This window comes from Caproiciproducens sp. CPB-2, from assembly GCF_036287215.1.
GTDB lineage: Bacteria > Bacillota > Clostridia > Oscillospirales > Acutalibacteraceae > Caproiciproducens.
The window spans coordinates 1,666,860-1,722,915 of the sequence record NZ_CP142860.1 but is presented as its reverse complement, the minus strand read 5'-3'; the positions used below and the strand labels follow the sequence as shown (position 1 = coordinate 1,722,915).

61 protein-coding genes and 4 tRNA genes (1 of these 65 running past the window's edge) are annotated in these 56,056 nt (G+C 46.9%); 18 read left to right on the top strand and 47 right to left on the bottom strand.

From position 1 onward, the window contains the following. Positions 1-290: 290 nt before the first annotated feature. The 3 genes from VXK30_RS08560 to VXK30_RS08550 form a co-directional block, all read right to left on the bottom strand. The gene (locus VXK30_RS08560) at positions 291-1,319 is read right to left on the bottom strand and encodes a threonine aldolase family protein (RefSeq protein ID WP_275715700.1); all 1,029 of its coding nucleotides are present in this window, start codon (positions 1,317-1,319) and stop codon (positions 291-293) included. A 16-nt stretch (positions 1,320-1,335) separates the two neighbouring features. After that, positions 1,336-2,499 (bottom strand): alanyl-tRNA editing protein, encoded by a 1,164-nt coding sequence (locus VXK30_RS08555; protein WP_275715698.1) that lies wholly within the window; start codon positions 2,497-2,499, stop codon positions 1,336-1,338. Positions 2,500-2,688: 189 nt separating this feature from the next. Continuing rightward, positions 2,689-3,567, bottom strand: coding sequence for a DMT family transporter (locus tag VXK30_RS08550; protein WP_275715696.1), 879 nt, complete (start codon positions 3,565-3,567; stop codon positions 2,689-2,691). A gap of 283 nt (positions 3,568-3,850) precedes the next feature. Here VXK30_RS08550 and VXK30_RS08545 point away from each other — a divergent pair, with 283 nt between their 5' ends. Beyond that, positions 3,851-5,941: a sodium-translocating pyrophosphatase gene (locus VXK30_RS08545; RefSeq protein WP_275715694.1), complete on the top strand. Its 2,091-nt coding sequence runs from the start codon at positions 3,851-3,853 to the stop codon at positions 5,939-5,941. A gap of 75 nt (positions 5,942-6,016) precedes the next feature. Here the strand turns inward: VXK30_RS08545 and VXK30_RS08540 are convergent, their stop codons facing one another. Continuing rightward, the gene (locus tag VXK30_RS08540) at positions 6,017-6,889 is read right to left on the bottom strand and encodes a DegV family protein (protein ID WP_275715692.1); all 873 of its coding nucleotides are present in this window, start codon (positions 6,887-6,889) and stop codon (positions 6,017-6,019) included. Between the two features lie 115 nt (positions 6,890-7,004). Next, entirely contained in the window at positions 7,005-7,367 is a 363-nt protein-coding gene (locus VXK30_RS08535; RefSeq protein ID WP_275715690.1) for a winged helix-turn-helix transcriptional regulator, read from the bottom strand. Between the two features lie 289 nt (positions 7,368-7,656). Here VXK30_RS08535 and VXK30_RS08530 point away from each other — a divergent pair, with 289 nt between their 5' ends. Next, positions 7,657-8,205, top strand: coding sequence for a flavodoxin family protein (locus VXK30_RS08530; protein ID WP_275715688.1), 549 nt, complete (start codon positions 7,657-7,659; stop codon positions 8,203-8,205). A 216-nt stretch (positions 8,206-8,421) separates the two neighbouring features. On the opposite strand, the gene VXK30_RS08525 is transcribed toward VXK30_RS08530, so the two are convergent. The 4 genes from VXK30_RS08525 to VXK30_RS08510 all read right to left on the bottom strand — a co-directional run bounded on the left by VXK30_RS08525 (position 8,422) and on the right by VXK30_RS08510 (position 10,428). Continuing rightward, the gene (locus tag VXK30_RS08525) at positions 8,422-8,643 is read right to left on the bottom strand and encodes a hypothetical protein (protein WP_275715686.1); all 222 of its coding nucleotides are present in this window, start codon (positions 8,641-8,643) and stop codon (positions 8,422-8,424) included. Between the two features lie 63 nt (positions 8,644-8,706). After that, positions 8,707-8,793, bottom strand: a tRNA-Leu gene (locus VXK30_RS08520). Positions 8,794-8,907: 114 nt separating this feature from the next. Beyond that, the gene (locus tag VXK30_RS08515) at positions 8,908-9,381 is read right to left on the bottom strand and encodes a putative ABC transporter permease (RefSeq protein WP_275715684.1); all 474 of its coding nucleotides are present in this window, start codon (positions 9,379-9,381) and stop codon (positions 8,908-8,910) included. Positions 9,382-9,696: 315 nt separating this feature from the next. Continuing rightward, positions 9,697-10,428 carry a transglycosylase SLT domain-containing protein gene (locus VXK30_RS08510; RefSeq protein WP_275715682.1) on the bottom strand — a complete coding sequence of 244 codons (732 nt, stop codon included), beginning with the start codon at positions 10,426-10,428 and terminating at the stop codon, positions 9,697-9,699. 283 nt (positions 10,429-10,711) lie between these two features. On the opposite strand from VXK30_RS08510, the gene VXK30_RS08505 reads away from it, so the two are divergent. Beyond that, a complete protein-coding gene (locus tag VXK30_RS08505; RefSeq protein ID WP_275715680.1) occupies positions 10,712-11,239 on the top strand; it encodes a DUF6512 family protein in 528 nt (175 codons plus the stop codon). A gap of 41 nt (positions 11,240-11,280) precedes the next feature. Here the strand turns inward: VXK30_RS08505 and VXK30_RS08500 are convergent, their stop codons facing one another. Next, entirely contained in the window at positions 11,281-12,123 is an 843-nt protein-coding gene (locus VXK30_RS08500; protein ID WP_275715678.1) for a deoxyribonuclease IV, read from the bottom strand. Between the two features lie 178 nt (positions 12,124-12,301). On the opposite strand from VXK30_RS08500, the gene VXK30_RS08495 reads away from it, so the two are divergent. Next, positions 12,302-13,576 (top strand): M14 family metallopeptidase, encoded by a 1,275-nt coding sequence (locus tag VXK30_RS08495; protein ID WP_275715676.1) that lies wholly within the window; start codon positions 12,302-12,304, stop codon positions 13,574-13,576. 100 nt (positions 13,577-13,676) lie between these two features. On the opposite strand, the gene VXK30_RS08490 is transcribed toward VXK30_RS08495, so the two are convergent. From VXK30_RS08490 to pdaA, 4 genes are all read right to left on the bottom strand, one after another. Next, positions 13,677-13,868 carry an alpha/beta-type small acid-soluble spore protein gene (locus VXK30_RS08490; protein ID WP_038324061.1) on the bottom strand — a complete coding sequence of 64 codons (192 nt, stop codon included), beginning with the start codon at positions 13,866-13,868 and terminating at the stop codon, positions 13,677-13,679. A gap of 112 nt (positions 13,869-13,980) precedes the next feature. After that, positions 13,981-14,523, bottom strand: coding sequence for a hypothetical protein (locus VXK30_RS08485; protein WP_275715674.1), 543 nt, complete (start codon positions 14,521-14,523; stop codon positions 13,981-13,983). 78 nt (positions 14,524-14,601) lie between these two features. Next, on the bottom strand, positions 14,602-14,820 hold the full coding sequence (locus tag VXK30_RS08480; protein WP_275715672.1) for a hypothetical protein: 219 nt from the start codon (positions 14,818-14,820) through the stop codon (positions 14,602-14,604). Positions 14,821-14,952: 132 nt separating this feature from the next. Next, a complete protein-coding gene (gene pdaA, locus VXK30_RS08475; protein WP_442867999.1) occupies positions 14,953-15,762 on the bottom strand; it encodes a delta-lactam-biosynthetic de-N-acetylase in 810 nt (269 codons plus the stop codon). 634 nt (positions 15,763-16,396) lie between these two features. Between pdaA and VXK30_RS08470 the strand changes: the two genes are divergently transcribed. Continuing rightward, entirely contained in the window at positions 16,397-16,636 is a 240-nt protein-coding gene (locus VXK30_RS08470; RefSeq protein WP_038324057.1) for a hypothetical protein, read from the top strand. A gap of 197 nt (positions 16,637-16,833) precedes the next feature. Here the strand turns inward: VXK30_RS08470 and VXK30_RS08465 are convergent, their stop codons facing one another. Both VXK30_RS08465 and VXK30_RS08460 read right to left on the bottom strand, forming a co-directional pair. After that, positions 16,834-17,601, bottom strand: a complete 768-nt coding sequence (locus VXK30_RS08465; RefSeq protein ID WP_275715669.1) for a polysaccharide deacetylase family protein — start codon at positions 17,599-17,601, stop codon at positions 16,834-16,836. A 105-nt stretch (positions 17,602-17,706) separates the two neighbouring features. After that, positions 17,707-19,386, bottom strand: a complete 1,680-nt coding sequence (locus VXK30_RS08460; RefSeq protein WP_275715667.1) for a GGDEF domain-containing protein — start codon at positions 19,384-19,386, stop codon at positions 17,707-17,709. A gap of 197 nt (positions 19,387-19,583) precedes the next feature. Here VXK30_RS08460 and VXK30_RS08455 point away from each other — a divergent pair, with 197 nt between their 5' ends. Next, positions 19,584-20,162, top strand: a complete 579-nt coding sequence (locus VXK30_RS08455; protein ID WP_275715665.1) for a thymidine kinase — start codon at positions 19,584-19,586, stop codon at positions 20,160-20,162. A 56-nt stretch (positions 20,163-20,218) separates the two neighbouring features. On the opposite strand, the gene VXK30_RS08450 is transcribed toward VXK30_RS08455, so the two are convergent. The 10 genes from VXK30_RS08450 to rpsU all read right to left on the bottom strand — a co-directional run bounded on the left by VXK30_RS08450 (position 20,219) and on the right by rpsU (position 27,877). Beyond that, a complete protein-coding gene (locus tag VXK30_RS08450) occupies positions 20,219-22,129 on the bottom strand; it encodes a nucleoside-diphosphate sugar epimerase/dehydratase (RefSeq protein WP_275715663.1) in 1,911 nt (636 codons plus the stop codon). A 115-nt stretch (positions 22,130-22,244) separates the two neighbouring features. Then, entirely contained in the window at positions 22,245-22,865 is a 621-nt protein-coding gene (locus tag VXK30_RS08445; protein WP_275715661.1) for an ABC transporter ATP-binding protein, read from the bottom strand. A 14-nt stretch (positions 22,866-22,879) separates the two neighbouring features. Further along, on the bottom strand, positions 22,880-23,662 hold the full coding sequence (locus VXK30_RS08440; RefSeq protein ID WP_275715659.1) for an ABC transporter permease: 783 nt from the start codon (positions 23,660-23,662) through the stop codon (positions 22,880-22,882). Next, complete coding sequence (locus VXK30_RS08435; protein ID WP_275715657.1) at positions 23,640-24,689, bottom strand: ABC transporter substrate-binding protein; 1,050 nt, start codon at positions 24,687-24,689, stop codon at positions 23,640-23,642. The genes VXK30_RS08440 and VXK30_RS08435 overlap by 23 nt, the downstream gene beginning before the upstream one ends. 27 nt (positions 24,690-24,716) lie before the next feature. Next, positions 24,717-25,421: a Crp/Fnr family transcriptional regulator gene (locus tag VXK30_RS08430; RefSeq protein ID WP_275715655.1), complete on the bottom strand. Its 705-nt coding sequence runs from the start codon at positions 25,419-25,421 to the stop codon at positions 24,717-24,719. A gap of 131 nt (positions 25,422-25,552) precedes the next feature. Continuing rightward, a complete protein-coding gene (locus VXK30_RS08425; protein ID WP_275715653.1) occupies positions 25,553-25,966 on the bottom strand; it encodes a CD1247 N-terminal domain-containing protein in 414 nt (137 codons plus the stop codon). Positions 25,967-26,012: 46 nt separating this feature from the next. After that, positions 26,013-26,570, bottom strand: a complete 558-nt coding sequence (gene efp, locus VXK30_RS08420) for an elongation factor P (protein WP_275715651.1) — start codon at positions 26,568-26,570, stop codon at positions 26,013-26,015. A gap of 79 nt (positions 26,571-26,649) precedes the next feature. Further along, positions 26,650-27,087, bottom strand: coding sequence for a type II 3-dehydroquinate dehydratase (aroQ, locus tag VXK30_RS08415; protein ID WP_275715649.1), 438 nt, complete (start codon positions 27,085-27,087; stop codon positions 26,650-26,652). A gap of 12 nt (positions 27,088-27,099) precedes the next feature. Beyond that, a complete protein-coding gene (locus VXK30_RS08410; protein WP_275715647.1) occupies positions 27,100-27,615 on the bottom strand; it encodes a YqeG family HAD IIIA-type phosphatase in 516 nt (171 codons plus the stop codon). An 85-nt stretch (positions 27,616-27,700) separates the two neighbouring features. Continuing rightward, the gene (gene rpsU / locus VXK30_RS08405; protein WP_009060718.1) at positions 27,701-27,877 is read right to left on the bottom strand and encodes a 30S ribosomal protein S21; all 177 of its coding nucleotides are present in this window, start codon (positions 27,875-27,877) and stop codon (positions 27,701-27,703) included. A 200-nt stretch (positions 27,878-28,077) separates the two neighbouring features. Between rpsU and VXK30_RS08400 the strand changes: the two genes are divergently transcribed. Further along, positions 28,078-28,153: transfer RNA gene (locus VXK30_RS08400), tRNA-Trp, on the top strand. 118 nt (positions 28,154-28,271) lie between these two features. Here the strand turns inward: VXK30_RS08400 and cutA are convergent. Both cutA and VXK30_RS08390 read right to left on the bottom strand, forming a co-directional pair. Then, complete coding sequence (gene cutA, locus VXK30_RS08395) at positions 28,272-28,619, bottom strand: Nif3-like dinuclear metal center hexameric protein (RefSeq protein WP_275715643.1); 348 nt, start codon at positions 28,617-28,619, stop codon at positions 28,272-28,274. A gap of 11 nt (positions 28,620-28,630) precedes the next feature. After that, positions 28,631-29,113, bottom strand: a complete 483-nt coding sequence (locus VXK30_RS08390) for an LURP-one-related/scramblase family protein (RefSeq protein ID WP_275715641.1) — start codon at positions 29,111-29,113, stop codon at positions 28,631-28,633. A gap of 215 nt (positions 29,114-29,328) precedes the next feature. Between VXK30_RS08390 and VXK30_RS08385 the strand changes: the two genes are divergently transcribed. From VXK30_RS08385 to VXK30_RS08365, 5 genes are all read left to right on the top strand, one after another. Next, complete coding sequence (locus VXK30_RS08385; protein ID WP_275715639.1) at positions 29,329-30,054, top strand: ABC transporter ATP-binding protein; 726 nt, start codon at positions 29,329-29,331, stop codon at positions 30,052-30,054. Positions 30,055-30,398: 344 nt separating this feature from the next. After that, complete coding sequence (locus VXK30_RS08380) at positions 30,399-31,841, top strand: cell adhesion protein (RefSeq protein WP_275715637.1); 1,443 nt, start codon at positions 30,399-30,401, stop codon at positions 31,839-31,841. After that, positions 31,838-33,178, top strand: coding sequence for an ABC transporter permease (locus tag VXK30_RS08375; protein ID WP_275715635.1), 1,341 nt, complete (start codon positions 31,838-31,840; stop codon positions 33,176-33,178). Before VXK30_RS08380 ends, VXK30_RS08375 begins: the two co-directional genes overlap by 4 nt. A gap of 123 nt (positions 33,179-33,301) precedes the next feature. Beyond that, positions 33,302-33,378 (top strand) — tRNA-Asp (locus tag VXK30_RS08370). A gap of 3 nt (positions 33,379-33,381) precedes the next feature. Then, positions 33,382-33,457 (top strand) — tRNA-Thr (locus VXK30_RS08365). Positions 33,458-33,558: 101 nt separating this feature from the next. On the opposite strand, the gene VXK30_RS08360 is transcribed toward VXK30_RS08365, so the two are convergent. The 14 genes from VXK30_RS08360 to VXK30_RS08295 form a co-directional block, all read right to left on the bottom strand. Further along, positions 33,559-35,211: a recombinase family protein gene (locus VXK30_RS08360; RefSeq protein ID WP_275715633.1), complete on the bottom strand. Its 1,653-nt coding sequence runs from the start codon at positions 35,209-35,211 to the stop codon at positions 33,559-33,561. A gap of 82 nt (positions 35,212-35,293) precedes the next feature. Further along, positions 35,294-35,587, bottom strand: a complete 294-nt coding sequence (locus VXK30_RS08355) for a hypothetical protein (protein ID WP_275715631.1) — start codon at positions 35,585-35,587, stop codon at positions 35,294-35,296. 23 nt (positions 35,588-35,610) lie between these two features. Then, positions 35,611-36,630, bottom strand: a complete 1,020-nt coding sequence (locus tag VXK30_RS08350) for a relaxase/mobilization nuclease domain-containing protein (RefSeq protein WP_275715629.1) — start codon at positions 36,628-36,630, stop codon at positions 35,611-35,613. Beyond that, positions 36,630-36,941, bottom strand: a complete 312-nt coding sequence (locus VXK30_RS08345; protein WP_275715626.1) for a plasmid mobilization protein — start codon at positions 36,939-36,941, stop codon at positions 36,630-36,632. The genes VXK30_RS08350 and VXK30_RS08345 overlap by 1 nt, the downstream gene beginning before the upstream one ends. Further along, a complete protein-coding gene (locus VXK30_RS08340) occupies positions 36,922-38,112 on the bottom strand; it encodes an AAA family ATPase (protein WP_275715624.1) in 1,191 nt (396 codons plus the stop codon). Before VXK30_RS08340 ends, VXK30_RS08345 begins: the two co-directional genes overlap by 20 nt. Positions 38,113-38,303: 191 nt before the next feature. After that, positions 38,304-39,140: a hypothetical protein gene (locus tag VXK30_RS08335; RefSeq protein ID WP_275715622.1), complete on the bottom strand. Its 837-nt coding sequence runs from the start codon at positions 39,138-39,140 to the stop codon at positions 38,304-38,306. Between the two features lie 245 nt (positions 39,141-39,385). After that, positions 39,386-40,033, bottom strand: a complete 648-nt coding sequence (locus VXK30_RS08330; RefSeq protein ID WP_275715620.1) for a DUF6550 family protein — start codon at positions 40,031-40,033, stop codon at positions 39,386-39,388. After that, a complete protein-coding gene (locus tag VXK30_RS08325) occupies positions 40,030-40,344 on the bottom strand; it encodes a hypothetical protein (RefSeq protein WP_275715618.1) in 315 nt (104 codons plus the stop codon). The genes VXK30_RS08330 and VXK30_RS08325 overlap by 4 nt, the downstream gene beginning before the upstream one ends. A 218-nt stretch (positions 40,345-40,562) precedes the next feature. Further along, positions 40,563-40,796: a hypothetical protein gene (locus VXK30_RS08320; protein ID WP_329494512.1), complete on the bottom strand. Its 234-nt coding sequence runs from the start codon at positions 40,794-40,796 to the stop codon at positions 40,563-40,565. Then, positions 40,786-40,959: a hypothetical protein gene (locus VXK30_RS08315; protein ID WP_164918959.1), complete on the bottom strand. Its 174-nt coding sequence runs from the start codon at positions 40,957-40,959 to the stop codon at positions 40,786-40,788. Before VXK30_RS08315 ends, VXK30_RS08320 begins: the two co-directional genes overlap by 11 nt. After that, complete coding sequence (locus tag VXK30_RS08310; RefSeq protein ID WP_275715615.1) at positions 40,960-42,258, bottom strand: Ger(x)C family spore germination protein; 1,299 nt, start codon at positions 42,256-42,258, stop codon at positions 40,960-40,962. Next, positions 42,251-43,348, bottom strand: coding sequence for a GerAB/ArcD/ProY family transporter (locus tag VXK30_RS08305; RefSeq protein ID WP_275715613.1), 1,098 nt, complete (start codon positions 43,346-43,348; stop codon positions 42,251-42,253). Before VXK30_RS08305 ends, VXK30_RS08310 begins: the two co-directional genes overlap by 8 nt. Further along, the gene (locus VXK30_RS08300) at positions 43,345-45,138 is read right to left on the bottom strand and encodes a spore germination protein (RefSeq protein ID WP_275715612.1); all 1,794 of its coding nucleotides are present in this window, start codon (positions 45,136-45,138) and stop codon (positions 43,345-43,347) included. Before VXK30_RS08300 ends, VXK30_RS08305 begins: the two co-directional genes overlap by 4 nt. 331 nt (positions 45,139-45,469) lie before the next feature. Further along, the gene (locus VXK30_RS08295; RefSeq protein ID WP_275715610.1) at positions 45,470-45,637 is read right to left on the bottom strand and encodes a hypothetical protein; all 168 of its coding nucleotides are present in this window, start codon (positions 45,635-45,637) and stop codon (positions 45,470-45,472) included. Between the two features lie 342 nt (positions 45,638-45,979). Between VXK30_RS08295 and VXK30_RS08290 the strand changes: the two genes are divergently transcribed. Together VXK30_RS08290 and VXK30_RS08285 are read left to right on the top strand one after the other, a co-directional pair. Continuing rightward, positions 45,980-46,321 carry a FlxA-like family protein gene (locus VXK30_RS08290; RefSeq protein ID WP_275715608.1) on the top strand — a complete coding sequence of 114 codons (342 nt, stop codon included), beginning with the start codon at positions 45,980-45,982 and terminating at the stop codon, positions 46,319-46,321. A 145-nt stretch (positions 46,322-46,466) separates the two neighbouring features. After that, positions 46,467-46,844 (top strand): VOC family protein, encoded by a 378-nt coding sequence (locus VXK30_RS08285; RefSeq protein WP_275715607.1) that lies wholly within the window; start codon positions 46,467-46,469, stop codon positions 46,842-46,844. A gap of 113 nt (positions 46,845-46,957) precedes the next feature. Here the strand turns inward: VXK30_RS08285 and VXK30_RS08280 are convergent, their stop codons facing one another. Continuing rightward, positions 46,958-47,548 carry a zinc dependent phospholipase C family protein gene (locus VXK30_RS08280; RefSeq protein WP_275715963.1) on the bottom strand — a complete coding sequence of 197 codons (591 nt, stop codon included), beginning with the start codon at positions 47,546-47,548 and terminating at the stop codon, positions 46,958-46,960. 360 nt (positions 47,549-47,908) lie between these two features. Between VXK30_RS08280 and VXK30_RS08275 the strand changes: the two genes are divergently transcribed. The 4 genes from VXK30_RS08275 to VXK30_RS08260 all read left to right on the top strand — a co-directional run bounded on the left by VXK30_RS08275 (position 47,909) and on the right by VXK30_RS08260 (position 50,015). After that, positions 47,909-48,301, top strand: coding sequence for a hypothetical protein (locus tag VXK30_RS08275; RefSeq protein ID WP_275715606.1), 393 nt, complete (start codon positions 47,909-47,911; stop codon positions 48,299-48,301). Positions 48,302-48,303: 2 nt separating this feature from the next. Further along, positions 48,304-48,579, top strand: coding sequence for a hypothetical protein (locus VXK30_RS08270; RefSeq protein WP_275715604.1), 276 nt, complete (start codon positions 48,304-48,306; stop codon positions 48,577-48,579). 75 nt (positions 48,580-48,654) lie between these two features. Then, positions 48,655-49,332: a metallophosphoesterase family protein gene (locus VXK30_RS08265; RefSeq protein WP_275715602.1), complete on the top strand. Its 678-nt coding sequence runs from the start codon at positions 48,655-48,657 to the stop codon at positions 49,330-49,332. 26 nt (positions 49,333-49,358) lie between these two features. Further along, the gene (locus VXK30_RS08260; RefSeq protein ID WP_275715600.1) at positions 49,359-50,015 is read left to right on the top strand and encodes a metallophosphoesterase; all 657 of its coding nucleotides are present in this window, start codon (positions 49,359-49,361) and stop codon (positions 50,013-50,015) included. A 95-nt stretch (positions 50,016-50,110) separates the two neighbouring features. Here VXK30_RS08260 and guaA read toward each other — a convergent pair whose 3' ends face one another. The 4 genes from guaA to purB all read right to left on the bottom strand — a co-directional run. Next, positions 50,111-51,646 carry a glutamine-hydrolyzing GMP synthase gene (gene guaA, locus VXK30_RS08255; protein WP_275715961.1) on the bottom strand — a complete coding sequence of 512 codons (1,536 nt, stop codon included), beginning with the start codon at positions 51,644-51,646 and terminating at the stop codon, positions 50,111-50,113. A gap of 66 nt (positions 51,647-51,712) precedes the next feature. Then, the gene (gene glmS, locus VXK30_RS08250; protein ID WP_275715597.1) at positions 51,713-53,539 is read right to left on the bottom strand and encodes a glutamine--fructose-6-phosphate transaminase (isomerizing); all 1,827 of its coding nucleotides are present in this window, start codon (positions 53,537-53,539) and stop codon (positions 51,713-51,715) included. An 89-nt stretch (positions 53,540-53,628) separates the two neighbouring features. Then, positions 53,629-54,906, bottom strand: coding sequence for an adenylosuccinate synthase (locus VXK30_RS08245; protein WP_275715596.1), 1,278 nt, complete (start codon positions 54,904-54,906; stop codon positions 53,629-53,631). 157 nt (positions 54,907-55,063) lie between these two features. Beyond that, positions 55,064-56,056 carry the 3' portion of an adenylosuccinate lyase gene (gene purB, locus VXK30_RS08240; protein WP_275715594.1) on the bottom strand. The gene runs 438 nt beyond the window's last position, so only the last 993 of its 1,431 coding nucleotides appear in the window; its start codon lies beyond the right edge, outside the window; its stop codon occupies positions 55,064-55,066.

Genomic DNA, 56,056 nt, shown 5'->3' with positions numbered 1-56,056 from the left:
TTGCAATATTTTACTGAACGCGGGTATGTGTTAAATATATCACAATATCCTTCGATTTGCAATACAATTAAAATGAATATCTCAAAAAGTGTTACAAAATTATCAAAAATTGTCACATAAATAAAAGCGGCGCATGTAAAAAACCAGTAAAATTCTATAAGAAAGCAAAAAAAACCGGCTCTGTGAGCCGGAATTCTTTTAAAATTATGAAGGATGATGTCAAGATCGCTGCATATTTACAAAAATCCACATCCAATCTTTGCTCCTTATCAGCATAAAAAAGCTTTGATTCACCGAGCAAAACCAAGAAAATCTTTCGTAAAAGCCTCCACTTCCGACTTTGGCGTAGCCCAGGAAGTAACCAGACGAATCGCTGAAACGGATGCATCGATCTTTGCCCAAAATTCAAAGCCGTACTTTTCCCTGAGCTTTTCGATCAAAGAATCCGGAAGAATCGGGAAAATCTGATTGGTCGGAGACGGAGACAAAAATGGAAATCCCGCTCGGGCAATCTCTTCCCGAAGGAAGGCCGCCATTTCGTTTGCGTGCTTTGCCAGATCAAAGTATAAATTATCCCGGAACAGTTCTTCAAACTGGACGCCCAGGACCATCCCTTTGGCGGCAATGGCTCCCCTCTGCTTCTGCATATAGCGGAAATCTTCTTTCAGATCCGGGTTGCAGATCACAAGCGCTTCTCCCAGTAAAACGCCGTTTTTGGTGCCCCCGATATAAAACGCGTCCGTAAGGTCGGCCAGATCCCGCAGGGTCAGGTCATTTTCGCTGCAGGTGAGCGCCGAGGCCAGCCGTGCGCCGTCCAGATACAAATAAAGCTGATTGGCCCTGCAGAATTCGCTTAACGCGGAAAGGGAAGCCTTGGTGTAAATCGTTCCGATTTCGGTTGAATCGGATATATAGATTAGCTTCGGGCGGACCATATGCTCATCCGTATGTCCGTCCAGTACCTCCTGAACCATTTCAGGAGTGAGCGTTCCATCCTCTGTATGTACCGTCAATACTTTATGTCCCGTAGCCTCTATGGCCCCGGTTTCATGCACATTGATATGCCCTGTTTCGGCGGCCACGGCGGCCTGATAAGGACGTAAAAACGCTGAAATCGCCGTCAGATTCGTCTGGGTCCCGCCTTCCAGAAAATGCACCGCAACATCGCCGCGTCCAATGCGCTGCCGGATCAGTTCAGCCGCGTGCAGGCTGTGGCGGTCATTTCCGTATACGGCGTTCTGCTCCCGGCTTGCTTTCGCGAGCGCCTCCAAAATTCTCGGGTGGGCTCCTTCACTGTAGTCATTATGAAAACTGTACATTTTTACTCCTCCGCCATCAATGATGGTTTTCTATAAAACATTTGATTTCCTGCTGTAATCCCCGAACGGTGCCCTGTACAAGCTCTTTGGAGCCTCCGCCCCTTCCGTTGAAAGCCTGATTCAGTTCCTTTCCAAACGCACGGACATCTTTCTTTTCGCTGCCCACTGCATACTGATATCCGGCAGCGTCATCCCCCGAAAGGACGGCGGCAACGCCGGAACAGCGGCCGCACAGCAGCAGGCAAAAGGTACGAAGATCCGCGGGTGCAAGATCCGGCTCAAACAAACAGATATTTTCCGTCCCTTCCGACACCTGATCGCATCTGGAAGCAAAAATCTGATTTTTCAGGGAAGTCAACTGCTGCTTCAAAGCGTTGGTTTCTTCCAGCAGATGCTCCACCGCTTCTTTTATTTTATCCGGCTTCGCGGACAGAAGCACCGAAACGGCACCGACGCTGTCTGTTTTTTCATTGTAATCATCCACCGCTTTTTTACCGCATAAGAGGCCGATACGCGTGCCTCCTTTATAACGCTGGGCGGATATCAGCTTAATGATCCCGATCTCCCCGGTCTTTGAGACATGTGTACCGCAGCAGGCACAGACGTCGTATCCGGGGATTGTAACGATGCGCACTTCCCCGGTCAGTTCTTTTTTGCTCCGGTAGGAAAGCGCCGAAAGCGCCTGCGCGTCGGGATAAGATGTTTCAATGGAAATGTTCCGGTAAATCGCTTCGTTCGCCAGGGCTTCAACCAGCGAAAGATCATCCTGGCTGAGCTCTCCGTTAAAATCGACGGTTACCACTTTGGACCCCATGTGAAAACCGACGTTGTCGAGACCGAAAAGGCGGTTTACAATTCCCGAAACGATGTGTTCCCCCGAATGCTGCTGCATCAGCGTAAAACGGTGCGGCCAGTTGATTCCGCCTGTTACTGCAGAGCCCATGGGAAGCGGCCTGTCCGTCGTATGAACGATCCAGCCATCCTGCTCGTGCACATCCAGAACATTGACCGTGTCCAGTACCCCGATATCCGCGGGCTGTCCCCCGCCCTCCGGATAAAACAGCGTTCTGTCCAGCACAACGCCGTAATGCTCTCCCTGCTTTTCACAGCGGAGAACCTTTGCACGGAAGGTTCTGAAATACATATTTTTATAATATAATTTTTCCGTTCCCTGATTCATTCCATTTCCAGCTTTCCTAAAAACTTCACAGTCATCCATCCCCGCCGGTTTCCGCGCAGCCGGCGGACCGGCAGGACATAAAACCGGCGTATCATGACCCTTTGCGGTTATTATAGCACAGAATCGAAAAAGGGCCAACAGCTTATGCTGAGGCCCTGACAAAATGAATTTCAAAGTTCAAAACAAATCCTAATCGTCCAGAGAATTCTGAGAATTGACTGAAACAAAACGGTCTCTCCAGACACACCATCCGGTTACGGCGGCAATCACAATGGCTCCGCCCAGAAGGGCGAATTTTCCGGGCTGCTCTCCGTTAAAAATAAAGACCCAAAAGGGATTCAGCAGCGGTTCAATCGCGCCGACCAGCGAGCATGCAAGCGGCGGACAGTCCTTTACCGCAAGCCCATACAGGATATAAGGGATGCCAAGCTGTATGACTCCCAGCGCCAGAACGCTGATTACCGCAGTCGATGAGACAGGAGCCGGAAAGATAAAAATCATCGGAACTCCGATCACCGCAGTAAGCAGATGGCCGAAAAGGATACCGCTCATACGCGAATCATCATCCGTACGCCCGGTAATCACATACATTCCCGCCATAAACAGTCCGGCGAGAATTGCAAGGCAATTGCCAATCAGCTTACCCGCGCCAAGCTTATCAAAGAAAAACAGAGAAATCCCGAACAGCGTTATCACTACGGTAATAAGATCCGCCCTGTGGAAATGCTGATGGAAAACCAGCGCGGAAATAATCAAAATGAAGACGGGCGAGGTAAATTGCAGCACAATGGCGTTGGCGGCCGTGGTCATCTTATTGGCGGAAACGAAGGCAAAAAACGTTGCCGCAATACAGACGCCGCTCTGAAGGGAGGACAAATTCAGCTTAACCCGGCGCCCGGTCATACGCATAAATATCAATACCACGGCTGCCGCGATCAGGCTGCGAAATCCCGCGATCACCATTGCGTTCCACGGAACCAATTTGATAAAAATACCGGCAATGCTCCACAGACAGGCACAGACGGCCATAAGCCCGACGGAACGCCTTTGGGAAGAAGATGAAGCCATTTTACATATCCTCTTAATATCTGAATATTTGCTCATTCAGCACGTCGGGCAAGCCCCGCGCCTAACACATACCACAATATAATACTTGAACTGTAATAAAATTGCAATAAAAAACGACAAAAATTACGATACCCAATTTGTCACTTTAAAAGGCTTTATTATGAAAAATATCAGAATGCACAATATTAAGACGAAAAAATCGTCTATTTTAATCTGTATTTACGTGATTCATCGTGATATAATGCGAAATAAATGAACATTTTATTAACAAGGAGTTGGTACAATGCAATTCACCGTCACATTTTTCCTATTGATTTCCATCGTGGTCTCAGCTCTCTCCTTTCTCTTCGCAGGCTGGCTGTATCAATGGGTCAAGAAACGCCCGTCTTCCAACAAACGTATTGCGGAAGTCGGCACCCTGATTAGAAATGGAGCAAATACATTTCTAACCAAAGAGTATACGGTTCTTGCGAAATTCGCCGGCATTGCGGCAATCCTTATCCTTATATTTTTGCCAGCACCAATTTGGAAGGGGAATCCTCTTGACAATCTAATAATGGCTCTGGCGTATGTGTTCGGCACTGTTTTTTCCGCAATCGCAGGCGTCATCGGTATCAGAATCGCCACGATTGCAAATGTGAAAACAGCGGAAGCGGCGCAAAACGGCATTAAGCCGTCCTTCATGTCAGGGTTCCGCGGCGGCGCGGTCATGGGCATGGCCGTTGTGGGAAGCACCCTGCTCGGCGTCACGCTGGTGATGCTGATTACAAACAACACGACCGCCCTGCTTGGCTTCAGCTTCGGCGCAAGCTCTCTTGCCCTGTTTGCGAAAGCCGGAGGCGGTATTTTTACAAAAACGGCCGATATCAGCGCCGACCTGGTCGGCAAGGTTGAGCTCGGCATTCCGGAAGACGATCCCAGAAACCCCGCAGTTATTGCGGACAACGTAGGCGACAATGTGGGCGACGTCGCCGGTATGGGCGCCGACCTGTTTGATTCCAACGTTGCTTCCATGGCGGCTGCGCTTGTCCTTGCGGCCTCTCTGGATAAAGCGGCCGGCGGAACCATAAACACAAGCACGGTATTCTGCTACGCGGCCCTCGGTCTGCTGGCGTCGATCATCGGCGTTGCGACCGCCAGAATGGGCAAACACGGCAACCCGACAAAGGCGCTGAACAGCAGCACCTATGTAACGACAGCGCTGTTTGGTGTTTTGACGGCGCTTGCCACTTGGATATTCAACTTCCAATGGCGCATTTGGGGTGCGAGCGCAGTCGGCCTTCTGGTCGGCGTCGTCATCGGGATCGCAAGCGACTATTTTACAGACGACACAAAGAAACCCGTACATAATGTAGCCAAAGCATCCGAAACCGGCCCGGCGTTTACCATCCTGTCCGGTATTTCTTACGGATTCCTCAGCACTCTGCCCGCCATGATCGGCATTGCAATTTCCGCTCTGGCTGCTTACAAGCTCTGTGACCCGATCGGCCCCGGATATGCCATGTACGGCATTGCGATGGCGGCCGTCGGTATGCTTTCCATAGTCGGCATGATTATCTCCAACGACGCTTACGGGCCCATTGTCGATAACGCGCGCGGACTTGCGGAAATGGGTAACCTTGGCGATGACGTTCTGGAAATTACGGATTCGCTTGACAGCGCAGGAAATACCGTTAAAGCGGTCACAAAGGGATTTGCAATCGGTGCCGCAGGCTTAACCGTTATTTCCCTGCTCGGCGCATTTATCAGCCAGGTAAATGATTCCGCGGCGGTACTTGGAATAGAGGGAATAACCGGCTTCGACATCATGAACCCCATCGTTTTCTTTGGACTGCTCATCGGCGCCGCCGTGCCTGCGGTATTCTCCGCAATGCTGATGCTCGGCGTGGACCGCAACGCCCAGAGAATGGTTTCCGAAATCCACCGTCAGTTCCGGGAAATCCTCGGCCTGAAGGAAGGCAAAGAAGGCGTTGTTCCTGAATACGACAAATGTATCGAAATTGCCACCTTCGGCGCTTTGAAGGAATTGATTCCGGCCGGACTTGTCACGATCATCATCACCGTGCTGGTCGGGTTTATCGGCGGCGTCCAGGCCATCGGCGGATACCTCGGCGGCAATATTATCAGCGGTCTGCTTCTGGCGCTGTTCATGAGCAACGCCGGCGGACTTTGGGATAATTCCAAAAAATTCATAGAGTCCGGCAACAACGGCGGCAAGGGTTCTGACGCACATAAGGCGGCGGTAGTCGGCGATACGGTTGGCGATCCTTTCAAGGACACCGCGGGCCCCTCGATCAACACGCAGATTACCGTGGTTTCCCTCGTTGCTTCCCTGATGTCCACTCTGTTCCTGACTTTATCCATCTTCCATTAATCAATTATTGATCGCATGCCTATAAAGGGGCTCCCGGCTGAAAACAGCCGGGAGCCCCTTTTGCAGTAAGAAAACTTATTTTTCCGTTCCGATAAAGAACAGAGCGGCAATACCGCAACCGGTGTGGGTTCCAATCACGGGACCCATATCGCTGATGATGATCTCCTTTACGGAGAATTTTTCCTGAACAAGGGATTTCAGAAATTCAGCCGCTTCCATATCATCTCCATGGCCGATAAAAACGGTCTGGTCCTCCGGATGGACACAGGTTTTGATCATATGGTCAACCAACGCTTCCAAAGACTTCTTACGCCCTCTCACATTGGCAACAGGAAGCAATTTCCCTTCCTTGTCCACATGAAGCACGGGCTTGATTCCCAGCGCCGTTCCTACTACGGCGGATACCGCAGAAACCCTTCCTCCGCGTTTCAGATGGTTCAGGTCGTCGACCGTAAACCAGTGACACATATGATCACGGTTTATTTCTGCCCATTGCGCCAGTTCCTCCAAGCCAAGGCCCTCCCGCTTTTTCCGGGCAGCGTAATAAACAAGCATTCCCTCTCCCACCGAGGCGGCTTTGGAATCGATGCAGATAATTTTTCTGCCCGGGTACCGCTCCATCAGATCGTCCGCCGAAATCCGGGACGCCTGATAGGTACCGCTTAAATTAGACGAAAACGCGATATACAAAATGTCCTTCCCCTGTTCGAGAATCGGGCAGAAGTATTTTTCATAGGTAATGCTGTTGATTTGGGAAGTGACGGACATCTCCCCGTTTTTCGTTCTCTCATAAAAGGTGTGAAAGCTCATTTCCCGTGCGTCGGGGAAATGCCGATACACTTTTCCGCTCATCGTAAATTCCATCGGGATAACAACGATTTCAAGCTGCTCCGTCAAAGCAGCCGGAAGGTCGCAGGTGGCATCTGATACAATAACATACTGATTCATACTTGCACTCCTTCTAATTTGCTTTTTCACCACTTCCGGGTTTTATGTGCCAACGTTCCTGCAGAATCTCGGAAAAACAGTCTTAACCATCTCTCTTAACATTGTGCTGACAATTCTATCTGCATTTTTTCGAATATGGCAATCGATTTCTTTCGCCCCACTCACACATCATATCTAAGACGGGAATCAAAGACTTTCCTCGTTTTGAAAGAGTGTATTCCACCTTTGGCGGTATTTGTGGGTACTCTGTGCGGATAATCAACTGGTCGGCTTCCATGTCTTTCAATGTACTGCTGAGCGTTTTATAGGTGATCGTACCAATACAGCGCTTCAATTCATTAAACCTCATAATCTGCTTATACTCTGAAAGCCAATACATGATAATCATTTTATATTTGCCGCCTATGATCGACAAAGTATAGCCAAAACCAGTATTTTCAATAACTGCCCCTGTTGGGCTGCAATCTTCAATCGCCATCTCACACTCTCCTTCAGTATAGTATATATCTCAAATGTGCATACTTGACTTATAATATATATACACTATCCTTATCTTAGTGTCAATCAGAAAAGAAGGCCAAATGACAGAAAAAAACTTCCAGCCGAATTTATTACGTTTGAGAAAGGTCATACAATCGGCCTTTCAGCTACGACATTCCAAACAGCGCAATTCCAGTCAGTCCTCTCAAAGTGCTGAGATTCATCACAGATGAGGATTGTAAATACTGGTGAATAAAGCAAAAAATATACGAAGGGATGAATTGAAAATGGGCAAAAAAATCCTGGTACTTACGGGCAGCCCCAGAAAAGGAGGCAACAGCGATTTAATGGCGGATGCGTTTATGAAAGGAGCGCAGACCGTCGGAAATACTGTAACAAAATATGAAGCAGGCCTAAACAAAATCAATGGCTGTAAAGCCTGTAACAGATGTTACTCCAAAGCGGAAGCCTGCGTATTTGAAGACGATTTCAATACATTGGCTCCATTCTTGGAAGAAAGTAATATCCTCGTTCTCGCAACACCCATGTATTGGTTTACCTTTCCGGCACAGCTTAAAGCAGCTTTAGATAAAATGTATGCGCTGCTGATCGGCGGCAGACAGAGCAATATCAAAGAAAGTATTTTACTTGCCTGTGCCGAAACTGAAGAAATGGCTGATTTTGACGGTTTGGTCAGAACCTATGAGCTGATCGCAGCCTATCTGAAATGGACTGACCTTGCTCGTATATTGATTCCGTCCGTCGTGGAAAAAGGAGATATTCTGCAGACGGATGCACTAAAAAGGGTGGAAAGACTTGGATTATCAATAAAGTAAACCAGATTAGTATGTCTCTTTCCGATTGTTCCGGACCCGGTCCGGCGCGAGAGCGATGTTTCCCCCGTCTGCCCATAGCAAAAAACAGCAGTCAAACCTTACCGGTTAAACTGCTGTTTTTGTAAAAAAGGTAGAAAAAATTTTTGAACTAAGCCGGAAAAATGAAGCCTGCAATCTTTCAGTTATGCTCCAAATCTCATAGGCTAAAATTATTTTTTACTTTTTGTGTCTAACAGACCATAGAATAAACGCACCCATGGTGGCAATTGCAGCGATGCTGCCGGCTCCAGATATATGAGATCCTGTACCAATAGACTCAGCAAACACACCCAAAATGATGGTTGCCACAAATGCAATGATTTCAAACATAAAGACTACCTCTTCCCCTATTTGTGTTTCAGCATTTATCGGCGAATACAAAAATACCACTGCATCCATAATATCACATGCTTTATAAAAAAGAAGACATACATTCCCCTAAACGGAAAAAGTATGTCTTCTTGGTGCGAGGGGGGGGACTTGAACCCCCATGAAATTGCTTTCACATGGACCTGAACCATGCGCGTCTGCCAATTCCGCCACTCTCGCGTGACGACTCAACTATATTATCATATCAGCGCCCATGTGTCAATATCAAAAACGAAGTTTTTAACAGAAAATGTCGTTTTCCATTTAGTAAAGAGTTGACCGATGACGGGCTGATCAAATTCCGCCGCAGGAACCGTTTTTTGTTTTCAATTTTTTGCGGAAGAGATAATAACGCGGCTGCTCCTCTTCAAAAATCCAGCAGCGCAGATAATCGTCCAGAACAATTCCCACCGCAGAAAGAAAATACCATCCTATACTGGAAGACAGGCAAATCTGCCCGAACAGATTGAACGGCTTTTGCGAGTAATCCCAAACCTCCCAGCCAAAATGGACATTGACAATCATGCCGGTGATAAATTCCAATGCCGTTATCAAAAGCATTCCGATCAGCATCTGTAAAACCAGCGGCGTTTCCCAGGACAGGAAACGGTTGATATATCCCAATCCTAAAAAGCAGACGCCGCCTAAAACAAACATGCTCCAATGGGAGTATCCCCGGTAACAGATTTCCATTATGAGATAAATGTCCCCGCCGATCACAAGCAGAAGGGCATCCTTCAACAAGAAATTCCGAACCTTACACAGCATAACATCACCCCCTTGATTGTATTCCGGAAACGGTTTCCCTATTCCCGGAACAGAAAGAAAAGAATGTTATGCATTACATAACCAAAATGAGCATGAACAGTATAATCGCTTTACAGTTTCGACAGAATCATTCATAATTAAAATAAAATTACAGATGGAGAATCCTGTTTTCTTTTGTATCAAAGCGGCTCAAACAGTGTTGAACAAAATATCTGTATCAAGCAGCAATCAGGAGCCGGCAAATGCTTACCATCTGTAAAGTTCTATGGCTTTTCAGATGGTAAGCATTCTTCCTGCTTTTACCAGCAAAATTCATTATGCTTCCTTTTTAATTTTATTCATCTGATCAATTACTTTTCTGGAATAGGGCGTAGAATAAACCCCCTGTTTCCAAAGCTTCTGCGCACCGGCTTCTCCGTTGTTGTAAACCATCAGCGCCTGATTCATGTTGCTGTACTTATTGACGATCCACGAAAGCATGTGGACGCCGGCTTTAATATTCTGCTTGCTGTCCAGCAGATCCGTAACCTGCAGGTCCCGCTCCAAAGATTCCCTGTGGCAGATATTAATCTGCATCAGGCCGTAATCATTGGTTTTGCTGATGCTTTTTGAATTATAATGGCTCTCCACACCAATCAGGGCGATTACGAGATCCTCCGGGACATTTTTTGTTTTGCATTCCCTGAAAATAGCATCCTGTATATCTGCATCCAGTGGAATGTCATAATATTTCGATGACTGAATCTGTTCCGTTTTTTCCTGCGGTTTTGGTTCCTGCAGTTCCGTCGTTTTTTCTGCCTTTGACTCGGGCTTTTCTGCCGTAGAATTCTGTTCCTGCCAGCTGGTTTCCTCAGATACCGCCTCGCCGGACGCCTGAGAGGAACTTTGTGAAAGCTGACTTTGTGAGGACGAGCTTTGGGTGACAATATGAGTTTCTACCGGAAGTGTCTGATTATGAAAGGATCGCCCGATACAGAAGATCGCAGCTATCATGCACAGCGCATAAATAGTTTCTATCCTGCAATGTATTTTTCCTGGAGTTTTCATTCTTTCTCCCCCGTTATTTTTAAAGAACCTTTCCTTTGAAATAGTTAGCCGATACGGCAATTGGGAGCTTCCTTTGATTTAGAATCTCCTATTTTGCAATTTTTGACCTTTCTTTCAGAAAATATTCAGAAAACGGCTGAGATGCAAAAATCAGTCCCCCTAACCGCCGTAGCGGCCGGAGGATGAAAAGCTTCTGAAACTCCATTTTATAAAGCAATTTTGATGGTTTAAACTCCTATTTTCTGAACCCACATCATAGAATTTAATAAAAAGGAGGGATACCATGCAAAATTTGCTCGCTTGGGAAACCATCGGTTTTATTTTCGTGATGATCTTTGGCACTATTCTGCATTTCCTTTACAATTGGACGGGAAACAACCGGTTGATCGGAATGTTCAGCCCGATCAACGAAAGCGTATGGGAACATTTAAAAATGCTCTTTTTCCCCATGCTGATGTTCAGTATCGTGGAATATTTCGCCGTCGGAAAAGAGTACGGAAATTTTATTACAGCAAAATCGCTCGGCATCCTGCTCGGACTGCTTTTTATCATCGTCTTCTTTTACACTTATGCCGGAATGATCGGAAAAAATTATCTTTGGCTGGACATCCTCACCTTTATTTCAGGGGTGCTGATTGCTTTTCGTTACAGCGGAAGAAAGATTTCCGAATCCTCCAAATCCGGTACCAAAACAGGCTGGGAAGGCCTGCTGTTCCTTGCGGCGCTTACTCTCAGCTTCTTTGTTTTTACCTTCCGCCCTCCACACATCGGATTGTTTTCCGCCCCGGCTTCAAAAAAATCAAGTAAATAATGAGTATTCAGCAATCATAAAGAAGAGGCTCCCTCTTTGCCTTAAGAAGGAGTCTCTTCATAGACACCCCGAAGAAGCTTGATTTCTGCGGCGTAACCGTCAAGATCGTTCGGCGTCTCCAGATAAAACGGCAAATGCCGTAAAGCGGGATGGTTGATCACGCGGGTGATCGCCTCGAGTCCGATCTTCCCTTCCCCGATTCTGGCGTGACGGTCTTTATGGCTGCCCAGAGAATTGAGGCTGTCGTTCAGATGGATGGCCTTCAGCCGGTCGAGCCCAATGACTTCGTCAAAATAGTCCAGAACGTCGTCAAGACCGTTTACAATGTCATACCCGGCGTCAAACACATGGCAGGTGTCGAGACAGACACCCATTTGTTCCTTCCGCTCGACCCCGTCCAGAATCAGCCGGATCTCCTCAAAAGTACGGCCTACCTCCGTGCCTTTCCCGGCCATTGTCTCCAGCAGAACCGTCGTGTGCTGCTCCGGCTTCAAAATCGAATTGAGCATCGCGGTAATCCGTTCTATTCCCTTTTCCGCCCCCTGGCCCACATGGCCGCCGGGATGGAAGTTATAAAGATTCCCCGGCAAAAACTCCATCCGGTTAAGGTCGTCCGCCATTGTTTCCATGGCGAAGCTTCTGGTCCTCTCATCAGCCGAACAGGCGTTCAGCGTATAGGGAGCATGCGCAAGGATGGGTGCGAACCGGTTTTCTTCCATCAGCTCCAGCAATGCCCGGACATCCTCCGGATTGATTTCTTTTGCTTTACTCCCTCTGGGATTGCGTGTAAAAAACTGAAAGGTATTCGCCTGTATGGTAAGGGCATCCTTTCCCATGGCCAGAAATCCTTTGGACACAGAAAGATGGCAGCCTATTTTCAGCATTTTATTGACTCCTTTCAGGACTTTTCTCTATTTTCCCTTTTCCCGCTGCTTTACGGAGAAAACGGAAAATGGAAAGAAACGTCCATGGAAAATATAGCATAAAGCCTGATTTTCCGCAATACATTAGTACCATGAATCAATGAGCGGTTTTCAAAAAAGGATTTTGAGGTGAACCATCATGAGAACACTGCGATTGGGGATGTCCGGGACAGATGTCATGGAAATTCAGGCAATGCTGCAAAAGATCGGCTACAATCCCGGCCCCATTGATGGAATCTTCGGCCAGCAGATGCGCCGGGCAGTCCTGCAATTTCAGCGTGCGTTCGGTCTTACTCAGGACGGCATCATCGGCCCGGCCACCTATAGGGTCATGGAACGATACCTGCTGGGATATGACCTGTACCGGATCAGGCCGGGCGATACCTTCTACAGCATAGCCCGCCGGTATCATACGTCCCTTCCCCTGCTGCTCGGAGCAAATCCCGGTCTTGACGCCGGAAACCTCACGGTCGGCCAGCAGATTGTTGTTCCTTACGGTATGGACGTGGTCGACACCAACATTGACTATACTTATCAGATTTTAGAGCGGGACATTCAGGGGCTGAAAGCACGGTACCCTTTTTTAGAGGTTGGTATTGCCGGGCTCAGCGTCCTTGGTAAAAACCTGTATTATTTAAGGCTCGGCTCGGGTCCGAATCAGGTTTTCTATAATGCAGCCCATCACGCTCTGGAGTGGATCACTTCCCCACTGCTGATGAAGTTTACGGAAAATTTCCTATATACCTATACCCTGAACCAAACGCTGGGCGACGGATATAGCCCCAGGGAAATCTGGAACCAGAGCAGTATTTATATCATTCCCATGGTCAACCCCGACGGAGTGGATCTGGTACTGAACGGCCTGCAGCCCGACAACCCTTATTATCAGGACCTGATTGTCTGGAATAACGGCAGTACCGATTTCTCTACGGTATGGCAGGCAAACAACCGCGGCGTGGATTTAAACCATAATTATAACGCCGCGTGGCAGGAGTCAAAGGATGCGGAAGCAGAATACGGCATTACCGGTCCCGGTCCGACAAGATATTCGGGACCATTCCCCGTGTCGGAGCCGGAAACACAGACTGTCGTCAATTTTACGCAGACCCACGATTTCCGGCTGGTGATCGCCTACCACACGCAGGGCAGGGTCATCTACTGGAATTTCATGGATATGGCTCCTCCGGAAGGCAGAACCATTGGAGAGGAATTCGCGGCAATCAGCGGCTACCGGCTGGACCAGACTGCCGGAATTGCCTCTTACGCAGGCTACAAGGACTGGTTTATTCAGGATTACCGCAGGCCCGGCTATACGATTGAAGTCGGTCTGGGCAGAAATCCGATTTCCATTTCGCAGTTTAACACCATTTATCAGGAAAACATCAACGTGCTGCTTCATGCCGCCACCGTATAGAACAATTTCTTATACAAAGCCCGCATAGATAAATCTATGCGGGCTTTCAAAAAATTGGAGCGCCATACCGAACGGCATGACGCTCCAACAATGGAAATTTTTACTTCATGTTCTGCTCGTAGCTTTTAATCATATTTTTGACCATCTGGCCACCGACGGAACCGGCTTCTCTGGAAGTCAAATCGCCGTTATAACCTTGCTTTAAGTTGACGCCGACTTCAGAAGCGGCTTCCATCTTAAACTTGTTCAGAGCTTCTCTTGCTTCAGGAACTACATTCTGTTTACTTGCCATAATCAAAACACTCCTTCAATAATTTTCAATTCGTTTGAATTTTGATTTGTTTTGCGTTTGCTTTCCTATTTTGTGTATGTGGGGTGTTTTTATGAATGTTAATTTTTGCATGTTAAAGTTCATAACCATTTGCGGAATCGATACCGGACAGCAACAGCACGGCGCACACTGCTAAAATACGTGTAGGACTGAGCTTTGGCGGGAATCTGACCGTAAAATCGCGGGGCTCTACCATTTTTCCGTCAAGCGTCATCACACTACGCTGAAGACTCAGCGCAGCACTCGTTTCATCGATACCGGCAATGCTGAGCGTATCTTTGGAGCTTGTGCCGCAGGTAATCGCCGCGGCTCCGGTTCCGTTGAGCAATTCTGCCGCGCTTGCATTTTTCATTTCCAGAATGGACAAGAATCCCTCCGGAATCAAAATTTTTTCTGAAGAATGAAAACTGTTTTTAAACAGAATGATGCCGCTTTCCAGCTCGATTTGCGGCAGTTTTTCACAGTCGTAAAGAAGGAATTTGACTTTGTCGCTTCCAAGGCGCACAAGATGCCGCGTACTGAAATACTGTACTCCACCGTATTTTTCCAGCGCCGGAAGCAAAGCACATGAAACAGATGTGTCGGTTGATTTGCCACACAAAATAATGTTTGTCATTTTACACTCACTCCCGTAAATCAGTACAAACATTATTTGCGTTTGCTCGTAAAGTATGTAGCTAAGAAAAGAATTCATTCATGATTTATTTAAAAATTCATTTAAATAATTCCGAAGTCTTTCAGCCATTTCCGTATTCAGCTGTACATTCAGCGGACAGGTTTCCAAACCGGATTCCTGTCCTGCGGCGTGAACCCAAATGGAGAAATATTCCTGATTAAAGTTAACGTCCATTGCGGTCTTGTTATAGACGCTGATCAGTCTGCCGCACTTTCTGATATCCGTTATTTTCGCCATTTTTGTCCTCCTTTTTCTTACCATCACGATTTCCTTGACGAAACATGGCATGTCGTTTACATAAATCCATTGGAACTATTGTAGCATTCGTGCATTCACAAAACAAGCATATTTCGTGAAATGATTTTTTGCCTATTTTCCGCTTAATTCGTTCAGGGTTCCAAAGGTATACCCGGCGGTTTCCCATTTGGAGAGCAATTCGTCCAATATCTCGGAATTTGTTTTAGAGGTGCTGTGCAGCAGCACGATTGCCCCAGGGTGGATACGGGGAATCAGCTTGTCAAAAGCCTGTTCCTTTGTCGGCTGCTTATCCTGGTACCAGTCCACATAGGCAAGGCTCCAGAAAATCGTTTTATATCCGAGCTCGTTGGCCTGCTTCAGGTTATTTACACTGTATTTTCCCTGTGGGGGGCGATAATATTTCTGCATATCCTGCCCGGTGATTTCCTTGAATTTCGTTTCCACCGCTGAAATTTCCTTTTGAAACGATGTCATATCCGAAATTTTTGACATGTCGGGATGCGTATTGGTGTGGTTTCCGACAATATGGCCTTCCTCAATCATCCGTTTCACGAGATCTGGGCTCGTATTCAAATAATTTCCCACTACAAAAAAAGTTGCTTTTACATTGTGTTTTTTCAGCGCATCCAAAATCGCCGGTGTATACCCATTTTCATACCCGGCATCAAACGTCAGGTAAATCACCTTTTTATCTGCCGCCCCCACATAATAGGCGTTATACTGCTTTAAAAAATCCGCAGAGGCATTTCCTGTAGGCTGCTTGCCGTCCTCCCCAAAACCGAGCCCCCAGTTGGTATTGGCGGCAGCCGTCTGTACAGCGATTTCCTGCTGCTGATGGGTAAGCGTAAGAATGCCTGCCAGCAGAAAAAGAAAGACTGCCATGACAATTTCGATTTGCTTTTTTCTAACGGTTATATACACGGTATTTGTCACCTGCCTTACAGTAAAATATATTATGCCGTCACAGATAATATCAGAAAAATTTTCAGAAAATAAAAAAGTCCCTCCCAACCGCAATACAGGGTTGAGCAGGAACGGATAAGAAAGCTGGGATGATACCATAACAGGAACGAAGCGTAATCCGGTAATATAAAAACAGATTTTTTAAAGATGTGGATATTCGCCCGCAAATTTAATACTGAACAAGATTTATTTTCCTTATAAATTGACAAATTTCCTTTTCCGGAACTGTATTCAGCTAAAATATTATCTATATTTCAATAAAACTTCCCCAAAATATATGTTGACATTCATAAAAAAGTGTAATATTCTTTAATCGTAAATAAGAATGATAATCGGGAGTTTTGCGTTATGAAAACAATCGAACCGGAGTAGTATCGTCAGATGGCGGATCTGTCCCCCAAAAAGTAATATTCCTCCATATTGACAACCGGTTGCTTGCAATTGAATTTATGGAGGGCCTTTCATGACCACTCCCTACTGGATTGGTCATTTTTATTATAAATCATCCTATCAAGATCCGAGGTGAAAAAAATTGGACATTCTCAGAAACCTGTTCACATCTGTGCGTTCGCCATAAGAAAGGAGATTCATTATGAAAACGAATGCCCGTTCCGTGGTCATCTGGAAAAAAACCTACGACACCGTTACAAAGGATGAAGGAAAACGTCATGAAGTGAAAACGATTCAATGGTGTCTGCCGAACATTAATTCAAAAACCCTTCTGAAGGCTTTGAATGTCTTTCTGCTCATTCTTTTACTGATCGCCATTCTTACGGACAAAATGAAAGAAGTTGCCCCAATAATGACGTTCATATTGGAGCAACTTCGCTGAAGAAAAAGCACATAAGCCCATACACATTATCCTGCAATGTGTATAAACTCTAATTTTTAAATTAACATAAAATTCATATTCTGTCAATGCTTATTTCACAACAATAATTATATTCCGGCACAAAAGGGTACCGCATGAATCCGCGGTGCCCTTTTCTATCGATTTCCCTCCTCCAAAAGGCAAGGCGGAATGGATTTTTATCCGTTTTCTTTCACCTGCATTCCGGTATGGTCTATGGTGTAGTTGTCTTTATAGATCAGCTGTGATACGGGGACGATCTGGTAACCCTGATTCTGCAGCGCTTCTATGATTTTGGGAAGGGCCGCCGGTGTATTTTTCGCACCGTTATGGAACAAAACGATTGAGCCGGGTTTTACCGTGGTGGTCACCCGGGTAACGATATCGTTGGGCGGCGGGTCTTTCCAATCCAGACTGTCCACGTCCCACTGGACGCAGTACATATTAAGAGATTTTACGGTTTCAATCACAGCATTGTTATAATCGCCGTAAGGCGCACGGAAAAGCAGCGGACTGGTACCGATGACATTTTTGATTTTATTGTTGCATTCCGTCACCTGTGCCGCCATTTCTGTCTGCCCGAGTTTCGGCATATGGGGATGCGTATTGGAATGGTTGCAGACCTCATGCCCGGCGGTCGCAAGCGCCTTGACAGATTCGGGATATTTATCCACCCAGGCGCCCACCACAAAAAAGGTCGTCTTGACGTTGTATTTATTCAGGATATCGATCAGCGTCTGTGTCTCTTCATTTCCCCACGCCGCATCGAAGGAGATCGCAATTTTCTTTTCATCTGTTTTTACACAATAAATTGGGATCAGACGCTTACTGGAAGATGCCTTGATTGCCGCTACGCCCTGAAATGCCAGAAATACAGCCAATATGCCGCAAATCAGGCAGCATAAGACCGTCAGTATTCTTTTTCTGGTCAGAATCAAAAATCTCATGAAAATGCCCCCTTGGCACAATTATATGCACCAAGAGGGTTTTCCTATTTTCTTTTTTACCCAGATTCTTAAATTCCTGTTTATTCTTTCAAGCGGCTCCCTGTGTTAAAGTTCTTTTGAATACACGGTGTCTTTCATTTGTTTTTTATTCTCATACATCAGCTTATCCGCACGATTCAGTGTTTCAAATAAATTTTTGTCATTTGGCTCGTATTCCGCGTAGCCGTAGGCGATTTCGATCCGGCTGGGATTTTTTTGGTTGTATTCGTTTAACAGCCTTCTGAAATCATGGATACATGCTTTGGTACTGCTGACCAGATCGTTTTCAACAATCACTGCAAATTCATCCCCGCCGATACGGTAGCAGCTTCCATACCCTTCAAAGCTCTGCTGAATCACATCCGAAGCCGCCAGAATCAATTCATCCCCGCATTTGTGTCCAAAGTTATCGTTGACCGTCTTTAAATTATTTACATCAAACGCCACAATCGCCACATGGGAACAGTCACGCTGAAGATTTAAAGCTTCCATTTTGATTTCAAAGGCTGTCCGGTTCTTTTTCTGTGTCAGCACGTCAAGATAGGCAAGACGTTTCAGAACGCGGGCTTCCATGCCAAGTTCAATCATCGAAAAATATTGGGAAACCGTATCAATAGAAGGAAGAACGACAAAGAGGAAAAGCCCCGAGCGGCAAAACAGTGCCCCATCCTGATAAACACCCGTGTAATACCGGACCATATCGACCATAAAAAGAATAAACATCAAACCAAGTCCGGTTAAAAAAGGAATTACTTTATGGTCTTTGTACTTCAATAAATTTTCAAGCGCGGTATAAACAGAAAGGACGAGAGCCAACGCCATAATAATATGGGTCAAAAAGACTGTTTCAGGAAAATCCGACAGATTGAATACCTGCAAAAACGTGCAGATCAAAAAATTCGCCACGGCGGCGATACAAAGCAGATCGAACAGCTCCGCGTGGTGTTTCGCATAAACCGTTTTGATGAACAGTAAATAGGGAATGGAACAGAGCATGAGCGAAAAATACATGATATAGCCAAGCGCCAGAACATTTCCGGTTACAAGCTGCAGAACCGACGTTTCCGTCAATGTGGAAACAGAGATGCTGATGGCAAACAGGCTCTGATACAGAAGAGAAAGATTGTTTTTCATCCTTGTCCGGGCAATAAAATACAGCATCAACAGCAGAACTCCAAAAATCAGGACCAGAGAACTAATCATCGTGCTGAGAAAAAATTTCTGCATCAAATAGATAATATTCGCACTTCTCGTCCCGATGGTAACTACATTGAATGTAGATGCATATTTCGTATAAGGAGAACAGATTTCAATGGTAACCGTCTTTCCTGCCGAGCCTTCCGGCAGAGGAACAATATGCCACGCCGTACATGCCGGGGATTTTCCAAACAGGAGATGCGTTTGATACCCAAACTCATCAATTAATTTGTCTCCTACAAAGACACGCATCCTCGCATGATAGGTCGGAAAGGAGAGCGTCATTTCACTGCCGAGATCAGAAGGAAGCTTGTTGGAAATAGAATCGGCCCTGTTTTTTTCAGCTCCCGGTACGGAGTGCACCGGCAAATCGATCTTCAGACTGCTCCCATCACTGCCTGTAAACAGCCATCCCGTGTTAAAATCGGTTACTTCTCCCCCATCCAGCCTGATTTGTTCCACTTGAAAAGTGATATAAATAAAGGCGATGACCACCGCAGACAAACTTACAAGAAAGAACTGAACATACAGCATTTTGGGTCTGCTCAAACGGTTCACCGCCTTTTTATTTTACACACGAAAAATTATAGCATATTCGACCTTAATCAGCAATCATTTATTGAATCAGACATTTTGTGACTATTATTTTTAAATATTGTATTCATCGCCAAATTTTAGTATTTCATAAGTAAATAAAGGATGCTATACTTAGAAAAGATTGTCAAAAACAAACCGGAGGAATGAAAATGCCGAAATTGTATTTCAAATATGGCGCAATGGGCAGCAGCAAAACCGCACAGGCGCTGATGGTGAAATTTAACTATGAAGAAAAAGGATACCGGGTAGGGTTATTAAAACCCTCTGTGGACAACAGGGACGGCCTTACCGTTGTAAAATCCAGGATCGGGCTGAAAGATACCGGTATTTTAATGGATAAGAGCGTGGACCTGTATCAATGGTTTCAGCAAAACCGTTACGATGTCCTGATTATAGACGAAGCGCAGTTTTTATCCGCCCCGCAAATCAATCAGCTCAAGGATATCGCGATCGAGTTTGTCCCCGTTCTCTGTTTCGGATTAAAGACCGATTTTCAGACGCATATGTTTGAAGGCAGCAAACGCCTGTTCGAAATCGCGGACTCACTGACGGAAATCAAGTCCGTTTGTACCTGCGGACGCAAGGCGGAAGTCAACGCAAGGATTTGCAATGGAAAAATCGTCCGGGAAGGGGAACAGGTCTTCATCGGCGGAAACGAAAGTTATATCGGCCTATGCTACGAATGCTGGAAAAACGACAGAATAGACAATCCACGAAAACAGAAATAGAACGAGGAAAGCCCGCGGCCAGTCCATTCACTGACCGCGGGCTTTATTCATGAAAATCAATTTGCAAGAGCGTCCGTCTCTTCGGCGTGGCCGGAATAAGTCGGTACCAGCTCATGAACGATATTCATCATTTCCACATTATTGGAACCGGCAACATCCCTCAGCTGTTCAATCTGATTGATAAACGTATCCTCATTGAACGGGATCGGCGTACCAATATAGATCAATTCATGGGAAGTCTTCTGGCATCCGCCTTCGCTGTCCAGAAGAAGTTCTTCATAAAGCTTCTCACCGGGGCGCAGTCCCGTATATTCGATTTTAATATCAACATCCGGCTGCAGACCCGAAAGGCGAATCAGGTTTTTTGCCAGATCGACAATTTTCACCGGCTGGCCCATGTCCAGCACAAAGATCTCACCGCCGCGCGCCATGCCTCCTGCCTGGATCACCAGACGCGCCGCTTCGGGAATCGTCATAAAATACCGGATGATATCCGGATGGGTAACGGTGACCGGGCCTCCGGCCGCAATCTGCTTTTTAAAAAGAGGAATGACACTGCCGTTGCTGCCCAAAACGTTGCCAAAACGGACGGCAACATAATCGGTCTTGCTGTGACGGCTGCTGTACTGAATGATCAATTCACAGATACGTTTCGTCGCACCCATGATATTCGTCGGGTTGACCGCCTTGTCGGTTGAAATCAGCACCATGCGCTTCACGCCGTATTTGTCGCAGGCCTGCGCCACATTCAGCGTACCGAACACATTGTTTTTCACCGCTTCTCCGGGGCTCAGCTCCATCAAAGGCACATGCTTATGGGCGGCAGCGTGAAAAACGACGTCCGGTTTGCAGACAGAAAAAATATGCTCGATCCTTGCCTTGTCCCGAACGGAGCCGATCAGGACTTCTAAGTTTAAATGCTTGAAGCGCATCAGAAGCTCATTCTGCAAATCGTAGGCGTTGTTCTCGTATATATCGAAAATAATCAGTTTTTTCGGATTAAAATAAGCGATCTGGCGGCACAGCTCGCTGCCGATGGAGCCGCCCCCACCGGTTACCAGCACGGTTTTATTTTTGAGATACCCGCTGATTTCCGCAATATTCAGCTTGATTTCATCTCTTCCCAGAAGGTCGACAATATCGACGTTCCTGACTTTCAGGGGATCGGCGCTGTCCTCGATGATTTCATACAGCGCGGGAATCGTCTTCAGCTGACAGCCTGTTTTCGCACAGATGCTCAGGATATCCTGCTTGTCCTTTTTACTGGCCGATGCAATAGCCAGCACAATCTGGTCGATATTATAGCGAACGGCCATTTTCGGAATGCTTTCACGGCCGCCGACCACTTTGACGCCATGGATTCTGGTTCCTCGTTTGCTTTTGTTGTCGTCGATGGCGATCACAGGAATGCCTTTGCTTTCAGGTGCGGCCTTCATATCCTTGATGACCATGGAGCCCATTTCTCCCGCACCGATAATCATCACGCGGTGGAATTCCTCGCCGTCTTCCCTGTTGATCTGACTCCTGCGCTTCATTCTGCGGATCAGCCGGAAGCTGAACCGGGAAGCGCCCACCAAAAAAATGGTCAATACCCAGCCGATGACATAGACACCCCATGGAAAACGCCTTACGTGAAAAACCCCCCATGAAATTTGCTGCGCAAAGGTAAAACCTAAAATGGTTACAAGCAAGGCCGCAAAGGTTGTCCCGTAAAAAATCAGCAATAATTCATCAAGGCTGGCAAACTGCCACATTGTCTTGTAAAAACGAAAGACCGTAAAAGAAGCAATATAAATGATTGAAATCCACGGAATCCAGGTACAGAAGGATTCCCAGTCATAAGCGGGGAGATAAATCTTCCCATCATAACGTAAAACATAAGCAATCCAGTAGCTGAAAAACACACAGAGAACATCTATTATGATTTGAGCGAATGTCCTTCCAAAAGTAGCCCTTTGATTCTTCATATCATAAATTACCCCTACTAAAACGAATTTAACTGCATTAGTATAGCACAAACCCTGCACGAATGAAAGATGCAATTTGTAAAGAAACACAGCGGTATTGGAAGAATATGCAGATTTATGCAGGTTTTTTTACAATTATGTCAACGATTCTGACCGGAGGACCTTCCAGAATATAAATGACGTCGGCCAGCTTTTCCGCCTCCTCAAAATCGTGGGTAACAATGATTTTCAGCGTACCGGCCGTTTCCTTTTGAAGCAAAGCGATCATTTCATCCCTGCGCTCCGCGTCCAGCCCCTGAAAGGGCTCATCCATAAGATACAGGTCCCCGCCGTAAGCGAGCGCCCGCGCAAGGGCGACCCGACGCCGCATTCCGCCGCTCAGCTCCGCCGGCCTTTTGTTCCCTGCTTCCTCCAGACCGACCAGTCCGAGCCACTTTTCCGCCTGCTCCTCATTCTGCCGGGCTTTGCCGCGAAGAACAGCGGTAATATTATCTTTGGCAGAAATCCATGGCAGTAGGCGGTTTTCCTGAAAAAGATAGGAAATCTTCCCGGTGCCGGCTCCTTCTATTTCACCGGAGTCAAAGGGCTCCAGACCCGCTATGCAGTTTAAAAGCGTCGTTTTTCCACAGCCGGAAGGGCCGAACAGACAGACTGTTCCGGTTGAAGGAAGCTGGAGAGAAAACTGATCCAGTACCATTTTTCCATTATAATTTTTGGTCAGATTATGAATTTTCAATTTACATCGCTCCATCACTGCACAACATTGTATTTCTGTCCCACTTTTTTCATGAACCGGACCATCAGCCATTCCAGAATGACGCTCATGGCGATGACGATCACCGTCCATGCAAACAAATCATCCGTTTCAATATAGATTTTGGAATTGTAGATTTGCCTGCCGATCGACAGCGGAGTGACGGAAAGCACTTCGGCGGAGATGCCGGCCTTCCAGGCAAGCCCCATCCCGGTTGTACAGGCTGCGGTAAAATACGGCATAACGGAAGGCAGGTAGACGCGTTTGACGGTTTTTACCAGTCCGAACCGATAGGACGCGGCCATCTGCAGAAGGTTTCTGTCGGTTTTTTTAATGCCGTTGACCATGTTTGCCCATATGATCGGCGTCACCATCAAAAAGGACGTGAAGGACGGCACATGAGTGGACGGAATCCACACAAGCGCGAGAATGATAAACGAAGCCACGGGCGTCGCCTTGATGATACTGATGACCGGATAAAAAAGTTCGTACATCATACGCGAAACGGAAGTCAGCACCGCCAGCACACTTCCGAAAACCACGCCGAGTAAAAAGCCTTCCACGATACGGAGCATGGACAAAAACGCGGTCAGCCAGAATTCTTTGGTCCGGGAAAGCTCAGACAGCCTTTGCAAAACACGAACAGGAGATACGATCAGTATCTCCTGCTTTACAGTGAAATAGGCCAGCTGCCATAGTCCAATCCAGAACACGGCGGCCAGAAAGGTTCTGAATCCCTTGTATTGAAAAAGATTCCTATTTTGTGTAGTAGAAGTCATCACCCGGTAATTTACCTCCAACGGACTTCTGATTGGCTGTGAACAGAACATTCAAAAAATCAGGAATTTTCGCTTTCATTTCGTCTCCGTCCATGTAAACGATATTGCAGTTGGGAATCGCCTTTTTGGCAACCGCAGCAGGCATGATATCGTATTTTTCGGACAGGGCAGCCGCTTCCTCCACCTTTGTGTTGGTATAATCGGTGGACTCCTTGTACTCCTTGAGGAACGCGTCAAAAGCTTCCTTATGCTGCTCTGCAAAATCCTTGCGGACAATCAGGCATCCCATGGTCAGAACGCTCTTTCCATCCGCAATCTTATTCCATTCATCCGTTATATTCAGCGCAATTTTTACGTCCTTATCTTTCGCCGTCACCTGAGTGACAAACGGTTCAGGCAGAACGGCAATCTTTGCTTTGCCGGAAACCATCAGCGCGGCAAGCTCCGCATGTTCCGCTTTATATTCTACCTTAACATCCTTACCGACTTCAAGACCGTTTTGGCTTAAAATGTAATTGAATGCATACTCCGGTGTGGAGCCCTGGCCGGAAGAATAGACGGTTTTCCCTTTGAGGTCCTTGATGCTGGAAATGTCCTCCCCCTTTGTCAGGATGGAAAGCACGCCGAGCGTGTTGACAGCGGCCATCTGAACCTTTCCCTCCGTCTTGTTATACAGCGTAGCGGCAAGGTTGGTGGGAACGGCGGCCACATCCACTTCCCCTTTGGAAATCTTGGATACGATTTCATCCGGAGCGCCCACAATCGTAAATTCATAGTTTTCGGCGGCGGTCTTGGCGTCGTTGTCACTCATCAACTTTAACATGCCCAGTCCGGTCGGCCCTTTGAGCGCCGCAATCTTAATGGTCGTCTTTTCAGCAGCGGCAGAGCTCGGCTGCGCGCTTGATACCGCTTCGCTGGAAGCCGGCCCGCCGGAGGATGCCGCCGCAGGCCCGGCGCATCCGGCAAGGACGGACAAAGCCATACATGCGCTTAATCCCAGTGAAATTATTTTTTTCGTCAGTCTCATTTTTCTCCCTCTTTATCTATCATTGAATTATGATTCATCATCAAACTGACCGGACCGCAGCCGCTCAATCTGATTGATTGTCACCTTTCTTCCTTCGCGGGTGATGACGCCTGTATCGGATAAATCATCGAAAGCGCGGTACAGGGAAGCGCGTCCGATGTTCAGCGTATTGGCAAGCTGCGTCAGCGTACACGGCAGTTCCAATACAAGGGAATATTCATTCTGGGCGGACAGAGAAAGAAGAAACGTCGCCAGGCGGCAAACAGCAGTTCCCCCGGTAAAATTGTCAATCCTGCTATTTAAGAAACAGATCCGATCCGACAGATAGCTGATGTAATTCTCAGCAATCCTTGTATGATTCTCGAAAAGCTCATGCAGAAGCTGCTGGGACAAAAACAAAACGCGGCTTTTCTTGACAGCGATAATCTCGGAGACATACCGGCGCGAGTTGTTAAAAAGGCAGGCGACCCCAAAAATTCCTCCCGAATAAAAGGTATTCATAATCAGGTTTTCGTTTTCCGGCTTCATGGCCTTTACGACCCCGGAAAAAACGATTCCCAGGCTTTTTTTATAATTGCTTCTGGTGTATATTTTCTCACCGGCTTCGTATTCCATGCAGCTGAATTCGCTGTTTTGAAAAGCGGCTTCCGCTACGCCCTTCTCAATCCCATTGAACAGAAAACTCTGTGCCAACAGCAGACAGTATTTGTTTTGCTTTTTAATCAGTTTCATAAATGTTCACTTTCTGTTTCATTTGGTACACTTTTCCTACTATTATAAGCATGTTACCGAAATCTGTCAATACAAAAGCAAAAAAGAGCACCGCACAAAGCAGTACTCTTTTCGTTCAGCCAAAAAGCTTTTTATTCGTGATTGCAGTCCTCGCAGCCGCAATCGCATTCCTCTTCGTCAATATCGAATTCCAGCGTTTCGCCGCAATTCGGACAATCCATCTGGCCATCCTCAATAATATCTTCGGACAGGCAAATCGTTTCATGGCAATTTGGGCAGGTTACTTCATAGTAGCAGTCCCCGTCGTCCTCATCGTCATCTTCGTCCTCATAAAAATCTTCTTCCAGAGAACCAAGATCCTCGTCGACCGCGTCCAGCTGGTCGGCCAAGTCGTCAACGCTGTCCTGCATGTCGGATACGGATGCCGCCATGTCGTCCAATAAATCAATTATTGCGTTAATGACCTTTACTTCTTTTTTGTTCTCATCAAGCTCAAGGCCTTCCGCAAGGCCGCGAATGTAAGCAACCTTCTCTGTGTTTGTCATAATTCTGCCTCCTTAAACATCATTTACTGAACATGCATAGTGTTGGTTATGCGCGTTCCATATATTCGCCGGTACGGGTATCGATTCTGATTCTTTCGCCTTCCTCGATAAACAGAGGAACATTGATTTCAGCACCGGTTTCCACTGTGGCAGGTTTCAGGGCGTTGGTCGCTGTGTTGCCCTTAAAGCCAGGGTCCGTTTTCGTGACTTCCAGCTCTACAAAGTTCGGCGGCTCAACACCGAAAACATTGCCTTTGTAGGAAAGTACCTTGCAGGTCATATTCTCCAGAACAAATTTGAAGTTGTCGCCGAGAACGCTGTGGTTGATCGGAGTCTGCTCAAAGGTCTCCAGATCCATGAAGTAATAGAGGTCGCCGTCATTATAAAGATATTGCATATCCTTACGCTCGATATAAGCGGTAGGGTATTTATCGTTTGGATTGAAAGTTCTTTCTGTCACGCTGCCGGTAATGACATTTCTGATCTTTGTGCGGACGAAAGCCGCGCCTTTTCCCGGCTTAACATGCTGGAACTCAATAATGGAAACGACGTTTCCATCCATTTCAAAGGTAACGCCATTTCTAAAATCGCCTGCAGATATCATCGTATTATCCTCCAATAATTTTTTCCGACTATTATCTTATAATAATTTCAGAAAATTTTCAAGATATTTTTATATGGAACTACATTAAATCCCTTAACGCCGCCAGCGCCAGAAAATAGCTGTTTTTCCCGAACCCGGAAATCTGGCCCGCGCACACTTCGGATATCACACTTTTATGCCGGAAATCCTCACGCGCATAAATATTGCTCATGTGGGTTTCCACAAAAGGAATCCTGACACAGGCGATCGCATCGCGCAGCGCATAGCTGTAATGCGTAAGGGCGCCGGCGTTGATCACCACGCCCTGATAGACCCCGCGCGCGCTGTGGATTTTGTCAATCAGATCGCCTTCGTGATTGGACTGAAAGATATCGCAGTCATAATCCAGCTTTTTGGCATTCTCAATAATCTGAAGATGAATACTTTCGGCGGTTTCGTCCCCGTAGACACCCTTTTCCCGAACGCCGATCATATTGAGGTTCGGCCCAAGAAGCACAAGGACTTTTTTCCTGCTCATTCAAACACCTTCTCAACTAAAATATTTCTTTCCACGCCCCGTCGCTTTGATTATGTAACGGATCGGTTTTTCCAAACCACGGCGTATTTTGAAAGAAAATGATTTTTCCTTGCCCGTTGGAACGAGCAGAATCGATTTCATAAACGACAAATTGGAGCCGATTACATCCGTAAAAACCTGATCCCCCACTACGACCGCTTCGCTGCGCTTTACACCCATTTTACGGATGGCGCGGAAATAACCCAGGGGGATCGGTTTTAACGAAAGGGACAAAAAAGGAAGATCGTATTTCGCCGCAAATGGTTCAACCCGTTTTTTAGAATTGTTTGACATAATGATAATGCTGATACCGTTTTCGCGCATGTGGCGCGTCCACTCCACAGTACCCTCGAAAGGAGTCGGAGAACCGTGAATAGCCAAGGTGTTATCCACATCAAGAATAAGGGCCCGGGCGTGCATGGCACGGATCAGTTCCGGAGTAATATCCGTAACTTTGTCCACAGCAACAGTAGGCAGAAACAATGCCAATAACCATACCTCCGTTTCGGAGAAAATAAAATCAGGCTAAAAAAGCGGGCAATCAAGCCCGCTTTTCCGAATCATTTTTGTACTGTCACTTAAACTTGCGTTTGCGGGCTGCTTCGGACTTCTTCTTACGCTTAACAGAAGGCTTTTCATAAGCTTCTCTCTTACGAACCTCAGCAATAACCCCGGCTCTTGCGCACTGTTTCTTAAACCTTCTCAGAGCACTGTCCAAGGACTCATTGTCTTTAATTCTAATTTCAGCCATTTATCTTTTCCCTCCCATCCGCCATAAGGCAGGGGTATTAGTAAGTCATATTACATAAAAATAATTATACATAACGCACCGGAATATGTCAAGCCCAATGTGCTAACTTTGCGTAAGTTCGACCGAGTTGTGAAATTTGTATTGACAGGAAAAACAGAAAATGATAAGATAGTATCCGCAGTCTGAAAAGGGAACCATATAGGGGTATAGCTCAGTTGGTAGAGCAGTGGTCTCCAAAACCACGTGCCGAGGGTTCAAGTCCTTCTGCCCCTGCCAATCAAGAGTCCCGATACGCAATTCGCGTACGGGGCTCTTTTGTTTAACACCGGACGGGCCTGCACAAGATTCGCGTTCACAGCTTTGTGGGCGCGTTTTTTTTTGCGCTCAAAATAAATCAGCCGTCATTTCTCCGGTCAAAAAGATCGTTGACAAGCGGCAGAATATTGATTACCGGCTCTTCATAGGGGTGGATGCTTTTGATCACCCGGACCGCGTTCGCGGCCAGTTCCCTTCTGCAGCGGATTTCCATCTTGCACTCTTTTCCCGAACAGATTTCTCCAGCCGTACCCTGATAGGGATGAGCGCCGTCCAGCGGGCGCCAGTATCCGCTGACCTTCGACACGGAAACACAGTGATCGTAGCTCCCGATCTTCCCTGCTCCCACACGGCTTAAAGCATCCCGGATAGGAACCACAAACTCCTCCGGCACAAAAATCTCCAGCTTTACTTCACGGAACTCCAACGGTAAGCCCCCTATTGGTTGGATTCGTTATGCATACAGTTGTCAATAGCAATCACCATGCTGGTAAAGAATGCGGCGTCCTCCGGATTTGCCACCGTCAGGCAGTAAGTATCCCCCCAGGAAAGCCATTTTTTATGAATTTCACCGAAAGCCTGCCCGTTGTGATAAATGGAAAAATCCATTTCCATAAAGCCGCCCTCAATTTCAAAATCACCGTAGCTGCTCTGCACATTCAGCCTTGGGGTGAAGAAGGAAAACTCCTTCTTGATCCTTGCGCAAAACTGTTCACCGACAAAAATTTCATATTCGGGCAGAAAGGTCAGCACCTTCTGTTTAATATAATATAGCTCTCTGCCCATCAAATCATACAGATGGATTTTCGCTCCCCAGGTGAAAAGCTCTCCCTCCACCGTATAAACCGGTTCGCCAAGCTCATTACAGACGCTGTATTTATCTCTCAGAGAAAATATTTTTTGCTTAATGTACAGATCCAAAGAAATACCTCCATGATCAGGCGGCAGTGTCCGCTCTTTTATATTAATCTTATCATAAACAGAAGAATATGCAAGCATGACTTTTATTTTCTGAATCAGAATGATTACATATTTGTTTGTTGTTTTCATACGGGAATCATATTAGAATAGAAATTACCAAAATATTACTTTTTTCTTTTCTTAATTTAATATTGATTTAAGTTTGGAGAATCCGTATGAGCCTGATTTGTTTAAAAGATGTCCGCAAGGTTTACCATGTGGACAAAGAAAAAATTGTAGCGCTCGGCCGAATCAATATCACGATTGAACCTCGGGAAATCTGCTGCGTGCTCGGAACCTCCGGCTCCGGAAAATCGACTCTGCTGAATATGATGGCGGGACTGGAAAAAGCGACCAAGGGCAGTATTATCATCGACGGAAAGGATGTCACGAATTTTTCCGAAAAACAGTGGGCACTGTTTCGGCAGAAAAATATCGGTTTCGTCTTTCAGTCCTATAACCTGATGCCGACGATGACCGCGATCGAAAATGTGGCGATGCCCCTGATGTTCAAGGGTATGGGCAAAAACGAGCGGATCAAAAGGGCGGTACATATGCTGAAAATCGTCAATTTGGGCGACCGGCTGCTGCACAAGCCGACCCAGATGAGCGGCGGACAGCAGCAGCGCGTTGGAATCGCCCGCGCGTTTATCGCGCGGCCCAAAATTGTGTTTGCGGACGAACCCACAGGAAATCTGGACAGCAGGACCAGCCGTGAGGTAATGGAAATCATGGTTGCCATGGCAAAAAAATACCATGAGACTTTGATTATTGTAACGCACGACAGTGAAATCGCCAAATATGCCGACCGGGTGATTACGATCCACGACGGCAGCGTGCAAAGCGACATAAGGAACCTGTCTGTTAACAGTGGGGTAAACGAGGAGGAATTAAGTTCATGAAAAGAACGGGAAACCAGCGTGTTTCACTCATTTTGACGGTATTGCTGATTGCGGCATTTTGTTTTGGCGGTCTTCCCGCTTCCGGGGCAACCTATGCGGAACCGGCACCGACAGTAAGCAGTGAAAAATTGACTGTCTCTAAAGGAAGTCCTTTTGAAGCTATTTTCTATTTTAATCACCCTTCAGAGCATTTTAATAAAATTACAATCACTGTCGAAAGCTCCAATGACTCCATATCACTGAAGAAAAAAACATTCACCTCTGACAATGATGAAATAAGGCGTGTCGATGAAGACTATGAAGGCAATGACGCCGATTATAGCCTTACCATTCCGGAATTATATATGAAACGGATTGGCGACGGAGCGGGTACTCTGAAATTCACAATTTATTACGATGACGATAAATCAAAAACCTATTTAGCACAAAAGACCATTTTTGATCCTATCAGCACCAGCAGCGACACGGAGGATCAGGGAAAACTGGTTGTGCAGTCCTATCGGCTTGACCACACACCGGTCAAGGAGGGCGAAAAATTTAATCTGACCTTCACGCTGAAAAATACCGGCAGCGTCGTCTGCGAAAACATCATGGCCGTGCTGGACACCTCCACGGCGGAGGGAGTCAGCATCAACGGCGTCACGGACACACAGTACATCAACACGCTGGATACCGGCGCCACCGCCACCATTTCCTATCCAATGACTTGTCTCTCAAAAATGACAACCAACAACTACGTCGTAAGCCTGATTCTTTCCGCGGATGAGCTGGACAAATCCGTTACTTCAAAAGTCTTTATTCCCGTGACCGGTACCAAAACGGACAAGGATGAAACCACCAATGAGAGCAAGCCGCTGATTATCATAGAAAATTACGATTACGGCGGAAAAGCGGTGATGGGCGGCAAAGAATTCAATCTTGCCATGCGGTTTAAAAATACCAGCGCCAACACGCAGATTGAAAACCTGAAAATCACCGTCTCTTCCGTGGCCGGGGACGACGACAAATCCGTGGCGGGCGCGTTCACCCCCGCAAAATCCTCCAATACCTTTTATATTCCCAAGGTCGGCCCAAACGCGGTCTTTGCCGAACAGATCGCCCTGATCCCCAAAGCCGACGCCACCCCGAATTCCTACGGCGTTTCCATCGCCTTCAATTATGAGGCCGTTCTGGACGGCAAGCGGGAGGTCATTGAGGCAACAGAGACCATCGCCATCCCGCTGACGCAGTCCGACCGCTTCGAAGCAAATGAAGCGGAGCTGCAGGGGCCGATTTTTCTGGGCGACTCCGGCCAGTTGAATATCAATTACGTAAATAAGGGAAAAAGCAAAATATTCAATCTTTCCGTCAAGCTGGACGGGAACTTTACCACGGGCGAGTCAAACACCTATATCGGCAATGTAGACTCCGGAGTCGGCGACACCTTTCAGGCCACACTGAATCCCGCCGCCGAGGGAACCCTGACCGGCACGGCGACCTTCAGCTACGAGGACGCAAACGGAGAAATCAAAAATCTGCTCAAGGAATTTTCCTGCGAGGTAGTGCCCGCAATGGATCCGGGCGAAGGAATCGATTCCGAGTCCGCCGTCCCGGCAACCGCGGGCGCCTCTTCCCCGCCGCTCTGGGGAATTCTTTCGGTAATCGGAGGAGTAATAGCGGGAATCATCGTACTGGTCGTCATACTTAAGAAACGAAAAGCAAAGAAGCTGAAACGGCTGGAGGAAAGCGACGATTACGATGACCTTCCCATAGAAGCCAGTCAGTCTGCCAATGAGGAAAAGCCATGAAATGGAAAGACATGCTTTCAATGGCGCTCGGCAATCTGTTCAAACGCAAGGTCCGAACCCTTCTGACGGTGATGGGCGTTGTGATCGGGACCTGCGCCATCGTCGTCATGATGTCGTTTGGCATCGGAATTAAGCAGTCCATGGAAACCATGATGCAGAACATGGGCGACCTGACGGTCATCACGATCAAGAATGACTCCCAGACTCCGGATTCGGCGGCGCTGGACGACAAAGCACTGGAAAATGTAAAAGCCATGAAGGATGTCGTGGCCGTCACTCCCGTCTTTTACCTTGACCCTTCCGCTGTCACCATTAAAAGCCGGAAATACAGCTATCAGGGAATGATTTACGGCGTTTCGATGAGCGCTCTGAAAGAATTCGGGTATCAGGCGGAAGCCGGAACGCTCCCGGCGGAAGGAGCCCCGGAAACGACCATTCTGTTTGGCAAAGACGCGGAATACGATTTTATCGACAGCCGGAAATCCAGCAACAACATGATTTTTCCCCAGGCAGATAAAAACGGAAAGATGCCCGACCCTTATGTTTCCGCCCTCACCGACAAATTCCAGGCCGAGATCAGCCTGCCGGAGGACTCCACCGCGAAAGCCAAGCCGGTCAAGCTTCAATGCGTCGGTACTCTAATGGAAGACTGGGGAAAGGACCCTTCCCCCAGCCATTCCGTTTTTATGGATGTCACCCTTGCGAAGCAGCTTCGGGATAAATACAACAAGCTGAACAATATCAAAAAGGACCCCAACAAAAAAGACGGATACGACAGTGCAAGCGTAAAGGTCGCTTCCGTTGAGGCTGTCCCGGCCGCGGAGAAGGCAATACAGGATATGGGATTCTCCACCTACAGCATGGAAAGCGTCCGAAAACCGCTTGAGGAGCAGATGAGAACCATTCAGATGATTCTGGGCGGCCTTGGCGCGATCTCGCTTTTGGTGGCGGCTCTGGGGATTACAAACACCATGATTATGTCCATCTACGAAAGAACCCGTGAAATCGGGATCATGAAGGTGCTCGGCTGTGTCGTTCGGAATATCCGCACCATGTTTCTGGTTGAAGCCGGAGCCATCGGGTTTATGGGCGGCGCCATCGGGATTGCGCAGAGTTACGCGATCTCTTTTCTGATCAACACCCTGTACGCCGCGCAGAGCGCGGGCGGCGGAGACGCAATGGGAACCGGAGGCGCCGCCGTTCAGATTTCCATCATTCCGGTCTGGCTGGCGCTGGGCGCACTTGTCTTCTCCACCATGGTCGGCCTGGTTTCCGGTTTTCATCCTGCGAACCGGGCCGTCAAAATCAGCGCGCTGACCGCAATCAAGCAGGAATAGCGGGAACTCTCCCCGATTTTCCGGGGAAGGTTTGTCAAATAAAAAATTATTATTTTTTTGTCGTTTATCTGTTGACAAGTAACGGCCTTTTCAGTATAATGATATTCGTTGTCCACGGTAAATGGCTCGGTAGTTCAGCTGGTTAGAACGCTAGCCTGTCACGCTAGAGGTCGTCGGTTCGATCCCGATCCGAGTCGCCATTTGCTGCTATGGCTCAGTTGGCAGAGCACATCCTTGGTAAGGATGAGGTCATGCGTTCGAATCGCATTAGCAGCTCCATAAAACCCCGCTAAAACTTCTGTTAGCGTTCACAGGGACATGTTTTGAACCAGTCTTGTATGTAGAGGCGGACGGCGAAAGTCGTCCGCCTCATGCGCTTTCTATGCAATGTATTCTTGTTCCATATTTTCTTCGACCGGCTCCACGCTGTCCATAACACCAACGTCGCGGTAGATGATGCGGATGCTCTGTTCGGCGGTGCGGGAGTATTTCTCACCGCGTTCGCCGACCTCAATCCGGCTGATGAACAACCTCAGAATTTCCGGCGTGAGCTCTTGGATTTCTGTGTACCGCTTAGCTTTCTCAATAAATGCGTCCACGTTGGCGGCGGAAGCCTTGAGCTTCTCCAGTCGGGATTCTTTCTCGGGGATGGCTGCCGAGAGTTCCTTTTGCTCGGCGTTGTAGTCGCCGGAGAGGATGCGGAACTGCTCGTTGGTGACGCGCCCCAACACGTTATCCTCATAAAGCCTCTTGAAAAGCGCCGTCAGATCAGCGTTCCTGCGACGCATGGAATCCAGCTCCTTCTGCACGGTATTGATCTCCCGGCGAAGCTCTACGCTGTTTTTCTGGTTGATGTACTCGGCAAACAGCCTTTCCTTCTGTCTCGCGAAGTGAGTAACCCTGCGTAGGTCGTCAAGTATGATCCTCGTCAAGTCCTGCTCACGGATATAGTGAGCCGAGCAGACCTCCTTGCCCTTCTTTTTGTAGGTGTAGCACATAAAATTGTTCTGAGTCGCCTTCATCGTGTGCGCCCTGTGGAGCACCAACGGCTTCCCGCAGTCAGCGCAATACACCAGTCCCGAGAACATATTCGGCTCTTCCATCTGCTTTGGCGTCCGTTTCTTATGCTTGCGGACCTCCTGCACGATGTCCCACAGCTCCTGGGTGATCAGCGGCTCATGGGTATTCTCCACCAGAATCTGCTCCGATTCCGGGTGCCGAATGAGCTTCTTGTTCTTGTAGGACAACGTCGTGGAGCGCAGGCCCGCCATGTGCCCGAGGTAGGTTTTGTTGTCAAGGATTCCGGTAACCGAGCTGCCGCACCAGCTGTATGGTCTGGTTGTATCCAATTCTGCGTGAGAGACTCCTGTTTTCCTGTAGCTATAATTGCTCGGCGTGAGCACCTGCTCCTTTGTCAGCAGCCTTGCGATCTGGTTCGGGCCTTTTCCTTCGGCGCAGAGGGCGAAGATGCGCTTCACAACTCCCGCTGCTTCCTCGTCTGGTACGATTCCCTTGCGGACTGTTTCATCCCTTTTGTAGCCGTAGGGCGGTTTGCCGCCGAGAAGCTCGCCGCGTTCAGCCTGAGCCCGTTTCACAATGCGCACCTTTTTGCTGGAGTCCTTGGCGTAGAGCTCGTTGAAATAATTGCGCATCGGAGTAAAATCATTGGTTTCCGAGTAAAGCGAATCGACGCCGTCGTTGACCGCAATAAAGCGGACGCCCTGTTGAGGAAAGTAGATTTCCGTGTAATAACCTACCTGCAGATATTCGCGTCCCAGCCTCGAAAGGTCTTTTACAATGAGGGTTTCGACCTCGCTGCTTTCGATCAACTTCATTATTTCACTCCACGCCGGACGGTTGAAATTGGTGCCCGAGTAACCGTCGTCGTACAGGAATTTTACGTTGACGAAGCCGTTTTCCTGTGCATATTTTTCAAGGAGCATTCTCTGGTTCTGAATGCTGTTGGAGTCGCCCTTGAGTTCGTCCTCCTGGCTGAGCCTGCCATAAAGTATGTTGTATTTTGGGTTTGCCATCTTTTATTAAACCTCCTTCTTTTGAGGCAAACCGGTACGGTAACCACATCATACCGCACCGGCTTCCGCAAGTCTATTGAATTCAGGCACTGTGCGTTTCTTTTTCAAGCTCGGTGTCGATTAGGGCAAGCAACTTGTCCGTGGGTGTGTGCTCAGTGACTGCCGGGAACACCGAACAGACGCGATACTGCCTGCCCTCGATGCACATGGATCGGTTGGTTGTGGTCTGTGTTTTGCCAAAAAAGACGGTGGCATCCTCAAAGCAGGGAGCGTATTTCCCGTTTTCTTCTTCCTCATGCATGACCTCGGCGGTTTCGTAAGCCCCGAGGATTCCTGTCTTCAGGTAGTGCTGTGAGATCATTTTTTCTCTGTCCATAGGTATCCTTTCTCCCTTACGGGTTACATTGTCAGGTTCATATCCTGCTCCTGCTCGCTCTGGAGCTTGTGCCCCTGCGATAGCTTTTTGAGGGCTTCACGCTGACGCTGCTTGCTGTCGGTAAAGACGGAAGGCTGGAGCGGAGGCGGTACATCCCCAATATTCTCAATGCTTTTGCCCAGCCGGACGGCATCGGAAAGAACATTTTCAGCCGTATACATCTGCGACAGCCAGCCCTCGGGCGGCTCCGGGGTCTGAGGTGTAAAACCATGCACCGTGCGGTATTCAAACAGTTTTTCAAGGTTTTCCTTGAGATAGGTGTCGTCATGCAGGCTCCGGTCACGGCACTTGCAGCCATCCGGCGTGACAAACAGAATGTATTTGTGCGTATCGTCCCAGCGCACCTCATAGCCCTCGTACTCCATATTTGTGATGAAATCCATACGGGTGCGGGAGTATTCCAGAGCCTCATCGATGGCTTTCATCAGACGGAACTTCCAGCTCTCGCCTCGCTCGGCGGCGCGGTACTCGCCGGGTGTCAGACGCTTTTTTCTTTTCTGCCCGGTGTAGGGTTCCAGTACGGAGAAGCCATGCGCCATGCAGATCTGGTCGTTGACCTGCCGCTGCTCCTCGATGGAGGTGGGCGACAGGTGCAGCTTCTTCCCGTCTTTGAAGCTAACCGAGTTGACTATGATATGCGAGTGGATGTTGTCGGTATCGGAGTGGGTGGCGATGACGCACTCGTAATTTGGGAACAGCTTTTCGGCAAGCTCGCGGGCAATCTCATTTGCCTGCCATGGCGTGATCTTCTCCTTATCCGAGAAAGAATGAACGAAATGAAAGAAGCAAACGTCAGATGTTTTTTTGAACATCTGCTTCGTCGCCATCATCTCAAGGTAGCTGGTGTAGGGAGTGCAGTTGACGCCGCTTTCCACTCTGTCGCCATCAAAGCGGACTTTCTTATCCCGAAGCACATAGGCAAGCGCACCAAGCATCCGTCCGCAGGACTGCTTTTTCACTTTTACTCGGGTAAAGGTCGCCATCACTTCACCTCCAGAATTTTTTTGAGCGCCGAGAATATATCGCCGTAGGCATCGGTGAGGCGGTCAATCTGTTCCGGATAGACCCTGCCCATGTGAGCGAGGGTGGTCAGCTGATTCAGGTTTCTCCCCTGGGCTTTCAACTCCGGCACCAGCGATTCCAATCCATCAACGACAGTAATCTCTTTGTTCAGCGCAGAGGCCGTGAGGTAATCGGTAATGGTCAGTTTGGCTCGTTTGGCGTTGATTTTTATCTTATTCAGGTCAGCGGAACTGACTCGGAACGCATAGGTTTTATCCTTCTGTTTTTTCATATCGTACTCCTTTCGTCACTGGGGTGTGGGGCAGCGCCCCGCTTAAAGTGGCCGGCGTATAGCCGGACGCTTTGCTTGCCTCTCCCAAGGGGAGAGCTTCCGCATCCAAGGCCCCGCATACAGGGTCGACAGGGACGATATTCGGGGTATCCGGGGTATCGGCACTATCGTCACCATCGGCACGGTGAAGCTCGATGAGACGTTTGCCGTTACTGCGCCGGATGTCGAAGGTGATTCCCGCGTTCATGAGCGCATCAGCATTCTGAAGAATACGCTGGGATATTTTCTTCGGCGATATCTTCTCGCCGCTCTGACTGAACAGCTTATCTGCCAACTCAGTCGGAGTGCCGATGAAGCGAGGAGCGGATTTCATAAATGCAGAGAGAAGAGAAATAATGGCGTCGCCCAAAAGCTCCGGCTGCTCACGGCTGCCCGACACCATCTCCCAGACGTTATCCTCGTTGCGCTCAAGACAGATTTCTCTGTACTCGATATCCCTGCCGATGCAGGAGAGCTTTGCCTTGCCGCTGCCGCGCTTGTCCTCGATGAGCGTGAAGCTGGAATCCACAGCGCCTTGGACGCCCGTCGTACCTGAGATGCGATTGAACACATCGTCGGCGCCCTCCTTGCGAAGATGATGGATAAGCAGGATAGCGACGCCATGCTTGTCCGCCAGCTTTTTCAGAATCGACAGGTCACGGTAGTCGTTTGCGTAAGTGTTGTCGTAGCCCGTGCCTCTCACCATCTGCAGCGTGTCAATGATGATGAGAACGGTATCGGGATGCTCGCCGATAAAGGTTTCGATGCGTTCCTCCAGACCACCGCCGATGATGAAGGCGTCGGTGCAGAAGTGAACGATGGGTGGTGCGTCCTCCATGATTCCAAACAGCCGGTTCTGAATACGGAGCCTGCTGTCCTCAAGACAGAGATAGAGCGTCGTGCCCTGCCGTGTCTGCATACCCCAGACCAGCTCGCCCTTCGCCACCGTGACCGACAGCCATAGCGCCAGCCACGACTTGCCGACCTTTGGAGAACCCACGAGGACATGAAGCCCCTGCGAGATGAGCGAGTCCACCACGAAGATAAGCGGTTGGAGCGGCGTGCTCATCAGCGTCGCGCCGTCGATGGTGTCAAAGCACAGCTTCCCTTTCTTTTTGGTTTCGTTGTTCAAGTTGTTTTCCTCCTGTTCGTATTTATTTTGGAAAACGCGCAACAGAAAAAGCACCCGCCTTTCGACGGATGCTCATCGTTTATTGTGTTTTCCTCTTACCTCCTTACGACATAAGGAAAACAAATTGTTCCTTCGGATAAAAAATATTTTCAAAAAAATATGCCTGCCGAACACATCGACAGGCACATCATTCATTGATCGCTGTTTTCAAATATCTCTTTCAGCTTTTGCAGCCGTTTGGTGACGGCGCTGTGCGTTTTGTAGCCGAGCGTATCGGCAATCTCCTGCTGGGTCTTGCCGCTCATCCTCATTCTAAGAAGCGTTCTGTCGTCATCAGAGATGCTGTCCCAAAAGGTTTTGCCGGTCAGGTGAGTGATGACTTCATCCTCTACGTTTACAGAGGTGTCCGCAACCTGCACCGGAGAGCTTTCTCCCTCGCCGTTTACGGTATCCTCCATCTCGTTAAACGAGACGGTTTCGGTTTTTGAGCGAGTATGATTCCATTTACGGTCAAAATCCTTGGAGCGGTAGTTGTCGAATTTATCGTGATTGAAGTCCTCGTATGCGGCGTTATCCTGAACGACCTGCGCGAGTTCCTCGTAGTTCATGACCTGCATTGCCGTTTTCACAGCATTATTCAAAAAGTCGTCGGCGTGTTGTTCCACGTCAGGGTCTTGAAAAAAGTGATCCAGAATTTCGGCAGCCACTTCAGGCTTTTCATTAAGGAGCTTCATCACGCCGCCGGCGACGAGGCTTTCCATGTTATTACACATAGCAATCAGCGGATTGTCCTTTCCGTAATATGACGAGTCGGACTTCAAGCCCATCTCACGCGATAGCGGCTCCCATTTCTCGTCCATCAGACCTTTTATGTATTCAAGAGCTTCAACGCTTTCGGCGTCCATCGTTTCATAATCGACGTCTACATATGTCGCCGCTGAGAAATCATTTTCCTTAAAGTACGCGCGCAACTCATCGAGCGTTGGAATATGGTCAAGGTCAAGCAGCGTCCTTTTCTTCTTTTTCACGGAGTCACCTCGCTTTTGACAGCTTTTGATGAAATTATATCATGGAGGCGCAAGCGGCGTAAAGAACAGGGTTCATAGTTCGTCGGCATCGTACCAAATCCATCGAAGCCGAACAGATAGAATGTAGCTAACAGCTTCAAAACCTTACGAATACGAACAGCAGAAAGAAACAGCGCACTCGGTCAGTCGGGGCTGAGTGCGCTATTTCAGTGTCTTACAGGTTCGTTGGAAGTGTTGTGTTCGGCTTATATGGCGGCGGGGTGCTGTCCTTTGTGGGTGTTGGCATCATCTCGATGTATATGACATCGCCGGTCCGTTCCGGCTGTTCTGCGGGCGGAGGGGTTGTTTCTCTCGGCGTCGAGGATTCTCCGCCGCCCATGACGCACGACCTGCTTATTGATGTCGCCCTTGCCATCGCCAGTCGTACCGCCCATCTGCCCTACCTTGTTGCCGGTGAGCTCGTCGCCCGGGTTTCCGACAGTTGTGCCGCCGCCCTCACTGCTGTGGTCCTCTATCCAGCCAAAGCCGTCGATGTAAGTCTGCTTCTCGCTGTTTACGACGCGAACATCTCCCATGTGCGGCTCAGAGGATGATGGAGACAGCTTATGAGTTTGTGTTTGCTGTGTTGGCGCAGGCTTTTGTATTTCTTTTTCTGCCGTTATATCAGTTTTCTGCGGTTCACTTTCTGCGACAGCCTCCTGTTCAGGAGCAGGAATATCGGCAGAGAGAAAAATCTGTGGTGTTTCTTCTGCCCGCGCCTCAATTTCGGCGATTACGGCGGGTTTTATTGGCTCAATGGGTAAATCCCCGACTTCGAAGCTCCAAGGCCACACAGCGGTACATAGCGCGACACAGGTGATAATGGCTACTACGAGGATAATTTTCTTCTTCATTTGACTGCCTCCTTTGAAAATACAAGACGGGCGTCCGGTTCAGCTCTTTGGCTGCACTCCGAACACCCGTCGTAATTTTGTATTTGATTTGCAATCTGCCACGCCAGCCAGAATCCGCAAATGAAGCTGTCCAGCGAAACGTCCGAACAGATCAGATCTTTGTCATCCATGATCCGTAGAACCAGTTTGCGATTTCGGCTGCTCAGCCGCTGTCGCAATAATTGATGGTTTTCTGTGATTCTCGCTTCCTGCGGGGTGAATTCTGGCAATCGGTAGAAATGGTCGTACAGCGTTTTCAGGATGTTGTCCATGCGTACCGCCTCCCTTCAGCGACACAGCATAGCACAGAATCATTCGTAAAGCTACTTTATTATTCTAAATCCTGAATATTCATCTTTTCAATCTGATTCTCCGTTTCAGCCTTTCCGACAGGCAAAGTGTATCACCAACAGGATAGCGGTGTGGATGTTGCTCAATAACAGCGTTGAAGCTAAGGTCGAGCTTATTGTAGAAGAATAAGAGAGAGACGTTACCCCTTGTGTGAACAGCGTCTCTCTCTTGACAGACTTGAAACAGGGATGCCCAGCATATAAGTATCGACGTCGGGGACGGACGGTACTGTAATAACGGTGGTTTTTCCATCAGACATGAGTCCATTGCCCGCGTCGACGTCCACGCCTACCCTGCCGCTTTTTTTATCAACGGTGACCGGCAGAGTAGAATCCGAACCGTTTCCTGCGTTAACATCCGCGTTATAACTCATATTGCCCAAAGAAAATCAAAAAAAGTGGAAGCGCAAAAGCCGCAAGGCCAATAATTGCCGAACCTATTGCCGCAAGCCGATTCTTTTTTACCCAGTTATATTTAGCGAAACTTAACAGATAAATCAATTCGGCAAACAGAAGCACAACTATAATATACTTCATCTAATTCACTCCTATCGGATCTTTTATAGGGTAGCTTTTTATTTGCGTTCCAGTCCTACGGATAGCAAAGTTGACATCGACAATCACTTCAGCTTCTTTAAAATGTCTGTTCCAATCATAGCTTTCAAATGCATCAATGGTTAAAAAGTTTTTCGCGGCATAGTCACCAAAATGAAAAACATCAGTATTTAAACCCTGGCATTTTTTTATAAGCATTGTGATTCCTTCTTCTACGCTTTTCTTAAAGGTCTCTTCCAATAGTGACTGAAGTTCTGGTTGTTCGTAATTTATCATGCTCTGTACGGCAAGTAAATCCGCATCCAGTTGAACCTTGAGCCGAATAACAGGCTTTTTATCTTTAATATCTATATCAATTTGGGGCTTTTTAGAGACTCTAACATCCAAAGGTATAATCAGTTCGGGTTTTTGGGGGTCTTGCATTGTAAAGGAGCCTTGCTTGAACTCGCCTCGTATCATGAGCAAAAACCGGGTCTCATCCCCGTTCAGTTCACCCACCATCTTATCGCCGTTAAATAATGCAGTACCCCATACCTCAATTTTATTTTGGCCGGTTCGCGGAAGCTGGCCTGCAAAATAGTCTCCTCCTGTTTTAAATTTTGTCCCCCAAGGTTCACCGTTCTCAGCAAAACTTTTTGAATCATTTACCGAGGCCATAGCTGCAATGGCCTGACCGTAGGGAGACTTGAGGCCTTCATAGAAGTTCTCAAGTGTAGTGTGTGGGAAAAAACCGATATTTTCACTTGCATGTGTAAGCACTTGAAAACTTTTTGATATAGTCGTCCCAATCACAGGCTTATTCTCCTTTAAAAAATCTATAGCTTTCCCCTTCACAACAAATACATGGGCGCTTCTGCGTATCTCACGGAATCTGCTTAAGGGCGCTATATATTCCCCGATCAGCCCTTCTCTAGCCAGCTCTTCAGAAAACACAATAATCTGCGTGTGTGTGAAATTAAGCTTTCTTGGCAAGGAAGCATTTAACATGTCGATGCCTGTAAAGAACGAGGGCGCGTCAATAGAAGCATAACTGTGCCCACTCTGCTCATCTCCGCCGCTGCCGGATTGTGACTGCCCGCCGCCGCCACTGCCGGATTGTGTCTGTCCTCCGCCTTCTTTCATGGTGGGAAACTGTATCGTTAATCGCCATTTGTCGGATATCCCCTTATCTACTCCTATGGTAACAACATACAGCATATCGTCCATTTCGTGAGCATCATAGCAAGCTGTTAAACTTAGCAGAAAAGTGCCTAAAATCAATAGGATGATTACCTTACGCATTCAAATTGCCTCCTTTTTTCCTGATCAATGCTGCAATCAAGGCTATCAAGGGCAATACAAATAGCGGCAATGAACCAAAATTTCTTATCAGCACAACGTACCCCAAAATTATGGATATGATATCCTTGTGCATTAAAGCGGTTGCATAAAGGATAGTACAACTGCCGATTATGATTGGCTTTTTGTCCTGTATTCTAAATGTTTTACAGAATATCCATATGAACGAATAGAAAACCAAGGATGCCGATATAAAACTGCCGATAATCCATACATACAAAAATAATGGCTCAACTCTCTGCATAAACCTTCCATAATCAATAAGTGTTGACATCGCATACATAGGCGCGGTTATTTCTTGGGCTACGTAATACGGAAAAGTCAATGAATAAGAAAGACCCGATACAGAAATAATCGCAGCAGACAGCAAAATACCGGTTATGCCCTCTTTTTTTATAAACTTAACACCCTGAAAGGATTTAGCAAATATCGCGAGTATAATCACTTCACCGTAAACAGAACTTCTTACAATACCTTGAAAAGCAATTTTATCTAATCCATATCCAAGGATGGGGAACAAGTTATTAATATTATAATTCTGTATACCCAGAAGCAGTACGACTAAAAAACCGGCTAACAAGGCATATATTAAAAGCTTTGAAAGCCTTGCAATACTCTCTAAGCCCAACAAAGAAAGAGTAAAAATGCAAGTAATAAAAATACCGATAATGAGCCAGTTGGGACTTAGAGGAATAACGTAAACCTTAAGAAATTCCGATAATTCATTTACTCTGGTAACAGAAATAAAAAGCATGTATATTCCTAATATCCCCGAAAAGATAAATCCAACAACTCGTCCTAAGGCTGTATCAAATATTTCCACGATGTCTTTGCCCGGGAAACGCTTCAATAGTAAATAAATAAAGCAGAAACCTACAAGAGCAACCGCAGCTGAAATTAAAGTAGTATACCAACCTGTGTTGCCTATAAGCCCTGCAATTATTGCCGGGCTTGAGAAAAAAACTTTAGAAGTTATTGTTACCGTGATAAGGCATACGGCTTCCTGAACACCGAATTTTCCCTCTTTAATCATTTGCCGTTACCTCTGTTAGCTTGCTGTATCCAGCCCCGCACTGTGCCGCTCGTTCTTTTCCTGTTGTTTGTATTAAGAAAGTCCGGTCTTTCTTTGAGCGTCCAAGGAGGTGCCATGATACCAATATCATGATTTGCTTTCGTTTTAGGTGCAACAGGGCTGAAGTATGGCACACCAAAGGATTTCATGGAGCAGGCAAGACCGCCAAAAATGAAAATACCCGCCGCAATACCGTAAAAGCCCGCAATCGCACCAAAGAAAAAAAATATAAACCTCGTTATCCTGACCCCAAATGCTATGCTATAATTAGGAATTGCAAAGCTGCACAATCCGGTAATTGAGACAACCATAATTAATATAGGGCTCACAATACCTGCGGCAACAGCCGCTGAACCCAGGATAATAGCGCCGATAATGCCTAAGGTTTGGCCAATAGCCCCAGGTAACCGTACACCTGCTTCCCGCATAAGCTCGAAGAATAACTCCATGACCAGAAGTTCCAATATTGAAGGGATGGGGATATTTTCTCTTGCCCTCGAAAGTGAAAATAGAAGTTCGGTGGGAATCATCTCCTGATGATATAAAGTAAGGGCAACGAAAAGCCCGGGTAAAAATGTTGCCAAAAAGGCGGCAACCATCCTAATAAGCCTCAAAAATGTACCAAATTGCCAACGAAGAATTGTATCCTCAGAGGTGTGGAAAAAACGAAAAAATGTTATCGGGGCTATACTTGCATAAGGTGAGCCATCACAGATAATGGCGACCTTTCCATCTATTAAAAAGGATGCCGTTTTATCGGGTCGCTCGGTGCTTAGTATTTGAGGGAACAGAGAAAAAGGGTGATCCTCAATCAGTTGGTCTAATCCACCATCCCCCGCTATAAAATCAATATTGATGCTGCCAATCCTTCTTTTTACTTCCTGCACAATTTTGGGATTGGTGATACCCTTAATATGCATAATCGCACAGGTTGTATTTTCTGCCTTCCCCATAGGCATCATCTCGGTAACAAGGTCTTTATTTTTAATGATTTTACGTACTAATGTCAAATTTGTGCGCAGATTCTCAGTAAATGCCTCTTGGGGCCCCTTGATTACCGATTCGTCTAACGGCGTGGAAACACTTCTTTTTTCATATCCGCGGCTTTCGATGAGAACACATTCTTGATTACCTTCAACAAAAAGTGCGGTAAGGCCGTTTAGTATCTGCTTGATAATTTCCTCATAATCTGTCTGCCTAATAACCTGGTTAATTGCAAGAAGATTATCTGTGATATAATCAACACTTATTTTCGTGTTTTTGTTGTTTTTTTGCTCTGCCATCAACTGACGCAGAATATAATCGTTTATGGTGTTCTTATCGACCATACCGTCAATATACACAATAAAGGCATTACTTTTCTGCACTACTTTAAATTCCCTGATGACAATATCTTGATTGGTAGGGAAATGAAATTCCTGCTTCATTTTTTGTAAGTTTTTCTTCAGATCTTTAGACACATTATTGTAACTGTCTTGATTTTGCTCTGCTTTTGCGTCGTTTGTTGCTTTTGGAGCTTCTTCCTGCTTCTTATGCTTCATTACTCTTTTGAGCGTCTGCATTATATTTTTCGACGGCTGATGAAGGATGTTCTCCTCATTTTCATTGAAGTTTTGTGCGGCCGTTTCTGATGTTTCAGGCGCTTCGCCGTTTACCATATCCTCTTGCTCATCCTCAAGCAATTCAAACCGTTCATTATTTTTTGGTTCTTTGTATATAACAATATTTTTTATGACCGAAATAACACTCATCTACCCACCACCTTGGAGTCTTTTTGTTATTATTATCCCTTAAAATGATTAATTTACACTTTATAGAAAAGGAAAACATAGTAATCAAAAGCAAAACCATGCAACTTTTGCGGCTGGTAAAATTGTAGTTCAGACTACAAATAACGAAAACCGGGTAGCTGAAGCAAACGATACTGCTCCTGAAGCCATAGAATATGCATATCTCTCAAACAGCAATATAATAACGATGGTTGGCTAAAAATTTTCTGTTTAAATCAAGGCCAGCTTGAAGATGATGATCGTACAGGGTTTGACTTGCAATATTGGGAAATAGGCAAAGCTTCTTTACTTTTCACCGTTCGCAGCCTCGTGCTTTGCTTTTCTTCTTGCCAATCTGATCAGCAGCGAGTTGTTTTTCTTCGGCAATTAGCTTTATGTTCTCTTTCATATGTTCACTGCGCACCTTGATCCCAGCAACACACTTGAGATCGTCACGGTATTTCTTGAGCTGGTTTGTCAACTTAGCGACCGTATGCTCTCAAATTCAACCTGTGCAGAGCCTCGTGAATAAAATTTACAACAAAAAAGCAGACATCTGCTCACATAATCGTGAATAAATGTCTACTTTCTTGTTGCCTCGTACCGGTTACCCCTCGGTTCAGTAGTTGTACCTGTGGGTGATAACACTTGGTTTTAGCGGGGTTTTTGTATTATCTGTAACTTTGTAAAGCCCTCCCCTCTGCCTGATACCATCGAAACATAAACCAAACTTAAATTTCATAAAAAGCATTCATTTCCATGTGAAGGTACCGATATCATTCATAAGAGGAAAATTTATCAATATAAAGGACAGTGATTCATTATGAGCATTTCGGCGGTTTCAGGCATCAGCAGCTACACCGCGACATCGGGTACCGGCAATCAAAGCGAAATCAGCAAATTAAGAGCGCAGGAAAAACAACTGCAGCAGGAGCTTACCGAATTGGATACCGATTCCTCCGGGCAGGATTCCGATCAGATTCAGGAGCAGAAGGCTCTGCTTCAACAGCAGATTTCCCAGATTCAGCAGCAAATTCAGCAGCTGCAAAATGAAGCGAATAAAAAGGCACAGGAAACGCAAATGACTGATACCGCACAAGCGGGCAACCGGATCGGAGATTCTGTCACTTCTCTAAGCGATCATCTGCTTGATATTACCGTATAAATCAACGTAAGCCCTCCCGCTATGATCGGGAGGGCTAAATTTTTATTGACTTTATTGTTTGCTGCATGTAATATTAAAACGATACAAAATTTGTGTGATGTGTGACAATCAGCAAGGAATTTGACGAAATATGGAGGATGAAAAAATGATAAAAAATGTTCCAACAGGCCTCGCTCACGTGGCAATTCCCGCCGGTGACTTTACCACTACAGTAGAATTCTATAAAAACTTTGGTTTTGTACCGGTTGTGATGCATGAATTTTCCTGTATTTTGGAAAACGGAAGCTGCCGTTTGGAAATTTACCGCCGCCGTGTAGATGAGAAGCCTGCCGGCGCGATTGATCATATCGCCTTAGCAAGTGAAAATATCGACGCGGCATATGAGGAAATCGTTGCAATGGGATGTAAGATCGTCAGTAACGGAATCGAATCAAACGAAATGTTTGCTCCCAGAAGCAATCGCTTTTTTCTGTTCTTAGGGCCTAACAATGAGCGGATTGAATTCGCTCAGGTTTCAGATTAAATCCAGACGATTGAAGCCGCAAACAAAAACCCGTCCAAACTTACGTTTGACGGGTTTTTGTGCTTTTCAGCATCTGATTTTATTAATTAAGTATTCAGTGAAAGTACAATAATCTACGCTGTCTTTCTCATGTTCAGCTCCTGCTGCAATACCTGATTGTACTGCGAAAGAATGGCAAGACTGACGGAAAGCACCAGTACCGCACACGCCTGGATGGCACAGAACAGTTCCGTACCAAAATCGTATTCCCTTGCCGGTCTCTTTTCAATCAGGCCTCGCATCCTGCTATTGATTTCCGCTACACTCTCCGGAACGGCCGCATTTGCTACATAATCCATCTCGCGAAAAGCGGAATAATTTTCCCTCATAAATTGCAGCAATTCGTTCTCATACCGGACATGCTCTCTGATGCTGCCGCTGAATTGAGAGCTGTGTGCGCAACAGAAGAAATCCGCGTAGTAGTGACACAAAATGCCAAGTTTTTTGGACGCCTTTGCGCTGATGATCTGATAATCGTTCCTGCAAAGCTTTTCCGTCTTTCTGCGCACCATTTTATTGCAGTATCTCATTTTGTGAGGACGTAGAAAAGAAATTCCATGGTCGGGGCATGTATTGCCCGTTAAAAAACGCGATTTATTTAAAACAATGCCGTATTTCTCGTTCAGGTACTCATACACAATGGTTCCAATTAAAATATGATTCATGCTGTTCAAATCCATTGTCCTCCTGCCGTCTGTTGTATAAACCTTACTCAATATAACATACATGTTTTTATTTTTAATATTTTAAACGTATAACCATAACTTTCTATCGCCGGGAGCATAGAACTAAAAATGCCAAGCCCCCCTTCCTCACCAAACGGATTGTTTTTTATTATATCACCATAAAAAAGCAATTACAATGGAAAGGCGGTTATACAAAGTCCAAAAGCTGCAAAGTATTCAGGAAAGCCGATAGGTAACAAATGGTTGCAATCAATTTACCAAACATTTGACTTGACAAAATCAATTATATCAGTTAAAATGATTACGTAATCAAAAATAATACATTATGAAGGCGGAGTTATGAGAGTACAAATGCGGTTAAGCCAGGAAAGTGAATTTATCTTGAGAAAAGAAAAAGAAAATTATAAAGAAAAGGAAGATGTTTCAGCTACTTATGGCTGGTTAGTAAACAAAATCACCAAAGATGTATTTTCGAAGGATATAAATAAGATTGATTGGAAATCAGTAAAATCTTATCAATTAAAACTAGTTGATGAACCCCAGGTCAACGACTGCGAATATAATACAACATTAAATTTAGAAAAATCTGTTTTAGAAAACATTAATACCCTGCAAATAATGTTCAAAGATGTTTTCAATGCCGCTAGGATTCATAAGGCTTTTGTAGTCAGAATGCTTTTAAAAGCAAACTTTCTAATAAATCAAAACACTAATATTTTTAAGGAGAAGTAAATATGAAAATTCTAACAAACCGACTATCTTTTTATGAACTGATAGAGCGGCAACATTTAAGACTACCAACAAGTCTTTGTGATGCACGTAAAGTGCAGAAAGCCAGTTGTAAGCCATCATCATTTTGGGGAGAATTTGATTTTACAGACTCGGACGAAAGAAAATTACGGAAACATTTGGAAAGTCTTTATGACGGTAGAATCAATACTCCCTTTGTTTCAAATTTTGCATTGCGTTTTCTAAGGATAGCCCAAACTAACAGTACATTAGAGGAATAGACTGCAATAAATGGGAAGTTCATATCGGATCAGTTCGCAAAGCGTTTATCGGAAAAACAAAAAAAGAGGGATCGTATGATTTACTTAACTGGCGATATTCATAGTAACTTAGGGGTAGACAGGCTTACACGTTTTTTTGAGAATAAAAGAATAACTAAGGAAGATTTCGTTATTATTCTGGGAGATGTGGGTGTGTGCTGGGACGGTGGAAAAAAAGACACATTGCTTAAACAAACCCTTCATGAACTTCCACTAACAACGCTCTTTATTGACGGCAACCATGAAAACTTTGAACTATTAAATGATTATCCTGTATCTTACTGGAATGGCGGACAAGTGCATGAAATTGAACCAGATATTATTCATCTGATGAGAGGCCAAGTATTTGAAATTGAGAAAAAAACATTCTTCACCATGGGGGGAGTTGCCTCAACAGATAAAATGTATCGAACAGAAGGAATTAGCTGGCGGGCAGAAGAATTACCCTCGGAAGAAGAATATGAACAAGGATTAAAGGCATTGAACAGGAATGGCAATAAGGTGGACTACATTTTAACACATACTGCCCCATACGAAGTAATAAGCGCAATGGAGATGGAAATATTTGAGGAAGAAGATGTTCTTCGACAATATCTCCAGACTATTTCTGATGAAACTGAATTTAAGCATTGGTACTTTGGTCATTTTCATGAGGATTTGGATATAGAAGAAATCTATCACTGCTTAATGGACAGAGTTATCAGTTTACGGTAATTTAAGTTAAAAGGAAGAGGATTGGTATGGCTGTTCTTTTTTCCTTGAGTGACCCACACGGTGAAATAGAAACCTTTAAAAAGATGTTGAAAATAGTTGATTTACAAGACAAGGAAAATAAGCTTGTGCTTTTGGGTGATTACATAGACCATAAGCAGAAGAAATTTGAATTACTTTACTTTATTAAAAATCTGCAAGAGCAGTATAATGATCAAATAATTATTTTGGCAGGAAACCACGAATTCTTTTTATTGGAAGATATTGAAAACAAAACCATCTTTTTTGATGATGATTCAATGATAAACTGGCTGAAAGACTTGCCATATTATTATGAAACTGATACGCAGATATATGTTCACGCTGGTATAGATGAAGAAGCAGGTGAATTCTGGAAATGGGGTTCAGAGGACTATTATTTTTGTTCCAAATATCCTTATACTATCGGCAAGTTTGAAAAGGATATCATAGCAGGACATATCGGCACTTCTACAATAACAGGGAATGAAAACTATCACAAAGTATTTTGGGATAAACAAAGCCATTTTTATATTGACGGAACGACAGAATTGAGCAAAATTCTTCCTCTTTTAAAATACGATACCAACAAAAAAAGGTATTCATCATTTGAAAAGATCACAGATGAAAACGACACTGATTCTTGGGTTGAATACACCATAAAGTAATTGCAGTAATTTACGTTAGTTGCAAAATGGTTGTTTAATAAAGGGAACCCCCCTCAAAAGTCTTGTCAAATAAGGCTTTTGAGAGGGATTAAACTCTACTCCCACTCAATTGTGGCGGGAGGTTTGCTGGTAATGTCGTAGACAATGCGGTTGACGTGTTTGACCTCGTTCACGATACGGTTGGAAATTTTGTCAAGCAGGTCGTAAGGGATTCTGGCCCAGTCAGCGGTCATAAAGTCGGAGGTCGTTACGCCGCGCAGCGCAATGGTATAGTCGTACGTTCTGCCGTCGCCCATAACGCCGACGCTCTTGATGCCGGTCAACACGGCAAAGTATTGATTGATGCTCCTGTCAAGGCCCGCACCGGCAATTTCCTCTCGGAAGATTGCATCCGCATCCTTCAGGATATCCAGCTTCTCGGAAATGATTTCGCCCATAATGCGGATGGCGAGCCCCGGTCCCGGGAACGGCTGTCTCCAGACCAGGGGGCCCGGAATACCGAGTTCCAGACCGACCTTGCGGACCTCATCCTTAAACAAATTTCTGAGAGGTTCAATCAGACCTTTAAAATCAACGTCATCCGGCAGTCCGCCGACATTGTGGTGGCTCTTGATGACCGCCGCATCCCCTGCCCCGCTTTCCACAACGTCCGGATAAATCGTGCCCTGGCACAGATAGTCCACATGGCCGATCTTTCTGGACTCTTCTTCGAAAACGCGGATAAACTCTTCGCCTATGATTTTCCGCTTGCGCTCAGGTTCGGAAATACCGTTCAGCTTTGACAAAAAGCGTTCCTGTGCGTTTACGCGGATCAGATTCATATCGAACTGCTTACGGAAAACATTTTCTACGTTGTCGCCTTCGTTCTTACGCAGAAAACCGTGATCCACAAAAATGCAGGTAAGATTTTTGCCCACCGCTTTATGAACCAGCAGGGCCGCAACAGAGGAATCCACTCCGCCGGAAAGCGCGCAGATCACTTTTTTTTCGCCCACGGTCTCTTTAATCTGCTGAATGGTCGCCGCCGCAAAAGAGGACATCTTCCAGTCTCCGGCACAGACGCAGATCTTATAAAGGAAGTTCCTCAGAATTTCCTTGCCATGCACGGTGTGCTCCACCTCGGGGTGAAACTGCAGGGCATACAGACGTTTCCCCTCGTTTTCCATGGCCGCGGTCGGGCAGTTTCCGCTTGTGGCAGTCACCCGGAACCCGTTGGGAACTTCCGCGATATAAATGGTGTGGCTCATCCAGCAGATCGACTGCTTTTCCAGACCGGAAAGCAGCGCGCTGGCCGGATCGAAATCCACGGTTGTTTTTCCGTATTCGCGCACTTTGCTGCTTTCCACCCTGCCGCCGAGCAGATAGGCCATCAGCTGCGCACCATAGCAGATTCCAAGCACGGGAATCCCCAGTTCAAATATCCCGGGGTCACATTTAGGGGCATTCTCATCATATACCGTGTCAGGCCCGCCGCTGAAAATAATTCCCTTGTATCCTGCCGTCCCGATCTGTTCGGCAGTGGTCTTATAGGATTTAATCTCACAGTATACGTTTAAATCCCGGACCCGGCGAGCAATCAGCTGGCTGTATTGCCCGCCAAAGTCGAGTATTAAAATTGCTTCGTTCTGCATCATATGTTCGTGCACTTCCATTCTTTGAACTGTCGCCGGATTTCACAAAAGCAACAGAGTAATCTTTTATTCAACAGTCACCGATTTTGCAAGATTGCGGGGTTTATCAATATCGCAGCCCTTCATCGACGCAACATAATACGCGAAAAGCTGAAGAGGAACGACCGCCAGAGACGGCAGCATCATCTCACACATCTCGGGAATGTACAGCGTATGGTCGGCTTCCTGCTCGATCTTTGTATTGTTTTCGGTGGTCAGGCCAAGCACAACGGCGCCGCGCGCCTTGACCTCTTTCACATTGCTCATCATTTTATCGAAAAGCACCTTCTGAGTAGCCAGCGCCACCACCAGCGTACCGTCTTCCACAAGGGAAATGGTGCCGTGCTTCAATTCGCCGGCCGCGTATGCATCGGAGTGGATGTAGGAAATCTCCTTCAGCTTGAGAGAGCCTTCCAGAGACATCGCATAGTCCAGGTTCCTGCCGATGAAAAACACGTCCCTTACATTAAAGAACTGCGACGCAAGGAATTGGATATGTTCTTTGTTGTTGAGAATCTCGGCAATTTTATCGGGAAGCTCCTGAAGCTGGGAAACGTAATAAGCATAATCCTCTTCGGAGAGGTTCCCGAGCTTATCGGCAAAATAAATCGCCAGCAGATAAATGACCGCAAGCTGGGTGCTGTAAGCCTTTGTCGTCGCCACGGCGATTTCAGGACCGGCCCATGTGTACAGCACGTCGTCGGAATCGTTGGCAATGGAGCTGCCGACCACATTGACGATAGAAAGCGTTCTTGCGCCGAGCTTCTTTGCCTCGCGCAGCGCCGCCAGCGTATCTGCCGTTTCTCCGGACTGGCTGATGACAAGCACCAGAACCTTATCGTCGATAATGGGATGGCGGTACCGGAATTCGGACGCAACATCCACCTCCACAGGGATGCGCGCAAATCTTTCCAGAATATATTTCGCGATCATCCCCACATGGTAAGCGGAGCCGCAGGCCAGAATAAAGATCTTTGAAAAGCTCTTCAGCTGTTCCGCCGTTAGGGTAATATTGTCCAGAACAATTTTCCCGTCCTGAATTCTGGGAGAAATCGTGTCTCTCACCGCTTTGGGCTGCTCCATAATTTCCTTGGCCATAAAATGCTGATAACCGCCCTTTTCGGCAGCGGAAATATCCCAGTCAATATGGCAGGGCTCCTTCGGAACAATTTCCTTATCCGTATTATATATCATTACGGATTCTTTCTGAAGCACGGCGATTTCGTTATCGTTCAGACGGTAAATATCCCTTGTTTTGCTTAAGATAGCGGGGATATCGGAAGCAATAAAGTTCTCGCCCCTGCCAAGGCCGACGATCAGCGGGCTGTCTTTTCTGACGGCGACAATCTGGTCGGGGTTATCCTCACAGATGATGCCGAGGGCATAAGAACCCTCCACCTTATTGATGACGCGGATCACGGCGTCCAGAATATCCCCTTTGTAGTAGTATTCCAGAAGCTGAGCAACCACCTCCGTATCCGTTTCCGATACGAAATTGATCCCTTTTTTGATGAGCAAATCCTTCAACGAGAGATAGTTTTCAATAATTCCATTGTGAACAACGGCAAATTTGCCGGAGTCACTGACCTGGGGATGAGAATTGATATCCGACGGTTTGCCATGTGTCGCCCACCTGGTATGGCCGATTCCCACAGTACCGAGGACGTCTTTTCCCCCGTTGATCATGTCGCTTAATACCTTCAGCCTTCCCTTCGCCTTCATAACGTGGAGGGAAGTTCCGTCGTAAACGGCGATTCCGGCCGAATCATAGCCCCGGTATTCCAGTTTTTCCAGTCCGCTCAGCAAGAAAGGAGCAGCCTGGTCGTCTCCGATGTAACCAACGATTCCACACATAGTATCACACTTTCTCCGGTAGAATTTAATCTGAAAATAACGAGTGCCAACACTACCACCGGAAATGTTGGCGCTCCATTGCAGGAACCTTATCTGTAAATAATATCTTCACGCGCAGGGCCGTTGGAAACAATCTTAATCGGGACTCCGATCGCCTTCTCGGCGAATTCGATATACCGGCGTGTATTTTCCGGAAGATCCTCATAGTTTCGGATCCCGCGGATATCGCATTTCCAGCCGGGCAAAGTCTCAATAATCGGCTTGCAGTGTTTCAGCCGCACGGTCGGCGGGAAAGAATCGATCCGTTTGCCGTTCAACTCATAGGCTACGCAGACCGGAATTTCATCCAGATACCCCAGTACATCCAGAACGGTCAGCGCAACGCAGGTAGCGCCCTGCACCTGACAGCCGTACCGGGAAGCGACCAGATCCAGCCAGCCCATTCTGCGCGGACGCCCGGTCGTGGCGCCGAATTCGCCGCCGTCGCCGCCCCTGCGGCGAAGCTCGTCGGCCTGTTCCCCGAAAATTTCGCTGACAAATTCCCCTGCGCCGACGGCGCTTGAGTAGGCTTTTACGACCGCAATAATTTCCCTGATTTCATAAGGGGGAAGGCCCGCTCCGATGGTGCCGTATCCGGCCAGCGTCGAAGACGAAGTAACCATGGGATAAATCCCGTGGTCGGGGTCCTTCAAAGCGCCGAGCTGTCCTTCCAGCAGGATGTTTTTTCCTTCCTGAACCGCTTTGTGCAGAATGGAAAACGTATCAGCGACATAAGGCTCCAACAGCTTTTTATATTCCATCAGCTGATTGTAAATCTCATCAGCCGTCAGTTTGGGCTGGTGATACAGATGCTCATACAGCACGTTTTTCAACGTAATGACCCGGTCGATCTTCTCCCTTAAAGAGCTCTCGTCGTCGTAAAGCTCGCTGATCTGGAAGCCGATCTTCGCGAACTTGTCGGAATAAAAGGGAGCGATTCCCGACTTTGTCGACCCAAAGGAATGGGAAGAAAGACGCGCTTCCTCAAACGTGTCGAGTTGAATATGGTATGGCATGACCAGCTGTGCGCGGTCAGAAATAACGATGTTCGGTTTCGGAACGCCGCGCTCCTGAAGCGCCTTCAATTCCTTGACGAAATTCTCCACGCTGAGCGCAACGCCATTGCCGATGATATTCGTGATATGGCTGTAAAAAACACCGGATGGCAGCTGATGAAGGGCAAATTTGCCATAATTGTTTATAATGGTGTGGCCGGCATTGCTGCCGCCCTGAAACCGAATGACAATGTCGGACTGAGCTGCTTCGACGTCGGTGATTTTACCCTTGCCTTCGTCTCCCCAGTTTGCGCCAACAATTGCTTTAATCATATGCATTCACTCCGCCGTGCCGCTACGGAATTTGCTGAAAAACTGCCCTGCGGCCGAATTTAGGCAGTATGGAAACAACTCAATTATAATATCACACTTATTCTGAAAAGCAAAGCAGAATCAACAATAAAAAATAATTCTTATTTTGCTGTATCAGTTACAAATTTATTTCCGTTTTTTCATCGGGAACAAATTCGTAAGGCGCAATCGCCCTGCCGACTACCTCGGAAATGAACTCCTCCGTCTGCTGCGGCGCCCTGCCCACATACTTTTCCGGCTTGACAATCGCGTAAAGCTCCTCAAGCGTCACACCGAAGATCGGGTCGGCAGCAATGCGGGAAAGCAGGTCGTTTTCTCCGCCCTCTTCCTTGACCACCTTGGAAGCGGCCATGGAATGCACCCGGATCCTCTCGTGAAGCTGCTGGCGGTCCGCGCCGCGCTTGACGGCATCCATCATGATGTTTTCCGTCGCCATAAACGGCAGCTCCCTTAAAAGGTGCTGCTCGATTACCTTCGGGTAAACAACCAGCCCGTCGGCGACGTTCGCGTACAGGTTCAAAATACCGTCCACGGCGAGGAACGCCTCCGGGACGCTGATGCGCTTATTCGCGGAATCGTCCAGCGTACGCTCAAACCACTGCGTCGCCTCCGTGATAGCAGGGTTGAGGCTGTCGACCATGACATATCTGGAAAGGGAAGCGATTCGCTCGCTGCGCATCGGATTGCGCTTATAGGCCATCGCCGAGGAACCGATCTGGTTTTTCTCGAATGGCTCTTCCACTTCCTTTAGGTGCTGCAAAAGGCGGATATCATTGGAGAATTTCGCCGCGCTCTGCGCGATCCCGCTCAGGGCGGAAAGCATCTGGCTGTCCAGCTTGCGCGAATACGTCTGGCCGGATACCGCAAAGCAGGAAGTGTAGCCCATCTTTTCGGCAATGAGTTCGTCCAGCTTTTTCACTTTTTCGTGGTCGCCGTCAAACAGCTCCAAAAAACTGGCCTGTGTGCCGGTTGTGCCTTTGGAGCCCAGAAGCTTTGCCTTGGAAAGCTGATACTCCACATCCTCCAAATCCATCAGCAGGTCCTGAATCCAGAGCGTGGCCCGTTTGCCGACGGTGGTAGGCTGGGCCGGCTGGAAATGGGTAAACGCCAG

Excerpts from the sequence above, each read along its gene's own strand:
- VXK30_RS08275 (WP_275715606.1), top strand. The coding sequence starts at position 47,909 with ATGAGAGTACAAATGCGGTTAAGCCAGGAAAGTGAATTTATCTTGAGA.
- VXK30_RS08315 (WP_164918959.1), bottom strand. The coding sequence starts at position 40,959 with ATGAAGTATATTATAGTTGTGCTTCTGTTTGCCGAATTGATTTATCTG.
- VXK30_RS08325 (WP_275715618.1), bottom strand. The coding sequence starts at position 40,344 with ATGGACAACATCCTGAAAACGCTGTACGACCATTTCTACCGATTGCCA.
- VXK30_RS08500 (WP_275715678.1), bottom strand. The coding sequence starts at position 12,123 with ATGCTGAAAATAGGCTGCCATCTTTCTGTGTCCAAAGGATTTCTGGCC.
- VXK30_RS08280 (WP_275715963.1), bottom strand. The coding sequence starts at position 47,548 with ATGAATCATATTTTAATTGGAACCATTGTGTATGAGTACCTGAACGAG.
- VXK30_RS08450 (WP_275715663.1), bottom strand. The coding sequence starts at position 22,129 with ATGAAGAATCAAAGGGCTACTTTTGGAAGGACATTCGCTCAAATCATA.
- VXK30_RS08545 (WP_275715694.1), top strand. The coding sequence starts at position 3,851 with ATGCAATTCACCGTCACATTTTTCCTATTGATTTCCATCGTGGTCTCA.
- VXK30_RS08515 (WP_275715684.1), bottom strand. The coding sequence starts at position 9,381 with ATGCTGTGTAAGGTTCGGAATTTCTTGTTGAAGGATGCCCTTCTGCTT.
- VXK30_RS08385 (WP_275715639.1), top strand. The coding sequence starts at position 29,329 with ATGAGCCTGATTTGTTTAAAAGATGTCCGCAAGGTTTACCATGTGGAC.
- VXK30_RS08285 (WP_275715607.1), top strand. The coding sequence starts at position 46,467 with ATGATAAAAAATGTTCCAACAGGCCTCGCTCACGTGGCAATTCCCGCC.
- aroQ (WP_275715649.1), bottom strand. The coding sequence starts at position 27,087 with ATGAGCAGGAAAAAAGTCCTTGTGCTTCTTGGGCCGAACCTCAATATG.
- VXK30_RS08535 (WP_275715690.1), bottom strand. The coding sequence starts at position 7,367 with ATGGCGATTGAAGATTGCAGCCCAACAGGGGCAGTTATTGAAAATACT.
- VXK30_RS08555 (WP_275715698.1), bottom strand. The coding sequence starts at position 2,499 with ATGAATCAGGGAACGGAAAAATTATATTATAAAAATATGTATTTCAGA.
- efp (WP_275715651.1), bottom strand. The coding sequence starts at position 26,570 with ATGATATCTGCAGGCGATTTTAGAAATGGCGTTACCTTTGAAATGGAT.
- VXK30_RS08435 (WP_275715657.1), bottom strand. The coding sequence starts at position 24,689 with ATGAGACTGACGAAAAAAATAATTTCACTGGGATTAAGCGCATGTATG.
- VXK30_RS08425 (WP_275715653.1), bottom strand. The coding sequence starts at position 25,966 with ATGACAAACACAGAGAAGGTTGCTTACATTCGCGGCCTTGCGGAAGGC.
- VXK30_RS08455 (WP_275715665.1), top strand. The coding sequence starts at position 19,584 with ATGCCGAAATTGTATTTCAAATATGGCGCAATGGGCAGCAGCAAAACC.
- VXK30_RS08270 (WP_275715604.1), top strand. The coding sequence starts at position 48,304 with ATGAAAATTCTAACAAACCGACTATCTTTTTATGAACTGATAGAGCGG.
- VXK30_RS08525 (WP_275715686.1), bottom strand. The coding sequence starts at position 8,643 with ATGGATGCAGTGGTATTTTTGTATTCGCCGATAAATGCTGAAACACAA.
- VXK30_RS08355 (WP_275715631.1), bottom strand. The coding sequence starts at position 35,587 with ATGGACAGAGAAAAAATGATCTCACAGCACTACCTGAAGACAGGAATC.
- VXK30_RS08360 (WP_275715633.1), bottom strand. The coding sequence starts at position 35,211 with ATGGCAAACCCAAAATACAACATACTTTATGGCAGGCTCAGCCAGGAG.
- VXK30_RS08490 (WP_038324061.1), bottom strand. The coding sequence starts at position 13,868 with ATGGCAAGTAAACAGAATGTAGTTCCTGAAGCAAGAGAAGCTCTGAAC.
- VXK30_RS08430 (WP_275715655.1), bottom strand. The coding sequence starts at position 25,421 with ATGAAACTGATTAAAAAGCAAAACAAATACTGTCTGCTGTTGGCACAG.
- rpsU (WP_009060718.1), bottom strand. The coding sequence starts at position 27,877 with ATGGCTGAAATTAGAATTAAAGACAATGAGTCCTTGGACAGTGCTCTG.
- VXK30_RS08480 (WP_275715672.1), bottom strand. The coding sequence starts at position 14,820 with ATGGCGAAAATAACGGATATCAGAAAGTGCGGCAGACTGATCAGCGTC.
- VXK30_RS08350 (WP_275715629.1), bottom strand. The coding sequence starts at position 36,630 with ATGGCGACCTTTACCCGAGTAAAAGTGAAAAAGCAGTCCTGCGGACGG.
- VXK30_RS08560 (WP_275715700.1), bottom strand. The coding sequence starts at position 1,319 with ATGTACAGTTTTCATAATGACTACAGTGAAGGAGCCCACCCGAGAATT.
- VXK30_RS08495 (WP_275715676.1), top strand. The coding sequence starts at position 12,302 with ATGAGAACACTGCGATTGGGGATGTCCGGGACAGATGTCATGGAAATT.
- VXK30_RS08345 (WP_275715626.1), bottom strand. The coding sequence starts at position 36,941 with ATGAAAAAACAGAAGGATAAAACCTATGCGTTCCGAGTCAGTTCCGCT.
- VXK30_RS08485 (WP_275715674.1), bottom strand. The coding sequence starts at position 14,523 with ATGACAAACATTATTTTGTGTGGCAAATCAACCGACACATCTGTTTCA.
- VXK30_RS08375 (WP_275715635.1), top strand. The coding sequence starts at position 31,838 with ATGAAATGGAAAGACATGCTTTCAATGGCGCTCGGCAATCTGTTCAAA.
- VXK30_RS08550 (WP_275715696.1), bottom strand. The coding sequence starts at position 3,567 with ATGGCTTCATCTTCTTCCCAAAGGCGTTCCGTCGGGCTTATGGCCGTC.
- VXK30_RS08470 (WP_038324057.1), top strand. The coding sequence starts at position 16,397 with ATGAAAACGAATGCCCGTTCCGTGGTCATCTGGAAAAAAACCTACGAC.
- VXK30_RS08300 (WP_275715612.1), bottom strand. The coding sequence starts at position 45,138 with ATGAGTGTTATTTCGGTCATAAAAAATATTGTTATATACAAAGAACCA.
- VXK30_RS08260 (WP_275715600.1), top strand. The coding sequence starts at position 49,359 with ATGGCTGTTCTTTTTTCCTTGAGTGACCCACACGGTGAAATAGAAACC.
- VXK30_RS08290 (WP_275715608.1), top strand. The coding sequence starts at position 45,980 with ATGAGCATTTCGGCGGTTTCAGGCATCAGCAGCTACACCGCGACATCG.
- VXK30_RS08320 (WP_329494512.1), bottom strand. The coding sequence starts at position 40,796 with ATGAGTTATAACGCGGATGTTAACGCAGGAAACGGTTCGGATTCTACT.
- VXK30_RS08465 (WP_275715669.1), bottom strand. The coding sequence starts at position 17,601 with ATGAGATTTTTGATTCTGACCAGAAAAAGAATACTGACGGTCTTATGC.
- guaA (WP_275715961.1), bottom strand. The coding sequence starts at position 51,646 with ATGCAGAACGAAGCAATTTTAATACTCGACTTTGGCGGGCAATACAGC.
- glmS (WP_275715597.1), bottom strand. The coding sequence starts at position 53,539 with ATGTGTGGAATCGTTGGTTACATCGGAGACGACCAGGCTGCTCCTTTC.
- VXK30_RS08505 (WP_275715680.1), top strand. The coding sequence starts at position 10,712 with ATGCAAAATTTGCTCGCTTGGGAAACCATCGGTTTTATTTTCGTGATG.
- VXK30_RS08510 (WP_275715682.1), bottom strand. The coding sequence starts at position 10,428 with ATGAAAACTCCAGGAAAAATACATTGCAGGATAGAAACTATTTATGCG.
- VXK30_RS08530 (WP_275715688.1), top strand. The coding sequence starts at position 7,657 with ATGGGCAAAAAAATCCTGGTACTTACGGGCAGCCCCAGAAAAGGAGGC.
- VXK30_RS08380 (WP_275715637.1), top strand. The coding sequence starts at position 30,399 with ATGAAACGGATTGGCGACGGAGCGGGTACTCTGAAATTCACAATTTAT.
- VXK30_RS08265 (WP_275715602.1), top strand. The coding sequence starts at position 48,655 with ATGATTTACTTAACTGGCGATATTCATAGTAACTTAGGGGTAGACAGG.
- VXK30_RS08440 (WP_275715659.1), bottom strand. The coding sequence starts at position 23,662 with ATGACTTCTACTACACAAAATAGGAATCTTTTTCAATACAAGGGATTC.
- VXK30_RS08310 (WP_275715615.1), bottom strand. The coding sequence starts at position 42,258 with ATGCGTAAGGTAATCATCCTATTGATTTTAGGCACTTTTCTGCTAAGT.
- VXK30_RS08245 (WP_275715596.1), bottom strand. The coding sequence starts at position 54,906 with ATGATTAAAGCAATTGTTGGCGCAAACTGGGGAGACGAAGGCAAGGGT.
- VXK30_RS08305 (WP_275715613.1), bottom strand. The coding sequence starts at position 43,348 with ATGATTAAAGAGGGAAAATTCGGTGTTCAGGAAGCCGTATGCCTTATC.
- VXK30_RS08330 (WP_275715620.1), bottom strand. The coding sequence starts at position 40,033 with ATGAAGAAGAAAATTATCCTCGTAGTAGCCATTATCACCTGTGTCGCG.
- VXK30_RS08540 (WP_275715692.1), bottom strand. The coding sequence starts at position 6,889 with ATGAATCAGTATGTTATTGTATCAGATGCCACCTGCGACCTTCCGGCT.